Below are 43,899 nucleotides of genomic sequence, written 5' to 3'. Positions count from 1 at the left end.
CCTCGCGCGCGAGGCACTGCGAGTTGGCCCGACGCCCGCCTGGACGAGGCAGACCCGGGCAGTCGGCTAGCGCAGCTAGCCGACCGCTGGACGTGCCGGACTGCACAGCACCGCCCACCCTGCGGCGTCTTTATAGAAATAACCGCCGCCAACACAACAACGCACAGTCCAAAAGCCACAGATCAAGTCCAAAAACGACTCAAAACGAAAGTGACTGAAACACGTTCAGTGCGTAAACACTTGAACCAAAAATACACCAGGAGAGCACCATGCAGGCATATGCCTGGAACCCGATGTTCACGCCAGAGCCGCTCTTTTATCGACACGGGCCAGACGCTTCAACAAGTATTCGACTTCCTCCCGCGCCGCAGGAGTCAAGGGGGCCGCCGGGTTCCTGAGCGTTGCCGTCTTTAAAAGGCCACGCCTCATCAATACATACTTCCTGACCGCCAATCCCACGCCGGCTTGCTGCTCATAGCGGATCAAAGGCAGATGCGCATCGAACAGATCGTGCGCCTGATCCCGTTCGCCGCTGGAATACAGCCCCACCACATCGCAGAGCATATCGGGGAAGCAATAGCCCGTGTTCGCGCCGTCCGCGCCGCGCGACATTTCAAAATCCAGGAACAGCCCATTGTTGCCGCACAGTATGGAGATATGCCGCATCGAACCGTCTTTTTCGAAATTGCGCAAAGCCGAGATCTTTTCCAGGCCCGGCCAATCCTCGTGCTTGAGCATAATGCACGAGGGATTGTCGCTTACGATGCGCCGTATGACGCCCACCGACATCTGCACCGAAAAGGTCAGCGGATAGTCCTGGATGATGAAGGGGACATCTTCGCCGATGGCCCTTGCCGCCTGATGGTAGTAATTGACGATCTGGTCGTCGGTACGCAAAGTATTGGGAGGGGCAATCATGACCCCCGCGGCGCCCATGTCCATGACCTGTTTCGTCAGCGCCGACATGGCCGCAAAGCCGGGCGAAGAAACCCCCACCACAATGGGCAGGCGAGGCGCCCGCTTGATGAATCGGGAGACCACCGCGGCGGCTTCGTCAAAAGCCAGCTTGGGCGCCTCGCCCAATTGGCCCAGCACCGTAATCCCCGTGACTCCGGCTTCGATGTAGAAGTCGACCAGGCGATCGATCGATTCCGTGTCGATGGTTCCGTTATCCAGGAAAGGGGTAGGAGCGATCACCACCACCCCTTTTTGATCGGACGTCAGTTTCATTGCCTGTTCCTTTTGGCTTTCATTGCCTGATGAATCCCGTCACTTTAAGTGAACCCAGGCGACAATCATAATGTAAATATTGCAGGGATTAATGAATAAAAGACATGAATGCACCGATGCCGGGTCTTTATCCCGCGTGCCGATCGCAGGCGCGCCGCGCACCCCGTGATTCGAAGGTTTACCTGCTCCGCGCCTTGCTTTTCTTCAAGCCCTCGATCACCAGCCTGTACAAGGGGTCCGACAATGCCGAGGGCGCGCGATCCATTCTTCTGAAAATTTCGATCGATCGGTTCACGCTGGGCGACCTCAATGGCATCACTTTCAAATCGGCTCCCACCATCGACTGCACGGCCACCAGCGGCAATATTGCAATCCCCGCGCCGCCCAGCACCATGCCGGTAATCGTCGCCAGATGCGACACCTCGTAGGTGAAAAGCAGATCCAGCTTATGCGTGTTCATCACCGTTTCGATCTGCAGCCTCAACCCGCTCAGGGTGCTTGCTCCGACCAGCGGAATCCCTTCCAGATCTTTCCATGACAACTTCGTTCTCTTGCCCAGAGGGTGCCCGGCCGGACACACCGCCACGACGGGATCATCGAATAAATGCTCGTACTCCAGGTCCGAATGCAGCACGCCCGGAACGGATATCCCGAAATCCGCCTCGCCTTGAAGTACGGCTTCGCGGATTTCGTAGGCCGATCGGTCCAGAATCTGGATTCGATTCTTGGGATATGTACGCCCGTATTCGGCCAGTATCGGCGGCAGTAGCGACGCCGCGATAGTCGGCAGGCAGGCAAGAACAAAATTGCCGTAGCCCTTGGAGGCACTGTCTTTCAGGTCTCCCAGGGCAGACGACAGCTCCCTGACTATCCTGCGCGCGCGCGGCAGGAAATCCCGCCCCGCCTGGCTGAGGGCCACTGTTCGCGTGGTGCGGACAAACAGCCCGACCCCTATCATTTCCTCGAGCTTGGAGACGCGGCGGCTCAAGGCTGTTTGCGATAAATGCAGGTGCTCGGCCGCGCTGCTGAAGCTGCCGAGTTCGGCAATGTACACAAACGCCTGAACGCCCAATATATCCAGTCTGACCATAAGGAATCGCCACTCAGGAAATCAAGCGCGTGCCGCCGGCATGCCTGGATGGCAAACGCCGGGACAGCGCCGCGCTGTTATTGCAGCGAAATATGGTTGGCCTTCACGACCTCGGTCCAGCGCGCGCGCTCCGCCTTGATGAACGCGGAGAATTCGGCCGACGAACTGCCCACCGCGGTCAGGCCCAGCTTGTGCAGCTTGTCCTGCACCGACTCTTTTTTCAACGCATTCTGGATGGCGGTTTGCAGTTTGGCGACCACATCGGGAGGTGTTCCGGCGGGTAAAAAGAAACCGTTCCACTCCAGGACGCTGAAATCTTTCAGGCCCGACTCGGCCATGGTCGGGACATTGGGCAATTCTTTCATGCGAGTGGCGGAGGTGACCGCCAGGGCCTTCAGTTTGCCGCCGGTAATATAGTTCAGGCTGGATGCCGCATTGGCGAAATAGGTATCGACCTGGCCGCCCATGACGTCCACGATAGCGGGTGCGCCGCCTTTATAAGGCACATGCACAATGTCGATGTGGGTTTCTTTCTTCAGCAGTTCGCCGATCATTTGCGCGAGGCTGCCCGGTCCGTAGGATGCAAACGTATATTTCCCGGGATTTTTCTGGGCGGCCGTTATGAATGAATTCAGTGAGGTGAATGGCGAATTCTTGGCCACCACCATGATGTTGGGCACGCTGACCGCTTGCGACACCGGAATGAAATCTTTCTCGGCATCGTAGGGAAGCTTGCGCAACACGGGGTTGATGGCGAATGACGAAGCGTCGTACAGCATGGTGTAGCCATCCGGAGCGGATCGGGCTACATAGGCGGCGCCGATCGAGCCGCTGGCCCCGCCTTTGTTTTCTATGATTACGCTTTGCTTGAGCTCTTCGCCCAGGGCCTGGGCGATGATGCGGGCCGCATTGTCGGCGCCTCCGCCCGCGGAATAGGGAACGACCAGGTTAATGGATTTATCCGGAAAACTTGCCGCCGAGGCTGGGCCCGAAAGGCCGAGGCAAGATACAACGGACATAAGAACCGACAACGCATGCAGCCTTGTCACTTTCATAGTGTGCTCCTGGGAATGATGTGGATATTCTGTTTCTGTAGAAGTCCGTCGGGTTTCGCCCGGCGGAGGTGTGAACGATAGTCCATCGAACTGCTCTTTAACATTGATTGAATCAGAAAACGGCTTTTTGCTCGTACAAGGAGCTTATCTCGTCTTTGCCGTACCCGGCCTGGTCGAGGATCTCGCCGGTATGCTGGCCCAGTGTCGGGCTGGATACGGGTTTGACCGGCTCGCAGGCGCCGAACTTGATCAGATTGGCTACGCCTTTGTAGCGGCCTGCCTTGGGATGGTGGAAGTCCGCCAGGAATTGCTGATCCCGTACCTGGGGGTTGTCGAGCATGTCTTCCACCTGGCGTACCGCCGCGCAAGGAACGGCTGCGCCGAAAATCGCCTCCCATTCCAGCGCCGTGTGCTGCTGAAGGGCGTGGCGTATGACCGGCACGATTTCCGCGGCATGTTCGGCGCGCTTGCGCACGCTGTCGTAGCGTTCGTTTTCCGCCAGTTGCGGCACCCCCGACAGGGAACACAGGGAAGTCCAGAAATGCGGCGTATTGGCGGACAAATACAGAAAACCTTCTCGAGTCGGATGCAGGCCCGTAATGCCTCCCGAGCGCATGTCCCGTTCTATGTTTCTGGGTTCGCCTTCCGCAAACACCATGCGTGTCGATTGCATGGCAAGCGCGCTGCCCAGCAGCGATACCGACACTTCCTGCCCGTATCGCGTGCGCTCCCGCTGGAACAGCGCGGCCACCACCGCATTGGACACCATGGATGCCGCATAAAAATCCACGGCCGATCCATACACGATTTCGGGGGCGTCGGGCGTGCCCTGCGATGAGCAGATGCCGCTCATGGCTTGAAGCACCTGGTCGTACCCGGCCTTGCCGGCCAGGGGGCCCGATGTCCCGTAGCCCGTCATTGAGCAATAGATCAGGCGCGGGTTGGCGGCTTCCAGTGTTTCGTAATCGATTTTCAGGCGCTTGGGAACCGCCGGGCGGAAGTTGTGGACCAGCACGTCCGCGGTTTGCGCCAGCCGCATGAAGACCGCATGGCCCGACGGAGCCTTCAGATCGATGACCATGCCTTTCTTGCCGCGATTTACGCCCATGAAGGCGCGGCTTTCGGCCGCCAGGGTCGATGGGTATTTCCTGAGGTTATCGCCCTCTGGAGGTTCAATCTTGATGACTTCGGCACCCAGGTCGGCCAATAGCGCGCAACCGTAAGGCCCCGCGATATAGGCACTGAGGTCCAGGACCCTGATGCCCGTCAGCGGCGCGTTGTCTTGTAGTGTTGCCATGGATCTTCTCTGTCGTGGGTGTTGCGGAGGCTTCATGCATGCGGAGGCGATGCCCGCCCCGGCATGCGCGCAGCCCCTTGTTTATTTTTGCACGGTAATGTTGCTTTGTTGAGCGACTTTTTTCCACTGAACGATATCGTCCTTGACACGCTGCTTGTATTGCGGCGCGCTCAGTGTTGCCGACTCGGCGCCTTCCCGGATAAAGAATTTTTTCATTTCGGGATCTTCGACGACCTTGGCGATGGCGGCATTCAGTGTGTTCACGATGGCTTCAGGGGTATGCGCGGGCGCCAGAATGCCCCACCACAGGCTGAAGTCGTAGCCGGGCACGGTATCCGCCACGGGCTTCAAGTCGGGCGCAATCGCGCTGGGTTTTGCGCTGGTGATGCCCAGGGACCTCACCTTGCCGCTATTGATGGCCGGCAGCAAAGAGGGGCCGCTGGCCACCAGCACATCGACCTGCCCGGCCATCAGCGCTGTGGTGGCCGGACCCATGCCGCGGAAAGGCACATGGGTCATCTTGATGCCGGCCGCCGTATCCATCATTTCGGTGGCGAACTGGTTGCTGCTGCCGGGGCCGGACGAGGCATAGTTCAGTTCCCCGGGGTGTTTCTTGGCATAAGCGACCAGATCGGCGATGGAGTTGATCGGGGCGTCCTTCTTGACCGCCACGATAAACGGGCCTTCGGCCATCAGTGCGACGGGCGTGAAGTCTTTGACGGCATCGAAAGACAAATTGGCCTGTATGGCGGCATTGGTCGTAAAACTGGACGACACCGCGGCAAGCGTATAACCGTCGGGTTTGGCGCGCGCTACGTAACTTGCGCCTATCGAGCCGCCCGCTCCCGGCTTGTTTTCGATCACCACAGTGGTGTGCAGCAGGGGGCCCAGCTTGGCTCCCACCGCACGGGCAAATACATCGTTGGATCCTCCGGGCGGGTAGGGGACGACCAGGGTAATCGGCTTGCCGGCCGGATAGGCTTCGGCCGCGAAGGCGGCCGGGGCTATGGCGACAGTCGCGGCCAGGGCAATGCCGGCGGCCAGGCCGGGCAGTGTCAGTGAGTATCGGATTTGCGGATTACGGTTTGTATGCATGGGTTTGTCTCCAGGTTTTATTTGATTAGGTTCAGCTGCTGCGCGTTGCGTACCACTTCGTGGGCTCGATGCACGAACGGCGCATCGACCATCTTGCCGTCAAGCAGAAAAGCCCCATTGTCCTGATTGGACTGGGCTGCTTGCGTTACCTTTTGCGCCCACTCCACTTCCGCCGGAGTCGGACTGAAAACTTCGTTGGCGATCTCGACCTGGCTTGGATGTATGCAGGTTTTGCCCAGGAATCCGAGTGAACGCGCCATCAGCGCCTCTGCCCGATAGCCCGCGGTATTCTTCACATCGGCGTAGGCCGAATCGTAGGCGTATACGCCGGCTTCGCCGGCCGCCATTCTGAGCGTGAACATCATGGCATGCACATTTGCGGCGTTGTAACGGGCAATGCCCAGGGGCTCGAACAGATCGCCTAGGCCGAGTTGCAGCCCGCCGACCCGGGGATGGCTGGCTGCGATCTCGCCGGCCCGCCGCACGCTTTGCGGCGTTTCGATATTGGCCAGGAGCGAGATCGTTGGCGGCAGCGATTTCTTGCGTTCCATGTCTTCCAGATGGGCAAAGAAATCGAGTGCGTTTTCCGGCGATTCTATTTTTGGAATATTGAGAATGTGCACGGCGGGGTGGCAGCACGCAGTCAGGTCGGCAAGAAAATGGGGTGTGTCCATGCCGTTGACGCGCACAATGATTTTTTTGCCGCTCGAGGCCAGGCCCGCATCACCCAGGAATCGGGCCAGCTCTTCGCGCGCGTAATCCTTGCGGCTTTCCAGCACCGAGTCCTCCAGGTCGAAACTGATGGCGTCGGCCTGGCTGTCCAGGGCCTTGCGGAATAATTCCGGGCGCGACCCGGGTACGAATAGCTTGCTGCGCATCGTGTGTCTCCTGTTTTTTGCCTATTGTGCCGGGATAACGATAAAAAAGTAGCTTGAAATATCCGATCAAACGATATATTTTCTATCGTTATGAATACCCGATTCCTCACTACTTTTGTGCTTGTTCATCGATACGGCTCCATGGCCGAGGCGGGCCGTCGCCTGAATCTGACTCATGGCGCCGTGGCGCAGCAGATCCGGGCGCTGGAAAGCGAGCTGAATATTGCGCTCGTGACCCGGGCCGGCCATACCGTGCATTTGACGGAAGCCGGTAGCCGGATTCTGGAAAAAGCCAGGGAAATACTGGGCAATATCGATGAATTGATGTCGATCGCCAAGTCCGATGTCGTGCGCGGCGAACTTCGGCTGGGGGCCGGCAACACGTCCCTGCACAGCGTCGTTCCCCATGTCCTGGCCAGGCTGATCAACAAGTATCCGCTGGTGAATGTGCTGATCAATCCGGGTTATTCGGCCGATTTCTACCCGGCGGTCGAAAACAAGGAGCTCGACATTGCCATTGCCACGCAGGCGCCCTATGCATTGCCCAAGACCCTGAACTGGCACCTGCTGCGTGTGGAGCCTTTTGTGCTGCTGGCGTCGTCCAGGCATGCCGGCAAGCCCGCGCGCGAGCTGTTGCGCCGCCAGCCCTTTATCCGTTATGAACGCAATAGCTGGACCGGGCAGATGATCAGCGCCTATCTGAAGGAAGCGAATATAACGCCGGTGGAGCGCTTCGAGCTGAACAGTCTCGAGTCCATTGCACTGATGGTGAATCTGGATCTGGGCGTGGCCATAGTGCCTATGGCGGCCAATCTTCTCGGGCCGCAACTGAGCCTCACGGCCATCGAACTGGAAGGCTACAGGGAGCCCAGGCGTTTCGGCCTGATCTGGTCCAGATCGTCGCCCAAGGTCGGCCTGATACAGGCCTTTCTGGAAGCGGCTTCGATCGAGTACAAGAATTACAACGAATCGATATCCTGACTCGCTGTACCCGGGCCGCCAGTTTGGTTCCATGTTGTCATGGCTTTACGGCTCCGCTAAAAATCGCATATAACAGTTTTACTAAATATTACGATGGCGGGTGTCAAGTGTGCCGTAAAACATAAAGTGCTTAAGTGGCCCCTTTAACACCTTGCAGCTGCATTTCGTGTCGGCGGTGCTGATCATGAGTGAACTCACCCACTGCGCGAACCATGGGGGCACGTTTGCGCTTGTGATGTTTGACATCGACCGGTTCAAGGCCATCAACGATGAATTCGGGCACGGCGCCGGTGATCAGGCCCTGAAAGCACTGGCAGCGTATGCTGCCCGGACGTTCCGTGATATAGACAGCCTCGGGCGCTGGGGAGGGGACGAATTCGTGGCGTTGGCGCGGAATGTGGATGTCGTGGCAGCCAAGGCGGGCCCGCGTCAGTAAGTGGCGCGGCCGCCCGATAAGTCGAACACGGCGCCCGTCGTGAAGGAATTGTCTTCAGACACCAGCCAGGCGACCATGGACGCGATTTCGCTCGTCAGTACGAACCGGTTGCGTGGAATCTTGGAGAGCATGTAGTCGATATGCTGCTGGGTGATCTGGTCGAAAATCCGGGTCTTGGCCGCTGCCGGGGTAATCGCGTTGACACTGATGTCATGGCTTGCGGTTTCTTTTCCCATGGACTTCGTCAGCCCGATGACCCCTGCCTTGGAAGCGCTGTATGCGCCCGCGTTCGGGTTTCCCTCCTTGCCGGCGATCGACGCGATATTGACGATGCGGCCATAGTTGTTGGCGATCATTTCGGGCAGAACCGCCTTGCCTACATAGAATGTGCCATTCAGGTTCACATCGATGACCCGGTTCCACTCGGCTTCGGGATACTCGGCGACGGTCGCGTTGACCCCGGCAATGCCGGCGCTATTGACGGCGATATCGAATTTTCCAAATGTCTTCTTGGTTGCCGCGGCGGCCCTTTTTACGCTGTCCGGATCGGCGACGTCGACCTGCATGGTCGCTACCCGGCCCAGGTGGGCCAGGTCTTTTTCGGCAATGGCCAATTCGGCGGGGTTGATGTCCCAGATGGCGACCTCGGCTCCGCCTTTAAGCAGCGCCTGGGTAATGGCAAGCCCTATGCCTTGCGCTCCGCCGGTAACGATGGCGACACGATTTTGAAAGTCATATTGATTCATTTTTTCCTCGGTGCAGAAAAATCACTCGGTAGGTGGATGGTGGCACAGGACACTGGCAGCGCGCCGCCATGCGCGCTTGCCAAATTTAACTAGACAGCCCGGGGCTCGAATAGTGACAATATTCGATCTATAGATAACTGTTCGTTATCACCTGAATAGGCCCTATGAAAAATATAGAATCGATTGTCGCCAGGCTCCGTTTCCGGCATATGAAAGTCCTTATCGCCCTCGATGAGCTGGGCTCCATGCATCGGGCGGCCGATTTTTTGTCCATGACCCAGCCCGGCATAACGAAAGCCCTGCAGGAAATAGAATCGGCGCTGGGCGCGGCCCTGTTCGACCGATCCGCCCGGGGAGTCGAGGCCACGGCCGTCGGCCAGTGCGTGATTCGCTATGCGTATATCCTGTATGCCGAACTCGATCAGATGTCGGCGGAAATCCATGCCATCAACGCCGGCCAGGGCAGCGTCATTTCCGTGGGGGCCGTCGCGGGAGCCTTTCCTTCCCTGCTGACCGGCGCTATTACCAATGTAAGGCGGGCGCACAAGAAACTGACGGTAAAGGTCAAAGAAGGCACCAGTGCGAACCTGCTGGCGGAGCTGGGCGAAGGGCTGCTGGACATTGCCATTTGCAGAACGGCGGTCTTGACCAACCGCGACATATTCGACCGGATGGAATTGGGCGACGAGAAAATTTCGGTCGTGGCAGGCCCCAATCATTCCCTGGCGCACAAGAAGGTATCCCATCTGTCGGACCTCAGCGCTTGCCGCTGGGTTCTCTTTCCGAATCGCATGCCGGTAAGGCGGCTGCTGGAAAGAGAGCTCATGGAAGAAGGCCTGGATATGCCTTTGTATCCGGTAGAAGCATCGTCCACGTTTGTGACCGTATTGATGCTGAACGAGGATCCCAATCTGGTGGCGCTGGTATCAAAGGAAACGGCCGAGTTTTTTGCCGAAAAGGGTATCTTGAAAATACTGCCCATCACCATCAAGGCCCGCACCGAGCCTTATGAACTGGTGACGCGCAAAGGGTATGTGCTGCCTGCCGCGGCGATGGTGCTGGTCGATGAAATAAAGCGCCGGGCAGGCTTGCGTCAAACCGGTGCGGATGAAGGCAGCACGGAGCCCCCGGCCAGCCAGGACCGCAGGCTCTCGCGTACGCCTTCGGCAAATTTACGGTAAACGGGCTCGCTGACAAATCCGTAATGAGGGGTCAGCAGCACATTGGGCAGGCCGAGCAACTCGTTGGCGGGTTCGATGGGTTCGGTGTCGAACACATCTATTGCGGCGAAACCCGGCCGACCCTCTTTCAAGGCTTCGATCAAGGCGGGCGTATCGATCAATTCGGCCCTGGATGTATTGACCAGCAGGCTGCCCGGCTGCATCAGGCGCAGGCGTTCCTGGTTCAGCAGATGGTGTGTGGCGCCGGCCGGCACCAAATGCAGGCTGACCACCGCGGAGGTCGCCAGCAACTCTTCCAGGCCTAGGGCCGTGACCCCGTGTTCCAGCGCGCGCTCAGGAGTCATGTTCGGACTCCAGGTCGCGACATCCATACCCAGGGCCTTGCCCACTGCCGCAACGCGCTGGCCGATCTGGCCCAGTCCTATCAGGCCCAGGCGTTGCCCGTGCAGGACTCCAGGCAGTGCGTCGGCGCTGTCGGCATCGCGCCATGTCAGCCGCGACGAGGACAGCATGATTTTCGGCAACTGTTTCATTGCGGCCAGAATCAATGTCCAGGTCATTTCGCAGGTGCTGGCCTTGGACGGGCCCCAGTCGGTGTGGCTGACCTGGATGTTCCGCTCGGCTGCCGCTTCGAGGTCGAGCTTCTTATTGCGCGTTCCGGTAAAGACAATGTGGCGCAATGTCGGTAAAAGCTTGAGCATATCCTTGTTTATCGGGGTTCTGTCGCGCATCAGCACCACGCATTGCGCGGGCCGCAATGCGTCCAGCAGGGCGGCGCCCGACAGTTTGCGGTTATGGATGACAACCTCGGCCTGCTGTTCGATGGCGGACCAGTCCACCAGACGGCGCAGGCCGTTTTCCCAGTCATCCAGGACGACGATGAGGGGCCTGTTCACGGTCGCGAGAGCTCGACAAGTCGTTTGACGTTCGGAGCCGCGGCCAGATTCCAGCATTCGGCCAGCAATTGCCCTGTTTGTTCGGCTCCGATGATTTCGTCGGACATGCCGCGGAATTTTTTCTCGAGATCGAGGTCTGTCATCGGGTGCTGCAAGGATCCTATGGCATGCTCGACGTACACGTGCACCGTGCTGCCGTCCTTCAATGTGGCAACAGCATCGACACTGGCTTCGTTGATGTTGTTGTCGACGGTCGCCACGACCTTGCGGCGCACATCGACGACATCGGGACGCGCGACGATGCTGTCGGCGTATTCATGTTCGGAAGCCTGGCCGAAGATCAGGCCGGCGGCGCAGCCGTGGTAAACGCTGAACTTGCCTTGCAGGCCATCGGCCGGTTCTTTCTTGCCCGTCAGTTCAAGTACCAGGGAATGCACTTTCAGGTCGATGCGAAGCAGATTGTCAGGGGTAACGCCTTTCGCACGCAGCTGGACGCAGGCATCGATACTGGGATGTATCACAATGCCGCAGGCAAATGGCTTGTACGCGTTGAAGGAAATTTCGAAGCGTTTGCCAAGCTCGTCGGTAATTTCGTTCCAATCGTGTTTTTCCGATACAACCTGGGCAAAGCCTCGCGGCGCCTCGAGGGCGCGACGGCTGGATGTGAAGCCGGCGCGGGCCAGCAGGGCGGACATCAGCCCGGCCTGGGCGGCGGCGCCCGGGTGGAAAGGCTTGGTCATGGTGCCGAACTGTTCCCGCAGGCCTATGGGCTGCGACGCTGCGATACCCAGGGCCATGATGGTTTGTTCGACGTCCAGGCCCAGCAGTCGGGCGCAGGCTGCCGCCGAACCCAATACACCGGTCGTGCCGGTAATATGCCAGCCGCGATCGTAGTGGTCCGGGTACATCATATTGCCCGCGCGGCACGAAACGTCGATGCCGATGACCAGTGCGTCGATCAGTTGGCGGCCGCTGGCGCCGGTATGTTCGGCCAATGCAACCAGGGCGGAACACACCGGCCCGGCCGGGTGGATGATTGTTTTTAAATGAGTGTCGTCAAAATCGAAAGTGTGTGAAGTGATGCCGTTGATCAACGCCGCGCTGCCGATATCGACTTTTTCCTTTCGGCCCAGGATGCTTGCCTGCGCCGAAGGTTCGAGTACCTGAATTGCCTGGAGCGCAGCCTGGGCGGCTTCATGATGGGCTGCCCCGATTGCGCAGCCCAGCCAGTTCATGAATGTACGATGCGCCTCGTGCTCAACTTCGTCTCCCCAGCCGCGCGAGGGATGCTTGACAATATATTCAGCCAATAGGCTGGTGATGGGAGGGGCGTTTAGGTCGGCATGGACCTGGGTATTGCGAGCCATAAATGTCACTTCACTTTAGGGGGTTAAGACGATCAGGAGTTCAAGGTAATGTGTTGTTGTTTGGCCAGGCGCGTCCAGCGATCGAGGTCGCGTTTCGCGTAATCGGCGAATTCCGCCGCGGACATGGGCATCGGAATAATCGCTTCGACATCCAGTTTTTTGGCAAGATCGGGCACGGCCAGCACTTTATTCAGGCTGTCGTTCAGTATTTTTACAATGCCGCCATCGATGCCTGCCGGGCCCGATACGCCATACCATTGCAGGGTATCTTCGAATCCCTTGATGCCCAGCTCTTCCAGAGTCGGTATGTCTTTAAAGCCCGGATTGCGTGTTTTGCCGGTGATGGCAATCGCCCGGACGCTTCCCGATTTCAGATGAGGAACCGACGCGGCGAGGCCGGGAAACATGGCCTGGGTCTGGCCGGAAATCAGATCGGTGAATGCCGGGGAAATCCCTTTGTAGCTGATGTGGACCATTTTCGAGCCCAGTTGCTGCTTCAGCAGTTCCATCAGGAGATGGGTAAGGGAGCCGACGCCGGCCGAGCCATAGCTGACGCGGTCGCCGTGTTCTTTTGCATAGGCGACGAAATCCTGGAAGTTCTTGATCGGCAATTTGGCATTGACGACCAGCACGTTGGGCGTGCCGCCTATCATGCCGATCTGCGTGAAGTCGCGCATGGGGTCGTAGGGAACTTTTCGTGTTGCCGGGCTGGTGGCCAGGGTGGCCACATAGCCTTGCATCAGGGTATAGCCGTTGGGCTCGGCGCGCGCCACTTTCTGGCAGGCGATGATTCCGCCGCCGCCGCCCTGGTTTTCTACGATAAAGGTTTCACCCAGTTCCTTGCCCCATTCGTGAGTGACCGTGCGCCCTACATAATCGCTGCCGCCTCCGGGGGCGACCGGTACGACGTAGGTCAGTGCGTGATTAGGGTATTTCGAGGCGGCGAAAGACAGGCGGGGCAAGCTCATTACTGCGGCGCTGCTCAACAAAAAGGAACGGCGATTCATACTCATGCTGATAGTCTCCTGAGTCGGTGGATGTTATAAAAATAATGGGATTGATTAGGCCAGAGTCGAAAGCCTGTCGTAGGCATTGATGACATGGTGGCTTAGCAGTTCTGCGCAGTAATTGGCATGCGCAATGGTTTTGGAATCGTAGATTGCCTTGACGATTTGCTTGTGCTCGGCAATGGACATTTCCCGGTACGATTCCGTAGACAGGTTCTTCAGCCGCGACAAGTGCAGTTTCTGGATGACTTCGCGGTAGGTCTTGGCGATTTCCCGGTTGCCGGCGTATTCGATGAACAGCCAGTGGAACCGCAAGTTTTCGCGGTAATAGGCCTGCGAATTCTTTTCCTGGTTGGCGGCATCCATGGCTTCGGTCCTGGCTTCGAGCTCCTTGACCAATTCGTGCCGGCGTTCGGTAGGCAGTTGCGAAACGACCAGGCCCGCATGACTGTCGAGCAGGGCGCGAAAGTCGTAAAGATCCCGGACTTCGCTGTTGCTGAGTTCGCGCACATAAACGCCCGAATGCTTTTTCGACACCACCAGGCCCGAGCTTTCCAGTTCGCGCAGTGCTTCGCGTACCGGCGCACGCGAAACCTTCAGGCGGTCGACCAGGTCCGATTCCCTCAGTGCCTGGCCGGGCAGGAAAACGCCTGACAGAATCTGGCTGAGCAACTGATCGCGCACCAGCTTGCCCAGCGACGTGTTCCTGATTTCTTCAAATTCGGTATCGGCAACTTCGTTGAATAGCCAGTCCATTTTGTTCTCTCAGCGCTTGGATTTCGTAGAATTGTATACGATTCTACGAAAAAATAAAGAGGCGAGAACTTTAACGTGGCCCCACGCCCGATTCAGTGAGTTGCTGCGCGAGCAAGCTGGCGTGAGGTGTCAGCGCGGAAAAATCGCGGGCGCACAGATGCAGTGCCCTGGATGCCCAGGGTTCGTGCAGTGGCACTATCACCAGGCCCGCTTGGCGCAACGCGGCCGCGGAGGCTTCCGGCAAAATGGCGATTCCCACCCCGGCCTTCACCAGCATGCCCACATTCTCCACTGTTCTGAGCTTGACACGGTACTGTATCTGGCGGCCCAAACGGGTGGCGCGTTCTCCCAAATGGGTTTCCAGCGCCGCATCCGACAGGCCGACAAAGGCCTCGCCCACGATGTCCGCAAAGGCTGCGGATGGCTGGCCGGCAATCCGGTGCGCCATGCTTGTTGCAACGACGAGATGATCCTGGGCGATGAGGCGGGTCTGCAGCGCGGCCAGGTCGGCAATATCCGCCACGATTCCCAGGTCCGTCTTTCCTTCGGCGATCGCCACGGCGATCTCGGTGCTGGGCCGTTCGTCGAGATCAATCGAAAGGTCGGGATATTGCGCGAGGAAGCGGCAGATCTGCTGCGGCAAAAAAGCGGCCAGTGCCGCGGTGTTCGACATTAGTTTGATGCGGCCCTTGAGGCCTGTCGCATAGGAGCGCAGTTCGCCGCGCATCTGTTCGACCTGCCCTACGATAATGCGGGCATGGCGCAACAGGGCGTCTCCGACGCTTGTGGTGTGTACCCCGCGCCGGGTCCGCTCCAAAAGAGGAGCGCCGAGCACCGCCTCCATGCCTGAAATGCGCTCGCTTGCGGAAGCCAGGGCAAGGTTCATCGCCTGGGCGCCGCGGGTCAGGCTGCCGTGTTCGACCACAGCCAGGAATAGACGCATATCGGTCAGGTCAAAACGCAAGATCAATCTCTTTCTTCGGTTTAGACGAAGTCTAGCACCGGAAATGCCAGATTGTGCACAGCCAGGGCCTTGTCTATGATCGATGCCATGAACGACTTCCTGATAGTTTCTGGCGCGGGTTTGCTGGCTGGCGCAATGAATGCCCTGGCCGGAGGCGGCTCGTTTGTCAGCCTTCCCGCCCTGATTGCTGTTGGAGTGCCATCGGTTCAGGCGAATGCTTCGAGCACGGTCGCGCTGTTTCCAGGAGGTATCGCCAGCGCCTGGGCCTATCGCGATGGGCTGGGGCCGGTCGGTGCGGTGTCGCTGCGGCCCTTGATGTTTACAACCCTGGTGGGAGGCGTGATCGGGGCGATCCTGCTGTTGTGGACGCCGTCGAAAACCTTCGACACGGTGCTTCCCTGGCTCTTGTTGATTGCCACGCTGGCGCTGGCCTTCGGGCGCCGCCTGGGTGAATGCTTGCGGCGCCGCTGGCGAATCAGGCCTTCGGTCGTTCTGGTCATTCAGTTTTGCCTGGGCGTTTATGGCGGTTATTTCGGCGGCGCCGTCGGCATCATGATGATGGCCGTCTGGGGTCTGCTCGACAGCCGCGACCTGAAAAGCCTGAATGCGCCGCGCACGCTGCTGGTCAGCGCAGCCAACACGATAGCGGTGCTGACATTCATCGCGGCTCGCGCGGTCCGGTGGCCGGAAACCCTGGTCATGCTGCTTGCCGCTATGGTCGGCGGCTATGGTGGCGCGCAAATCGGCCGTCGTGCTCCGTCGTGGGCCATCCGGGCCGGGACATTGCTGCTTTCCACGGGAATCACTGTGGCATTTTTTGCGCGGGCTTATTTTGCGTAAGATGTGGCTCTTATTGCTGTTCGTCCTTGTTCTTAAGGCGCGGGGGTGGCGGCCCAGGCGGGGTGGAGCTCGCCTCGTCCGGTCCTGGCTTTGCCAGGACTGCCCGCGGCCGGCGCCTGGATCGGGCGGTCGCGGAACTCGCGCGGACATTTCTTGCCGTATGCATCTCCCGCACCGAGATCAGATGGCTTACAAAGGCTTGATGCCCGCCGTTTTGATCACTTGCTGCCAATGCTTGATATCCGATTTGACCTCTGCCTCCAACTGATCGGGCGGCAGATACTTGGCATAGGCTCCTTGCGATTCCATATTGGCCTGGTAACTCTTGTCGGCAACGACCTTTTTTAGCGCTTTGGTCAGGATCGCCGTGACATCCGCAGGCATATGGGCGGGTCCGAATACCGAGAACCAGGCTTCGAGCTTGTAATTGGGCAGGCCTGCCTCGGCCGTTGTCGGCACGTCCGGCAGCATGGGGTGGCGGGTGTCGCTCGCAATCGCCAGGGCCTTCACGCGTCCGGCCTTGATCTGCCCTATGACAGACGGAGGAGTGGTAATGAATAACTGGACTTGCCCGGCAAGCAGATCCTGCATGGCGGGGCCGGCGCCCTTGTAGGGTACATGGAGCATGTTTATTCCGGTCAGTTGCTTGAGCTGTTCGGTGCCCAAGTGTTGAATCGAACCCGCGCCCGACGATGCATAATTCAGTTTGCCCGGTTCCGATTTTGCCAGGGCCAGGAAGTCCTTCAAGGTTGAAACCTTGAGTGTGTTGGGCACAACGATAACGTGTGGGGCGGTGGATACTTCGGCGATAGGGGTGAAGTCTTTGACCGGGTCCCACGTCAAGGTTTTGAAAAGAGCCGGGTTGCCTGTGTGATAGCCCGAGTACGACAGCAATAAAGTATAGCCGTCGGGCTTGGCGCGACTCACGAAGGCATTTCCTATGTTCCCGCTTGCTCCAGGCTTGTTTTCGACGACAACAGGCTGGCCAAGGATTTTTGCCAGGTTCTGGGCAACGGCGCGTGCGGACACGTCGGTTGTACCGCCAGGCGCGGATGGAACAATCAAGGTAATAGGACGGTCGGGATAGGACCCGGCATGTGCGCTGGATCCTATTAGCGCAAAGCCGACGCACATGCCGAGTTTATACAAGCGTGTTTTCATAAAGTCTCCTGATGTTGTAATGGGTACCGCCTGGGGGTTGCAGCCTTTAAAAGGCGTAAAGTCTCCATTGCCTTGTCTCTTGCAAAGCATCGGATAAAACAAAAATGGGTAAATACGGCTTAGGGGAAGGGCTCTGAAATTTCGATCAGATTCAAATCCGGATCGCGAACATAAATGGAGCGGATTTTTTGAATTGCGCCGGTACGCATGACTGGCCCTTCAATAATTGGCCAATTTTCAATCCTTAAATGGGCCATGACCTCGTCCAGGGGTATCGATGCAATCAGGCACAGATCAAGCGCCCCTGGCATGGGCCGATGAGCCTTGGGCTCAAATTCGCGCCCCTGTACATGAAGGTTGATTTTCTGATTGCCGAACTTGAAGGCCAGCCGGCCCGCGCCAAAGACTTCCAGTGTCATGCCCATGACGCGGGTGTAAAAGTCCTTGCAGGCGTCTGCATCGGCACAGGTCAGAACGATGTGGTCCAGGTGGTCAATCATGAAATGCTCCAAAGCGGTTCAACGCACTTGCGGCTTTTCCAGGTCGTGCACGTAATCCGGGGCCGGATGCAAGGCCAGGCGCGGCCCCGCCTTCAGTATCTGGCTGGGAATATCATGCCCGACCAGGCGCGGCAGTTCGGCGCTGCAGGCAAGGCAGTGTTGCAGCGATACGCCGGTGTCGTAGCCCATCAGTTCCAGCATGTGCACCAGTTCCTCGGTGCATATATTCCCTGAAGCGCCGGGCGCATAGGGGCAGCCGCCCAGGCCGCCCAGCGACGCGTCGAAGCGGTCGATGCCGGCGTTGATGGCCGCCAGCACATTGGCCAGCCCCAGGCCCCTGGTATTGTGGAAATGGGCCGTCAACATCAATGACGGGAAGCGTGCTTTGACGTCTTTCAGCAGGGCTTCCACCTGCGAGGGATAAGCCATGCCGGTGGTGTCGCAAAGCGTAATGCCGCGCACATCCAGGCGCGCGTAGCGGTCCACCCACGACAATACCTCGTCGGCTTCGATATCGCCTTCCATCGGGCAGCCGAACACCGTCGACAGCGACACATTGATGGCCACCTCGCTGCCTTTGACACTATCGGCCACGGCTTTCAATTGCTCGAAGGAGGCGTCGCGTGTCATGCGCAGGTTGGCGCGATTGTGGGTTTCGCTGACCGACATGACCAGGTTGATTTCATCCACGCCGCAGGACAGGGCGCGTTCGGCGCCGCGCACATTGGGCACCAGCACGGTGTATTCGACGCCGGGCTTGCGCACGATGCGGTGCATGACTTCTTCGGCGTCGCGCAAGGCCGGTATGGCGCGCGGCGAGGTAAACGAAGTGGCCTCGATCTTGGCGTAGCCGCAATCGCCCAGCGCGTCGATCAATGCCACTTTTTCGTCGGTGGGAATGAATACGCCTTCGTTCTGGAATCCGTCGCGTGTGGCGACTTCGTGTAGGTAGAGACGGGTTTTCTGCATGGCGGCCTCGCGGCGGTGGGGTTCAGATAATGCCGCGGCTGGTCCAGTCGCGTTGCGTGTCGGCGTCAATGCCCAGCGCCGTCAGCACGCGTTCGGTGTCCTGCCCGAGTTTGGGGGCTTTGCGCTCGACCGTGCCGGGAGTGGCACTGAGTTTGGGAACGATGCCGGGCAGCTTGACCGGCGTGCCGTCATCGAGCCGGCTCTCGAGGATCATGTCGCGTGCCTGGTAGTGCGGATCCGCGCAAATATCGGCAATGTCGTAGATGCGCCCGGCGGGGATGCGCGCCTCGTGCAGGCGCTCCAGAACTTCCTCCAGGGTATGCGTTCGAGTCCAGGCTTCGATGGCGGCGTCGATGGCCTGCGCATGCTGCGCGCGCCCGTCGTTCTGGGCGTAGGCCGGGTTTTCCGCCATATCGTTGCGATCGATGACTGTCATCAGACGCTTGAAAATGCTGTCGCCATTGCCGGCCACCAGAGCGTATTTCCCATCGGCGCATACGTAGGCGTTGCTGGGTGTGATGCCCGGCAGGCTGCTGCCCGCGGGCTGTCGAATGGCGTTGAAGACCGAGTATTCCGGCAGCAGGCTTTCCATCATGTTGAATACCGACTCGTACAGGGCGACATCGATGGATTGGCCTTCGCCCCCATTCTGCTCGCGATGGCGCAGCGCAAGCAGCGCGCCAATGACGCCATGCAGGGCCGATAGCGAATCGCCGATGGAGACTCCGACGCGCACGGGTGGCCGGCCGGGTTCGCCGCTAAGGTGGCGCAGGCCGCCCATGGCCTCGCCCACGACGCCAAAGCCGGGCCGATCGCGATAGGGGCCGGTCTGCCCGTAGCCCGAGACGCGCAGCATGATCAGCCCCGGATTGATGGCATGCAGCGCTTCCCAGCCCAGGCCCCAGTTTTCCAGGGTGCCGGGGCGGAAGTTCTCGATCAGGATATCGGTGGTCTTGGCCAGTTTGCGCACGACGTCCTGGCCTTCGGGCTGACGCAGGTCCAGGGTAACCGATTGCTTGTTGCGCGACTGGACTTCCCACCAGACCGAGGTGTCGTCATGCAGCAGGCGCCATTTGCGCAGGGGGTCGCCGGTCTTGGGCGGCTCGATCTTGATGATTTCAGCGCCGAATTCGCCCAGTATCTTGGCGGCGAACGGGCCGGCTATGAGCTGACCGAGTTCGAGTACGCGAATTCCGCTTAAAGGTTTGAGCATAGTGCGAATTTATCCGTAAGTTATGGGTATATTCTGAACGCATGCGGAGGATCTGGGAATTGCGGATTTTTCCTGGACCTTTTCCAAATGGTTAAAGCTGTGTCAGCATCGACATTCCGCGCTTCGAGTCATTCCGGCGCATCTGTCTGCGGCTCCGGTTGAACGTTTGCATGACGCTGCGCCAGAAAGTTCAGGACATGCAAGGCTTCGGGGGGTAGTTCCTTGACGTTTCGGACACCCAGCCACAAGCTGCGCGAGGCCCAGCCGTCCGAAAGCGGTATGGCGCGCAGCCCCGCCCCCAGTATTTCCTGACGGACCGAGCCGCGCGGCAGCACGCCTATGCCCAGCCCGGCTTCGATCATGCGGCATATGGCATCGAAGCTGGCGACCTGGACACGCAACTTGAGAACTCGTTCCAGGGCGGCGGCCGCGCTGTGCATTCGGCTCAACAGGGAACTGCCTTCATTCAGGCCCACGAAATCATAGTCCAGCGTGTCGGCGAAATCGACGGTGTCCCGCTTCGCCAGGGGATGATTTGGCGGGACCAGCACGACGAGCTGATCGCGCCGATATAGCCGTTTTTCAAGGGAAAGGGAAGATACGTAGCCAGCAAAGATGCCGATATCCGCAATGCCATGGGCAACCGCGTTGACCGCCTCTTCACTGACTTTTTCTTCGAGAATGATGCGGATGCCCGGGTGTTGTTCCATAAGGGCGGCAAGATCGATGGGCAGGAACTGGATGATGGCCGATGTATTGGCCCAGATGCGCACGTGGCCGCGCATGCCCAGCGCGTAGTCATTCATGTCCAAGGCCATGCGATTGACGCCATTCAACAGACTCTGCACATGTTCCGTCAAGTTCTGGCCTGCCGGCGTCAGTGCCAGGCCGCGCGGCAGGCGCACGAACAAGGGGCAGCCTATGGCTTTTTCCAGCTCGGAAATGCGCTTGCTCAGTGCCGACGTAGTCATGTGTGAGCGTTCGGCGGCCTTGGTAAGGCTGCCTGCCTGAGCTGCATATAAAAAAAATCGCAAGGATTGGATATCGAAATGAATTAGATTGACCATCAGTTGGGAGCCCCATAAAAAATTGGAAAAAGAGCTTTCTTCGTCACTTTAACCAGGAATCGAAGGCTCCAATTTTTAATGAGGCTCCAAAATATGGCTTCGAATACCATCAAAGCGGCTTTTCGGTGCGAGGCAAATCGTTGATCAACGTAGCTTTAATCATGGCTGGGAAGTACGCATGGGAATGCGAAGCCGCAAGAGATGGTCGAGCGATTCATGGATCAAAAATGTCCACAAAGTGCTTGCACAGAGCCAGGAAAGTAAAACGCCAATTCTTCAGAATTGGCGTAGATGCTTGAATCTGCTGCTGCCGGCTGAAGGAGCCGAACTCCCGTTAGAAGAACCCCAAGGCATTGGGGCTGTAGCTGACCAGCAGGCATTTGGTCTGCTGATAGGCATTGAGCGCCATCTTGTGGTTTTCCCGGCCGATGCCCGATTGCTTGTAGCCACCGAAGGCGGCGTGCGCCGGATACAGGTGATAGCAGTTGGTCCAGACGCGGCCGGCCTGTATCTGGCGGCCCACGCGGTAGGCGCGCGAACCGTCGCGGGTCCATACCCCCGCGCCCAGGCCGTAGTAGGTGTCATTGGCGATGGCCACCGCCTCTTCCTCGTCCTTGAAGGTCATGACCGAGGCCACGGGGCCGAAGATTTCTTCCTGGAACACGCGCATATTGTTCTGGCCGAAGAGTAGCGTCGGCTTGATGTAGAAGCCCTCGTCCAGTCCCTGGCCGAGCGAGTTGCGTGCGCCCCCGGTCAGGCAGCGCGCGCCTTCGTCCCTGCCGATGTCGATATAGCCCAGGATCTTGTCGAGCTGCGCTTTGGATACCTGGGCGCCGACCATGGTGCCGCTGTCCAGCGGATGGCCGGTTTTCATGCTTTCCACCCGCTTGACGGCGCGCGCGATGAATTGCTCATAAATGGATTCCTGAACCAGGATGCGCGAGGGGCAGGTGCAGACTTCGCCCTGGTTGAGCGCGAACATGCTCAGGCCTTCGAGCGCCTTGTCCAGAAATGCGTCGTCCCGGTCCATGACGTCTTCAAAGAAGACATTGGGGCTCTTGCCGCCGAGCTCCACCGTGCTGGGAATCAGATTGTCGGCGGCGGCATGCAGGATGTGCTTGCCGGTGGGCGTGGAACCCGTGAACGCGATCTTGGCGATGCGCGTGCTCGATGCCAGCGCCGCGCCCGCTTCCTTGCCGTAGCCATTGACGATGTTTAGGACTCCGGGCGGAAGAAGATCGCCGACGATTTCCATGAGCACCAGGATGGACGCCGGCGTTTGCTCCGCCGGCTTGAGGACCACGCAGTTGCCCGCGGCCAGTGCCGGCCCCAGCTTCCAGGCAGCCATCAGCAGGGGGAAATTCCAGGGAATGATCTGGCCGACCACGCCCAGGGGTTCGTGGAAGTGATAGGCCACCGTGTCCTTGTCGATCTCGGATATCCCGCCTTCCTGGGCGCGAATGCATCCGGCGAAATAGCGCAGATGGTCGATGGCCAGGGGCAGGTCCGCCGCCATGGTCTCGCGCAGCGGCTTGCCGTTGTCTATGGTTTCAGCCACGGCCAGCAGATCCAGATTCTGCTCCATGCGGTCGGCCATGCGCAGCAATACCCCGGAACGCTCGGTCGCCGAGGTTTCGCCCCATGCGCGGCGTGCCGCGTGCGCCGCGTCCAGCGCCAGGTCGATGTCCGCGGCATCGGAGCGCGCCACTTCGCAAAACGGCTTGCCGCTGATGGGGGAGATATTCTCGAAATAGTTGCCGGCAACGGGCGCCACCCAGCGCCCGCCTATGTAGTTCTCATAATGGTTCTTGTAGGGAAAGCGAACGTCGATGCCAAAATGCTTGAGGTCGGTCATGTCCATGATGTGTCTCCATTTTGATAAGGGAAGAGGCCGGCGGGATTGCGCCAGCGATGCAGGGCCTCACCATGGCATGAAGCAACAAGCATGCCAGCGCGATTTTGCAGCGACCGCAGAGGCGCGCTGCGGATTTCTCCGCCGACCTCGGCGCGGCTTTGGCCCAGGGTGCGCTGGCCGCCGATCCGGTGCCCTACAGGGCTCGGGAATGCCTTTCAAAGGGCCGGCATACATGGCATACTGGCTCTGTAAAACGCAATGGAAACAATGGCCTGTCGCATTTTGCGACACCCTGCCACGCAGCTTGCGACACCGCTGCGACGCAATCCGCAACATGGGGAATACTATGTCCATGCCGCCATCGCTACATGTGTCAGCCCGAACCGCCGCCACCGTCGGCCACGGTCTCGCCTCGTATATCCAGCGTTCCTGGGAACGCTGCGCCGACCTCGATCCCGCGCTGTTGCGCGACCCCGCTCCGCTGTCGTTGGCCGACCTCAATGTGCGGCGCGAGTCGCAACACCGCCTGCTGGAACTGGCCCGGCCCGAGATCGCCGTGCTCGAATCCCTGGCCGAGGCCGCCCACAGCGTGGTCTTGCTGGCCGATCCCAGCGGCCTCATCCTGCAGGAAAGCGGCAACAAGACCTTCCTCGGCAAGGCGCGCCGCGTCGCCCTGCAGCCCGGCGTAAGCTGGGCGGAATCCATGCGCGGCACCAATGCGGTCGGCACGGCCCTGCACGACGGTCGGGCCGTGCGTGTGCACGGTGCCGAGCACTTCCTGCCCAGCAACCGCATACTCAGTTGCCATGCCGCTCCGGTTTTCTCCGGCACCGGCGGCATCCTCGGCGTACTCGACCTTTCAGGCCCTGCCGAAGAAACGCAAGGCTACGCGCTGGGCCTGGTACAGATGTATGCCAGTCTGATCGGCAATCGCATTCTGCACGACACACCGCTGCGGCGGCTGGTATTCCAGGCCGATCCCACGCGGCTCGACGGTGTCGGGCAAGCCATTCTTCTGATCGACGACGCGCGGCGCATTGCGGGAGCCAATCCCGCCGCGCTGCAACTGCTGGATACCGATTGGTGCCTGATCGGCAGCCCCCTCGAACAATGGATCGATGGCGGACTGTCGCAGGGAACCTCGACCGGTGCGCTGCGCAGCCGTGACGGCAAGCCTTTGGTGGGAACATTGCATGCGCCGGGGCCCCGCCTCCATCCCGTGGCTGTCCGGCCAACGCCTGCAGGCGGCATCGACAGCACGCCCGAATTCGATCCGGCCCTGTGCGTGCGGCTGGAGCAGGCCGTGCGCGCCGCCAATGCGGGGCTGGCGCTGCTGCTGCAAGGCGAAACCGGAACCGGCAAGGAAGTCCTGGCGCGCCGCGTCCACACGCAATCCATCTGGCGCGGTGGCCGTTTTATCGCCATCAATTGCGGCGCGTTGCCCGAGAGCCTGGTCGAGTCGGAACTGTTCGGTTACGAAAGCGGGGCCTTTACGGGAGCCCGGCGGGAAGGCGCGCGCGGCCTGCTGCGCCAGGCGCACAAGGGCGTCCTGTTCCTGGACGAGATCGGCGACATGCCGCTCGGCTTGCAGACGCGGCTGTTGCGCGTGCTGCAGGAACGCGAAGTTCAGCCTCTCGGGTCGGAAAAAAGCATCCCACTGGAATTCGGCCTGATCAGTGCCAGTAACCGCGACCTCAAGGCCATGGTGGACCACGGCACGTTCCGCGCCGATCTGTATTACCGTTTGCAAGACCTGCAGGTGTGCCTGCCGCCGCTGCGCGAGCGCGACGACCTGGCGCAGTTCCTGCAACGCAGCTTCATGCTGAAAGGGGGCCGCTACACCCCCGATGCGCTCGTCGCGCTCGGTCGTTATGCGTGGCCCGGCAACTACCGGGAAATGCACAGCGTCATGCGTCGGCTGCTGTGCCTGTATCCAGACCAGGAGCCGATCGATTCGCACATGCTGCCTGCCGAGATCCGTGCGGCGCGACCGCTCCCGCTGTCTGCCATCGATGCCCGCGCGCCAGCGCCCTCCATGCCCGGAACACCCGCAAGCCCCCGCCTGTGCGATCTCGAGCAGTCCGCCATCGACGCGGCGCTGCAAGCCTGCCAGGGCAACATCAGTCTTGCGGCGCGCAAGTTGGGCATACATCGCAGCACCTTGCACCGGCGCCTGAAAGCCCGCGATCATGGCGCGCCTTCAGGCCGCTGAAGGGTAAATAACGCAGCAGGACGATACGAGCGATGCGGTTTTCTTGAAACTGCACTCTTTCAGGCGGAACGGACCGAAACGTCTAGTCTTCCCCGGGAATGACTTGTTCCCGACAAACCCGCCGTACCAGTTGCCGCAACCAGCGGTGTGCCGGTTCCACTTCCAGGCGCGGGTGCCACATTTGTGAAATCGTGATGGTCTCAGCCGGAAAGGGAAGATCAAACGTCTGAAACCCCGCTGCTCTTTGCCTGCCTGCGGATTGATTGGGCAGATACGAAGCGGGAAGCAGTGCGATCAAGTCCGACGCCATCGCCACCGCCAGTGCCGCTGGAAACCCGGGCACTACACTGGCCACCTTGCGGGCCAAGCCCATTTCGGCCAGCGCGTCGTCGACCGGGCCATGAGAAAGCCCTCGGCGCGAGGCGACCACATGGCCGTACGAGACATAATGCTCGGCGGTGATTACCGGCTCGGACAGCAGGGGGTGGCCGGCTCTGACCACGCCGACGAAATGATCTCGAAACAACGCCTGAAGGCGGATTTCCGGCCCCATGTCGCTGACCACACCGATTTCCAGGTCGACCAGCCCTTCACGAAGATAGCGGGAATTCTTTTCTATTTTGGGCGCGAAGCGCAAACATACGCGTGGCGCCACGCTGGCCACAGCGGCAATCAGCATAGGACCGAACGCCTCGACAAACCCTTCGTTGGCCCGTATGGCAAAAACACGATCCAGAGAGGATAAATTCAGTTCGGAAACCGCGGGCTGCAGCAGTGCCCGGGCTTCGAGGACCGCATTGCGGGTTCGCTCACGGATTGCCTGCGCATAAGGGGTCAGAACCATGTGGCGCCCTGCCCGCACCAGCAAGGGGTCGCCGGTTACTTCACGCAGTCGGCCAAGCGTGCGGCTCATCGCCGAGGTGCTCAGGCCGGCGCGCCTCGCCGCGCCGGCCACACTGCCTTCGGCAAGCAGCACATCAAGCGCCATCAGCAGGTTGAAATCAGGTTCGGACATACGTATCGCGCCTTGTTGTTGTGAAAACCGTGTCGTGACAAAACAATATGCATGCGTGCCATGCAATATATGAGTGCAATTGGTGCGTCTTCCGCCTTGTTCTTGCCGCGATTATATTTCTTCAATGAATTAAACGACAATGAGGTGCGATTCCATGGAGTTATTTACAGACAAGCCTGGCGACGAAGGGCTGCCGGGCCGTGAGCGTGCCGCCGTCATGGCGGCACTGATGACCGCTACCGTCATGGTGGTGTTCGATGGGTCCGTGATCAATATTGCGTTGCCGAAGATGGCCGGTGCGCTGCAGGTTTCACCGGCTGTGGCAGTGTGGTTTGCCAATGGTTATCTGCTGTCGGTGGCCATGACATTGGCCATTTTCGCGGCGCTGGCCAGCCGCTTCGGGTTTCGACCGCTGTTCCTGTTTGGCCTTGCGTTGTTCACCGTGGCGTCTGCGGGCTGTGCGCTGGCGTCCGATGCGTTTGCGCTGATTGCCATGCGGGTATTGCAGGGCGTGGGTGGGGCGGCCGTGGTCAGCATTGGGCCGGCCATTCTCCGGTCGGTGTTTCCCGGCCGCCTGCTGGGTCGGGTTCTGGGCTTGAACGCGTTGCTGATCGCCGCCAGCACGGCCATTGCCCCGATTGTTGGCGGCACACTGCTCGACACCTGGGGCTGGCAGTGGCTGTTCGCCTTGAACATTGTTCCCGGTGTGATTGCGCTGGTGATTGCCATGAAGGCCCTTCCCCTGCGTACAGCGGCTGTGCGCGAGCCTTTCGACACCCCCGGGGCATTGCTGTCCGCCGTGCTGGTGGGGGCGTTGATCATGGCCGCCAATCACGCAACGATGCCGGGCGACGGCTGGTATGCCCTGATCGCGTTGGTGGCCGGCGTGGGGTTTGTGTGGCGCTTGCGCCATGCCAGGCAACCCCTTCTGCCTCCTGTTATCTTTACGTCAACCCGGTTTTCACTGGCGGCGTTGACCTCAATGGCGTCATTCGTGGGGCAGGGCATTACCTTTGTGGCGCTGCCGTTCCTGTTCCAGAACGTATACGGCTACAGCGCGTTTGAAACAGCGCTGTTGTTTACGCCATGGCCGGTAGGTATTGTGCTGGTCGCCTCTCATGCCGGGCGACTTGCCGACAAGTATTCACCCGCCATGATCTCCACTGTCGGCTTGTTCGCGTTGGTGGCGGGCCTGGTTTCGCTCGCCTTGTTGCCTCGGCAGCCGGAGGTTTGGGAGATAGGCGTGCGCTGTTTTCTGTGCGGGGTCGGTTTCGGCTGTTTTCAAAGCCCCAATAACCGTGAAATGCTGTCGAACGTGTCGCGTGAGAACAGCGGCTATGCCTCGGGGGTGCTGGCCATCATGCGTACGTTTGGCCAATGTCTGGGGGCGGCGCTGGTGGGTGTGCTGCTGGCCGTGATTGCGCAGGGTGGCGCTCCAGCCCTGGAACGGCAAGCGGTGCAGGTAAGCATGTGGATTGCGGTGGCGGCGACGGCGGTGGCCGTTGTGCTTAGCCTGAGCCGGTTGCGGAGAATTCCTTATCGTCTGGCATCGTAGGGCAGAGCAGGCCAATAAATGCAACAGCCAGCTTCGTGTTTGTTGCCGTGCAATCACGAGGCCGGAAAAGCAACACGCCAACCCTTGTGGATTGGCCAGATTGGCGTAAATGCTTGAATCTATTGATGCCGTTAGAAGAGTCGAACTCCTGACCTTCGCAGTACAGGTATCATTTTGGTTGTTTTTGTATGGCTCCTGGTGTTTTTCTAAGGAAGGCCGAACCGGGCATAAGACGCTTGAAATGTTGAAACCACATAAGCATTTACGCATGGCAGACTTGGCTAAGGGACTTGGGTAATTTCGCCAGTCAGATTAATCCAATTGCGTCTTCCAGTAATTTACAAGTTTGTGGCAAGCCTTGGGAGAGGTATGTGGCAATTAGCTCTTGTGCGGTTCGTTGTGGATTTTTGAGTCGTTCACGGAGCGTTTGGACGACCTTTAGCATTCTTACTGGAGCCAAGTCATATTGTGCGACTAGAAAATCATCGGGATGCAATATTTCTAGGCCATGTGCGTTTGCAATCTCGCTAGGAAAATCTTTGAGATTGAAAGTAACTATCGCATCGGCATGCCCAGCAATAGCTGCCGCGAGAACATGTCGATCATTTTCGTCTGGCAAGGTCAGAGAGTCGATAAGATATTCGTAATTTTCTACCAAACAGTCATCGACGGCCTCATTCATTAGCTCCACAGTACGATTCAGAGTGTCAGGTTTTAGATCCGGACGTTTAGCCAATACATTTCTGGTCCATTCATCGTGAATGGATGATGTCCAGCGCCCGCGGAATACGTCGGCCTCAGCAAGACTCAACAGTAAATCCCGCAACGGCGCTGGATACAAAACACAGGCGTCGAGAATGACGGTGTAGCTATACGATCCGGCCATTAATCAATAGCCCATATCCATCTCTTGAGCTTGGTCAGTTAGTTTCTGCAGAGCAGCTTCTGAGATTTTCCGCCTGTTTTCCTTGTACTTGACTACATCCTCAAAGCGTATTCTTCTATGTGTCCCGACCTTGTGATATTGAATCTTGCCGTCCTCCAACAGTCGTACGAGAAAAGGGCGGGAGACGTTCAAAAACATGGCAGCTTCTTGCGTCGTAACGTCAAGCTCCTTCGGTATTATGGCGACAGCCTTACCCTGGGCTAATGAGCCAAGCAGGTCGGCGATAAGCCGCAAAGCCTTAGGAGGCAAGCGCAGTAGAGGCGATCCATCATGCCGCTCGACGCCATCTTCAATTATCGCGATATTGATCGCTTTAGAATGATCCAGTGCGCTAACTATGCAACGCTGTGCGGCTTTTGCAAGCTCCACATCTTCTTTATTGTCCAGGACCATATCCAGATCGAGGTCGTTTGACATGTCATTTTCTCCAGGGCTTCAATGCTTACAACTTTGCAGCGCTGTAAGTTCCATTTGCTGTGGCAGGAATTTGAGTCAAATTCCTGCCACAGCAAATGGATAGGTCAAAGTCATTTTAAACAAATTATACGAAACAAAAGAAATATTCGCAACGGAATCGATTGCGGATTTTGTACGTTTTTTTAGGGCAAAAACTTATTCGTTAGAAGAAAAACTGCTAGACGAACTTCTGGATGAGTGGGATGACGGAAAAGCAAAACGCCAACCCTTGCGGATTGGCGTAAGTGCTTGAATCTACTGGTGCCGGTTAGAAGAGTCGAACTCCTGACCTTCGCATTACAAGTGCGTTTTTGCTGCCCAGGTGGCCACCCTAAGCTATTGAAAAATAAGAATTTTCTATACCTAGTGTTCCTGCATTTTACCTCATTTTCCTGGCCCATTTGGCCCAAATTTGGCCCAAACCTAAAGGTGGTGTCAAGTGCGGGGTAAATTCAGGTAATTAAAAAGCGAGTCTTTTGCCTATACTCTCCGCGGTCGACGTGACTGTTGATCTTCGGGGCAATCGTTTCGATGGTCGCCCACAACGATGGATACTCGCCACGATGTTCCTGCACCATGCCCACAGCGCGCTCACCTTTCGAGTTAAATGGATTTAATCCCGATACTCGCGAGCAGCGACTTGAAACTTTGCTTGATCCCTTACAGTTTTTCAACCGTATGTTGTGATCCGGACAGCTGAGCGGCCGCCCCTCGTGCGAGGGGCGGCCGTTCGCTTTAGCTTACCTTGATGTCGATTCGGCGCGGCTGGGCATGCTCGGCCTTCGGAATGCGCAGACTCAGCACACCTTGCTTGAGCTCGGCAGAAACCTTGCCGGTATCGAGTTCCTTGGACAGCGTAAACACCCGCCGGAAGCGGGGTAGACGGACCTCGACGTAAGTCGCCTCCATGCTTTCCAGCATTGGAATGCTCACTTCGCCCTCGATCGTCAGAGTGCCCGCCTCCACCTGCAGTTTGAGCTTGTCTTTGGGCACGCCTGGAAGATCGGCGCGTAGTGTTATGCCGGTGCTGTCTTCGATCACATCCACCGGCGGCATCAGGGCTTCATCGCTGCGCTGAGTGGCGTCGGCGCGGGTAGTCGCAGCACGGGAAGCCTGTTCGTTTCGGGCAATTGCAGTCGTATCGTTCATGATTGATTCTCCGATTTCATTCCACAGTAATGCGGCGGGGTTGGGCCGATTCCTGGCGCTTCATGTGGATGTGCAGCACGCCGTCATGATAGTCGGCGGATACCGTACTGGGATCCACATCGTCCGACAAGCTCACTACCCGCCGGAATCGGCCGCTGAAACGCTCATTGATGTGTACGGTGGCTTTTTCATCGTCGCCGGAAGGAAGTTCCGGGCTCCGTTCGCCGGCGATAGTTAGCAAACCACGATCCAGACTCACTTCCATCGTCGCCGGATCGAGACCAGGTGCAAAGGCGTAAACCTCCACTGATTGTGGCGTTCCGCCAACGTTTAGCGCGGGAAATCCTCCCCGATCGATGCCGCGAATGCTGGGTGACAGGCCAAACGCGTCCTGCATTTCGCGCTGCAGACGATCCAGCTCCGCGAATATGTCTCGGGCAAACAAGGGTCGGAACATAAGACTCTCCTTTTTGACGGTTGAACCATGCGTCGCGGCACACGCCGTGGCGCTTCCAGTGATTATTTTGGGGTCGACCCAGGAGATTTCAAGAGCTTGACTGTCCGCGTTGTAACCACAACCCGCACTCAATTTGCTCCAGGCAAACGCCTCTGGAATGGAAAATCCGCTCGGAATCTTCGATTCCGGTCAGCAAGGAAACCAACCAGCTTTTGAAGAAACAAGAAGATGGAATATGTAGCCTGCGCGATCTGTCGACCGTGTTCTCCGATCATCTGGTAGTTTGGGCCGATGCGCTGTTGCCCTGACGCGTAATGCTACAAAAAAAATACAAGTCCGGCCAGCGCGCCGGTGAAATTGCCACTACCCTGACCCGGAATGTAAGTGTGGGGTTTTAAGTTACACCAACTTGCCAATCGTCGGTCGGGCGAATAAATAACCTTGCATATAGCGAACGCCCAAGTCGCTCAACAAATCGCATTCGGCCTGGGTTTCGATTCCCTCGGCTATTATCAGGATGTCAAGTTTCTCGGCCATCAGTACGACGCCCGCCACAATGGCTTGCCGCGCCACATTGCTGTCAATGTCGCGGGTCAGCTCCATATCAAGCTTGAGCACGTGTGGCTGGAATCGGGCCAATAAGTTCAAGCCTGAATATCCGGCGCCGAAATCATCAATTGCTGTCGTGAATCCGTGTCGATGGTATTCCTCGAAAATATTTACGAGGTGTGCCGGGTCGTCCAGCTGTTCGCCTTCGGTTACTTCGAACATGAGCCTTTCCAGCGGAAATTCGCACTGGCGGGCAGCTTTCAATGTGGCCTGTATGCAGGCTGCGGGCTGGTAGACGGCGTTAGGCAGAAAGTTGATGCTCAGTTTGCAGTCCGGCAAATCCTGCAACCCAAGGCTGCTGGCCAGTTCTATGGCCTTGATGCGGCATGATTGGTCGAATTGATATCGGTTGCCGTCGTTGACCAGGGCGAGGACTGTCGCGGCGGATTCGCCTTGCAGCCCTCGAACCAGTGCTTCATATGCGTACGGCCGCCCGGTGTGAAGATCCAGGATGGGCTGAAACGCCATTGTGAAATCAAAATTCAGGCCATGTCCATCCCGGCATGCCGTGCATTTAGAAGCCGATGAAGGGTGGTCAGTTGAAGTAATGAACATTGGTTGATGCTCTGTGTAGATTGGTTGACGTGCATCACTGCCGAGGGTGTTTCATTCGTGAGTGGCGCTTTTCAATTTGATTTTTACTGTTCCCTTTCCGCCTGACTTTGCGCTATATAACGCCTTGTCGGCCCGAGCCATGGCAGAGTTCAAGCCTTCGCCAAACAATAACGCAGTTACTCCGGCGCTTGATCCAAACTGGATTGGATTGTTCTTTTTAATTTCAAGCTCAAAACTTCCAGCAACGATTTTCTGGGCCACCTGGTGCGCATCTTCAAGTAGTGTATCCGGCAGCAGGATGACAAATTCATCACCCCCAAGGCGAGCCACGAAATCATCCCGGCGAAGATTCGACAATAGTAAGGTCGCAAACATTCTAAGTAATTCGTCGCCGGCAAGGTGACCGTAAGTGTCATTCACCTGTTTGAATTCATCCAGATCCAGCAACACAAGCGAATGGCCGCGCGCCGATGGCCTGATGGACAGGCTGCGGAACTTTTCTTCCAGGGCGGCTCGATTAGGCAGGCCGGTCAGCACATCGCGGTGCGCCAGGCGCAATAGCCGTTCCGTTTGCTTGCGCTGCACGGTGATGTCGCGTTCGATCGCACCGAAGTAACGTACTTTGCCAGCCTCATCAGGCAATGGCACGATATGCAGGTGCAACCAATAAGGGGTGCCGTCCTTGTGATAGTTCAGAACCTCTTCGTGGCATTCGCGCTGTTGCTGTAGTGCTAGCTTTATACGGTCCAGAGCCTTGCGATCCGTGCCGGGCCCTTGAAGAATGTGGGGGCTTTGCCCCACTGCTTCTTCGAACGTATAGCCGGAGATGTCGGTAAATGCCTTATTTACATAAACAATTTTCGGGCCTGGAGCATCTAGGGGGTCAATCTCGGTAACAATGACCATATCATCAATACTTTCCAACAAGGTATATAGAAAGCTGGCTGACATGGTTTGGGGACGGGGCATTTAGAGGAACCTTACAATAAAAGCAATGGAACCTGCGATCATACCGATCCACATGCAAGATGAAATATATGTTATACGAAGTATGACAGAAAATCCCTCCACCCTCCTTTTGGCGTATGTTTCGGACGTTTTTAACCAGCGCGGTTGGCGAGGGAATGGGGGTGGGTTCTTTTGTGGGTTCAGTCTTTCAATATCCCGTAGCGCGCCAAGGTTACCTTGCGCGCGCAGCCGTGATCGACGATGGGCATAGGGTAGCTGACGCCCAGCGTTATCCCGGCGTGGACTAGCGCAGTTGGCTGAGCCAGCCACGGAGCATGGATATCTTTGCTGGAAAGAGCCGCGAGCTCGGGAACGTAGCGTCGAATGACGTGGCCCTGTGCATCGAATTTGCGCGATTGTGTGATGGGATTGAATATTCGAAAGTAAGGCTGCGCATCACAGCCTGTGGATGCGGCCCATTGCCAACCCCCATTATTGGCCGAGAGGTCAAAGTCGTTCAGTTGCCGGGCGAAGTACTGTTCGCCCCTGCGCCAGTCTATACCCAGGTCTTTGGTCAGGAAGCTTGCAACGACCATCCTGAGTCGATTATGCATATAGCCGGTCTGGTTCAACTGGCGCATGGCAGCGTCCACGATGGGATAGCCTGTGATGCCGTCGCACCAGGCCCGAAAAAGCTTGTCAGCTTCGGGGCCGCATTCCCATGAAATGGCATCATATTCAGGGCGAAATGCTTGTCCAGCGACATGGGGAAAGTGATGCAGAATCATGAAATAGAAATCACGCCATATCAGTTCGCTTAACCAGGTCGCCGCACCGACGCTGCCTGCTTGCATGGCGGGATAGGCTTCGCGGGCCAGGGCGCGAATTGAAATGGTGCCGAAGCGCAAATGCACGGACAGATAGCTCGGCCCTTTAACGGCGGGGAAATCCCGGCGTTCGTGATAGAGATCCATGCGTGGCAGGAAATCAGCAAGCAAACCCTGAGCGCCGCGACTGCCGGTAGCTACGGGAATCGGATGCGCTGGATGGCTGAAACCAATATCATTAAGGGAGGGGCGTTGCGTCAGCTGGGCTGGCGGCGGCGCCAACGTGCCTGATGGCGGCTGATTGATAAACGGTTCAATATGCGTCGGGCGCAGTGCCTTGAGCCAGGCGTTTTTGTAGGCCGTAAACACCTTATAAGGTTCGCCTTGCCCATTAAGAATTTCGTCCATTTCGAAGATGGCTTGATCTTTGCACTGGAGAAAATGACGCTGTTCCAGCTTGAGCGCGGCAGCCACCCGCTGGTCGCGCGATTTTGCTTCAGGCTCGTAGTCGCGGCCAGCGAAGACGACGTCTGCATTCAGGCTTCGCGCCAAATCGGGTATTGCTTTATGCGCAGCCTCATGGCGAACGATCAGCCCACCGCCGGCCGCCCGCAGCTCAGCATCAAGTTCGGTGATGCAGTCGTCAATAAAAGCGACGCGCCGGTCATCCGCAGGAAGTGTCGACAGAATGTCGGTATCAAAGACAAAAACACAAAAAAGCCTGCGACATTCGCGTAACGCCTGTACCAGGGTGGCATTGTCCTCAAGGCGCAAGTCGCGCCGAAACCACATCAGGCCGCGTTCGAATTTGGGCATGGCGCTGGTTCCCGGGGCAAAGCTACTGTAAGCCTTCAAAGCAGACCTTCAGCATATGTTGCACGATGGCATCGTCATCCAGCTTGCTATAGAGCTGAAGATATTCGACTGACGGGTCGCAGGTTCTGGCATAGAAAGAGAACAGGATCACGTCATCGGGCAGGCTGGTGCTGAGCTCACCCTTGGCTTTGCCTTGCCCAACGATTTTCTTGAGCCGATTATGCAGCTTGAGTACGCGTGTGACATACCTCAAGTTGCGTGTAAGCATCTTGCGTACATGAGGACTGGTTGAGGGAAGAAACGGCAAGCCGCCGGTCAGCCGCACCCTTAGTGCCCACTCCAGCAATGCCTTTAGTTGCTCGCGTGGCGTTGCCTCTTTTGGCAAATCATCAAGACGCTCCAGCGCTCCATTCATCAGCCGAATCATGGCTTCGCAAACCAGATCTTCCTTGGACTTGAAATGCTTGTATAAGCTGGGCTTGGAGATACCGACCTCGATGGCGATGTCGTCCATCGTCATCAGATCAAAACCCTTGACGCCCAGGGTTTTCGCGGTGGCGTCAAGAATTGCGTCTTCGCGCATCTTAAAAGCCTTGTCTTTGAAGCTGGATCGATTTAGAATACTCATTCGTAAATATAAATACTAAATAGTAGCGGTTTTGACATGGAAGTAGATTTAATCTTATCACTGATTGCTGAGAATGCGCACAATGTTTACTGCTCGCACAGATATTCCTAGGGTTTGCATCGCGCCACCACCGTGCCGCCGTCGCCACCCACATCAAAGCGGTGTGCCGACCGTCAGGGTGCTTCATGTCTAGCGCCCCCGTTTATGGCGCGCGTGTCGCCGTGGTGGGTGCGGGCATCAGTGGCCTGGCCAGCGCTTACTTGCTGGCCAGGCGTTACGACGTCACCTTGTTCGAAGCCGCCGACTATCCCGGTGGGCATACCAATACGGTGGATGTGACCCTGGACGGCGTGACGCATCCCGTCGATACCGGCTTTCTGGTTCTCAATGACCGCACCTATCCGAATCTCATCAAGCTGTTCGAAGAGCTGGGGGTAGCCACACATCCCAGTGACATGAGCTTTTCCGTGTCGCTCGATGATGGCCGGCTTGAATGGGCGGGCAGTGATCTGAACACGGTGTTTGCGCAGCGGCGCAACATTTTTTCGCCGAGCTTTATTGGCATGTTGCGCGATATCGTGCGTTTCAATGGTTCGGCGCAGCGCCATCTTGATATGGCAGAGACCACGGGCTGCTCTTTGAACGAGCTCTTGTTGCAGGGCGGTTATGGCATCACTTTCAGGAACAACTATCTGCTTCCCATGTCGTCGGCTATCTGGTCTAGCGCCGCCGCCGATATCCTGAACTTCCCGGCCGCAACTTTTCTTCGTTTCTGCGTAAATCACGGGCTGTTGCAAGTGCGCAATCGTCCTCAATGGAGAACCGTGGTCGGCGGTGGCCGTGAATACGTGGGACGCATGATTCGCCAGATTCCCGGCCTGCGCCTGAACTCCCGGGTGCTCGGGATTTCTCGCAACGCAGGCAGCGTTTCCATATTGACCGCGTCGGGCGCAGAGCAATTCGATGCTGTCATCATGGCTACGCACGCTCCTGACTCGCTGCGCATGCTGGCAAATCCCGATAGGCGCGAGCAAGCCATACTCGGCGCCGTGCGCTATCAAAAAAATACGGCGGTGCTTCATACCGATGCTTCTCTTTTGCCTCGCCGTCGCCGCGTATGGTCCGCCTGGAACTACCTGGGCGCAAATGCGGCGGGCGCCAGCCGTCCTGTTTGTGTTAGCTATCTGCTTAATCAGCTCCAGCCCTTGCCGTTCAGCACGCCACTGGTGGTAACCCTGAACCCCATCGAGCCGCCCGCGCCGGAGAAGCTGCTGTCTTCCTTCGAGTATGCGCATCCCATTCTTGACCTGCATGCCATTGCGGCACAGACGCAGCTTTCCTCGCTGCAGGGGTTGAACGGCACCTGGCATGTCGGTGCCTGGACGGGTTATGGTTTTCACGAAGACGGCCTGAAATCAGCGCTTCGCATCGCCAAAAGTTTTGGCGTTTCCCCGGAATGGGCCAAGTTATGAGCACCTTTGGTTCCACTTCAGACACACTAAGTCCCCCCTTGTTGCTGGTTGAGCGGGTTATGCATGAACGGCTGCGGCCTGCGCACAACCGTTTTGTTTACCCGGTGTTCTGCGTACGGCTCAATCTTGATCGGCTGAAAGATCTTGATCGATGGTGGTTTGGTGTAGATCGCCGTTGCTTGATGGGCATCCGTACGCGCGACTATGGGGCATGCGACGGATCTGATCTGGCCGCCTGGATGCGTCGGCATCTTGCCGAAGCGGGCGTGCAGGCCGATGGCGAGATCTGGCTGCAGACCTTTCCCCGCGTCTTCGGCTACGTCTTCAATCCGGTAAGTTTCTGGTATTGCCATGACAGCGCAGGCGGATTGCGAGCGCTATTGGCTGAGGTAACCAGTACCTTCGGAGAGCGGCACAGTTATCTGCTGACTGGGCCAGAGGGCCAGGCCATCACCAGCAGCACCACGCTCGAATGCCGGAAGCAATTGCATGTATCGCCTTTTTGTCGCGTAGAAGGCCGATATCAGTTTCGCGTACGGGACACGGCAGACACTTCATTCGTGGGCATTGATTATTTTGATAGCGCTGGTCTGGTGTTGCGTACATCAATTGGTGGGCGCAAGAGCGTGCTCAACCGCCAATCGGCTACGCAGGCCTTAATGAGACAGCCTTTTATGACATTTTCAATCATTGCACGAATTTATTGGCAGGCAGTGCGTCTTTGGCTAGCTAACGTTCCATTTTTTCCAAAACCTCAAGTTTCGAACGCGGCATCACCCACCGTTACTTCCGAAAACGCAATAACAGAAAAGAAACCATGACATCCTACTTTGCGTCTGACTCCGCCATAGAGCGTGTGCCCACGTATGCCCAGCTATTTTTTTCGCTGATCGAGCGCGTCCGGGTCGGACATCTGACTCTGGTAATGCCATCAGGCGAGAGGCGAATATTCGGCAACTCCATGTCGCTGCCTGGGGCCGTGCTGACCATCCATGATTGGCGTGCTTGCTCGCGGATACTTAAGAGCGGTGACATCGGTTTTGCAGATGCCTATCAGGCTGGCTGGCTGGACACCCCGGATTTGACAGACCTGCTGCGCTTTGCTTTGTGCAATGAAGCGGTGCTTCCCGAGGCGGTGTGGGGCAAATGGATTTCGCGCCTGTGGTACGCCTTGTTGCATCGCTTGCGCGTGAACAGCCGGGCGGGAAGCAAACGCAATATCCATGCCCATTACGATATCGGCAACGCGTTTTATAAACAGTGGCTGGATCCCGGGATGAGTTATTCCAGCGCGCTGTTTGCGGGAGAGGCGGCAAAGAGCCTCGAACAGGCCCAGACTGACAAGTACGAGCATATCGTGCAGTCTTTGGCATTGCGGCCGGGTATGCAGGTGCTGGAAATAGGCTGTGGCTGGGGAGGGTTTGCCTTGCATGCCGCCCGTCAGGGAATACGAGTGCATGCCGTGACGATTTCTGAAGCCCAGTACGAATTGGCGCGGCAACGCATCCTGGATGAAGGGCTCACTGAGGTCGTCCGGGTAGAGCTTTGCGATTATCGTGATCTGCATGGCCAGTACGACGCCGTGGTCTCTATAGAAATGTTCGAAGCGGTAGGCGAAAAATTCTGGCCGGAGTTTGGCCGCATCTTGCACGAACGGCTCAAGCCCGGAGCACAGGCACTGCTTCAATCCATCACCATCGACGAAGCGCGATTCGAGCATTATCGCCGCAGCAGCGACTTCATCAGGCAGGCCATTTTCCCTGGCGGCATGCTGCCTAGCCCGGAGCGACTGCTCGGGGTAGGGCGCAAGGCTGGTCTTGAGGGTGACATTACGCTGCGCTTCGGCCTGGATTACGCCGAAACCCTCAGGCGCTGGCGACAGGCATTCGAGAAGAATCTGACAGAAGTTCGCAGGCTGGGATTCGACGATGCTTTTGTGCGTGTCTGGCGGCTCTACCTTGCTTATTGCGAGGCGGGGTTTGAAGAGCAGCGCACGGATGTTGTGCAATTTGTATTTACCAGGCCCAGCTAGCATGCGCGGCGGCCTGATTGCACTCGCCCTGTTTTTCTTCAGCGGCCATGCGTGGTCGGACTGGCGACCGGCGCTGCCGGATGCACAGCTTTGCGGGCAGGGCGAGTTTCGAATGTTTGGATTTGATATTTATACTGCGCAATTGTGGGGTAGCTGCGACTCAGCCCCCTTCGATGCGCCGTTTGCGTTGCAACTGACCTACCATCGCACTATTGCGCGCAGCAAGATTGTTGACAGCAGCCTGGATGAAATGATGCGTCTGGCGGCTCGTCCCGTGTCCAGTGTTACGCTGGCGCATTGGCGCGACCTGATGCAGACGGCTTTTGTTGATGTAAAGTCGGGCGACACGCTTATTGGGGTTTATCTACCCGGCGAAGGCGTGAGGTTCTATGCCGGCACCCGGCTCACGGCGGATATCGACGACGTTCAGTTTGCACGTGCCTTTTTTGAAATCTGGCTGCATGCAGAGACGCGGGCGCCAGGCCTGCGCAACGATTTGCTGAAGGCAAGGCCATGAGCCGACGCGCAGCTTCGTTCGCGGCATATGGCCTGCTCGGCATGCCGCTGGCCATGGCAGCCTTGCCCGTCTATATCCAGGTACCCATTTACTACACCAGCCAGCTTGGGCTGTCGCTGTCGCTGACTGGCTTCGTGCTATTCGCCGCCCGGATTGTCGATACGGTCCAGGACCCCTGGATAGGTCTGTGGGTGGACCGTCTTGCGCGTCGATCCCGCCTTGGCCGTGCGCTGTGGGTGGCATGCCTGGTGCTTATTATTGCCTTTGCCGGATTGTGGCTGGCGCCAGTATCCGGTCCGCTGCTGGCTGCATGGCTGGCGTTTGCTCTGATCATTGTCTATACCGCTCACAGCGTGCTGAACATCGCCTATCTGGCTTGGGGCGCCCGATTGGCGCCCGATACCGTTGGGTTGACCAAAGCTGCGGGCTGGCGTGAGGCCTTCGGCCTGGCCGGGGTTGTGCTTGCGAGCACGCTTCCAGCCTGGCTGGTCAATGCCGCAGACAGGAGTTCTCAACAAAGCATGGGTGCCTACTCCATCGCGTTCGCGCTCCTGCTGGCGCTGGGCGTTACTGCCTTGCTCCATCGGGCGCCGTCGTGGCTTCATGCTCAACTGGCGGAAAATAGCGCTTCATGGCGCGTCTGCCTGGCTAACCAGCCGGTCAGGCGCCTGTTGCCTCCTTATTTTCTGAACGCTTTGTCGGTATCCGTTCCGGCCACACTTGCGCTTTTCTTTATTGCCGATGTGCTCGTGGAACCGCACTGGTCGGGCTATTTTCTGGGCACGTATTTTCTGGCCGGCGCGGCAGGCATGCCGGTATGGATGAAACTGGCAACGCGCCTGGGCCCGGCTCGCGCATGGCGACTGGGCATGATTCTGGCAATCATCACTTTTGTGTGGGCTGCCACGCTGGGGCCTGGTGATCGCTACCCTTATCTTGCCATTTGTGTATTGGCAGGCCTTTCACTTGGCGCCGACCTGGTGTTGCCTCCGGTTTTGCTGGCCCGCCTGATACCCGATCGCCAAGCGCCAGCGGCCTACTACGGTTTATGGAGCCTGCTCGGGAAGCTCGCGCTGGCTTTATCGGGTCTTGCTCTGCCCTGGCTGGCCATTCTGGATTACCAGCCCGGCGAGATCGGCAGCGGCGGGCATGCCTTGGCCTGGACCTACGGTGGGTTGCCATGTTTTTTGAAGTTGCTGGCCTTGTGGCGCTTGCGTAATTTTCACGATTCAAATGGAGAACAAACCACATGAAAAGACTGCTTATGCTGGGAAGTGTGCTGGCACTTACTGCCTGCGCCATGCCCGATGTTTCCCGCTACGCCCAGGACGAGCCCAAGCTCGATGTCACCCAGTATTTTCAGGGCAAGACCGAAGCATGGGGCATGTTTCAAAAACGCAGTGGCGAGGTCGTCAAGCGCTTTCACATAAAGATGGAGGGCCATAACCAGGATGACAAGTTCATTCTAAAAGAGCATTTCTTCTATACCGATGGAACGAGTCAGGAGCGTGTATGGACTTTTACGCGGCAGACGGATGGTTCACTGCATGGCAGGGCTGATGATGTGGTGGGCGTAGCCATAGGCAAGGGGGCCGGCAATGCCTTTCGCATGCGCTACACGCTTAAGTTGCCGGTTGGCGATTCCGTCTACAACGTCAAGTTTGATGATTGGCTCTTCAGGGTGGATGAGAAGACCGTCGTGAACAGGGCGAGCGTGACGAAGTTTGGTTTCGAAGTTGGGCAGGTTACCGTGTTTTTTCGCCGTGACCAATAATTGGTTGCATGCATAACGAGGCTATCATGTTTCTGAAGGCGCTTAATCCTCGCTGGTCACACTGGCAGGGGAAACGAGTATGGCTGGTTGGTGCCTCCAGCGGTATCGGCGCGGCGGTTGCCCGTGACCTGCTGCAGCAGGGAGCGCGTGTCGCCTTGAGCGCACGCAGGCAAGATGCGCTTCTCGCTGTTGCTGCCAATTCGGCGTTGGCCAGCGTGCTGCCCATGGATGTCACGGATCCTGCCGCCTGGAGGGTCGTGCACGATCGATTGATTCAAGAGTGGGGCGGGCTGGATCTGATCGTTTTTTGTGCCGCGCAGTATGAGCAGATACGTCCATGGGAACTGCAGTCAGACAAGGTTCGAGGAACAATTGAAACCAATCTTTCCAGCGTTTATTACGGGCTTGAAGTGATCCTGCCTGGCCTGATCGCTCGAGGCAATGGTTCGATTGCGTTGATCGCCAGTGTGGCTGGCTACCTGGGGCTGCCCAATGCCACCGTGTACGGGCCGACCAAGGCTGCACTCATCAACTTGGCGGAACTGCTTTATGCAGAGCTGCACCCAAAGGGCCTGGGTGTCTATTTGGTGAACCCCGGTTTTGTGAAAACCAAGCTGACCGCCAATAACAAGTTTCCTATGCCCGCCATGATTTCCGCGAACGAGGCTGCCAGGCAGATAATCGATGGTATCGAGAAGGGACAGTTTGAGATTCATTTTCCGAAACGATTTACACGGCTGCTCAAGGTAATTGAACTGTTGCCATATCGTCTGCGGCTGACTGCGCTGGGGCAGATGATGAAGCAGTGATGACGTGCGATCTTCTCGTTGTATCGGATAAGGCACTGCCATGCGCTTAGAGCTATTAATCAAATCAGGTAGATGACAATGCATCAATACAAATCGTTGGTCGTTTTTCTTGCCTTGACCGGGGCAACGGCATTGATAGGAAGCCAGTTCCTGCCAGGCCCTTGGTATGCGTCGTTAAACAAACCATTTTTCAACCCGCCGAACTGGATTTTCGCGCCTGTGTGGACCGTTCTGTATGTGATGATGGCGGTTGCCGCCTGGCGCATATGGACACGAGTCGGGAGGATCGACAGCGCTCTTGCTTTATGGGCAATACAGCTAGTTTTGAACGGACTATGGTCCTGGATTTTCTTTGGCTTGCACCGCTCCGGCCTGGCGCTGATCGATATCGGTATCCTGCTCGTCATGATCGCGATAGTGACTATGCTTTTTATGCGTCGCGACCGGCTGGCAGGCTATTTGATGTTGCCCTATCTGGCATGGGTGGCCTTTGCTTCGGTGCTCAATTTTTCTCTCTGGCTATTGAATTGACGGTGCTTCGTCCCGTGATCTATGCCTCAATAATAGTATTGCTGTCGTTGGCGGCACTGGCCGTGTTTTCCCCGCTGAGGCTTGTGAACATGCTTGCTTGGGCTGACGTAAAAAGCAAGGTGGTGAAAAACCTGTCTTATGGCAACGAAATGCGCCAAAAGCTTGATATCTATATTCCTGCGCAATCGGAGTCGGCGCCCAATGTGGTCGTATTCCTCTACGGGGGAAACTGGAACAGCGGGTCGCGTGGGCAGTATGGCTTTGTAGGTAAAGCGCTGGCTTCACGAGGCATCATGGCCGTAGTGGCCGATTACCGCCTGTCTCCTGAGGTAGCATATCCCGTCTTCATTGAGGATACAGCCCAAGCGGTATCGTGGACACTGAAACACATAGGCGAATATGGGGGTAACGTCGGCAACGTTTTTGTAGCTGGCCACAGTGCGGGGGCCTACAATGCAGCCATGGTGGCGCTGGATCCACGCTGGCTTGCAAAACTCGATGCAAGTCCGGCGGCGCTGCGCGGCTGGATAGGTATCGCAGGCCCCTACGACTTCCTGCCCATTGTGGCCGAGTCCATAAAGCTCGCTTTTCTCTATCCGAATACGCCTGTGGACTCGCAGCCCGTAAGACACGTTACTGCTGCAGCACCGCCCACACTGCTGATTACCGGCGCCGCAGATGATGTAGTGGATCCGGAGAGAAATTCCGCAGGTCTCGCCGCGGATCTACGCGCCGCGCATGTTCCGGTGCAAACCATTATCCTTGAAGACGTAGGCCATGGCCTACTGGTTGGGGCGTTTGCGCCTTTACTGCGATCTTTTTTTCCGGTGCTCGACGAGGTGAGCGCTTTTGTATCTTGTATTTCAGATACTGTACGCCGTAAAGAGGATATCTGCGTTCGCTCTTAGGCTGCAAGGATAGGCACAGTGTGGAGCATAATGACCCCAAAAACCAAAATGACCACCCCTAGAGGTGGCCATTTGGCGCGGAGAGCCGCATGAATACTGGTGCCGGTTAAAGGAGTTGAACCCTCGACCTTCGCATTACAAGTGCGCAAAAGACAAGATTTTTCGAGATTTATGCATGTTGATTAAAATTTATAAAATGCAGTAATAATAAGGTTTTCAAGCCATTTTCATAAATATTAGAGTTGATTTCTTTCCATTTTTTTCGATTCAAATAGTATAATTTCGTCTACATAAGGTCTACATGGAACCTAAATGACCACCAGGCGAACCAAGTTGACGCAGCCACGAGTTGATGAATTTTCATGCTCTAACGGTAAGCAACAAGATTTTTTGCGCGATTCTGAACAGCCAGGGCTGGCGCTGCGAGTAACCGTCGCTGGCAATAAGGGGTATGTGTACGAGGGTAAGCTGGCCGGGAAAACTATCCGAGTGACCATTGGTGACCCCCATACACTGACCCTAAGCCAGGCACGCGACAGAGCGGCCGAACTAAGGGTAATGATTAGGGCAGGCCGTGACCCGCGTATCGTGAAGGCCGAAGTAACCGCCGCCGATTCCGCCAAACGTGTGAAGGCCGCTCTAGACAAGGCCCCCGCACTGGACGCCTGGATTGAGTACCTAAAAACCCGTACCGGCAAATGGAGCGTACGCACTTTACTAGACCATCAACGACTATCTGATGTTGGAGGCAAGAATAAAACGCGAGGGCGTAAGAAAGGCGAGGGGGATAAAACTCTGCCTGGACCATTGGCCGGCTTGCTAGCTCTACCTCTGGCGAAAATCGACCGCATGGCCGTTACCGACTGGCTGAGGCAAGAACGGCACAGGCCCACGGTGGCCCGTAGTGCTTTTGTTCGCTTGCGTGCCTTCCTTAACTGGTGTTCCGACCGCCCCGAATACAAGTCCCAAGCCAAGCCCGACGCTTGCAGCACGCGCATTCTGCGGGCTGAATTACCAAAAGCCAAAGCCAAAGACGATTGGTAAGCGTCATTCGAAGGCCGTCTTGACGGCCGAATTATTCAGGCCCACTTGGCGCCAG

43 protein-coding genes are annotated in these 43,899 nt (G+C 57.6%); 16 read left to right on the top strand and 27 right to left on the bottom strand.

The annotated features are described in order from the left end of the window. Positions 1–297 precede the first annotated feature (297 nt). The 6 genes from ACYVIS_RS19690 to ACYVIS_RS19665 all read right to left on the bottom strand — a co-directional run bounded on the left by ACYVIS_RS19690 (position 298) and on the right by ACYVIS_RS19665 (position 6,645). Complete coding sequence (locus ACYVIS_RS19690) at positions 298–1,230, bottom strand: dihydrodipicolinate synthase family protein (RefSeq protein ID WP_232741715.1); 933 nt, start codon at positions 1,228–1,230, stop codon at positions 298–300. 178 nt (positions 1,231–1,408) lie between these two features. Continuing rightward, positions 1,409–2,320 (bottom strand): LysR family transcriptional regulator, encoded by a 912-nt coding sequence (locus ACYVIS_RS19685; RefSeq protein ID WP_232741714.1) that lies wholly within the window; start codon positions 2,318–2,320, stop codon positions 1,409–1,411. A gap of 77 nt (positions 2,321–2,397) precedes the next feature. After that, the gene (locus ACYVIS_RS19680) at positions 2,398–3,375 is read right to left on the bottom strand and encodes a Bug family tripartite tricarboxylate transporter substrate binding protein (protein WP_232741713.1); all 978 of its coding nucleotides are present in this window, start codon (positions 3,373–3,375) and stop codon (positions 2,398–2,400) included. A gap of 112 nt (positions 3,376–3,487) precedes the next feature. Next, complete coding sequence (locus tag ACYVIS_RS19675) at positions 3,488–4,672, bottom strand: CaiB/BaiF CoA transferase family protein (protein WP_232741712.1); 1,185 nt, start codon at positions 4,670–4,672, stop codon at positions 3,488–3,490. A gap of 81 nt (positions 4,673–4,753) precedes the next feature. Next, positions 4,754–5,767: a tripartite tricarboxylate transporter substrate binding protein gene (locus ACYVIS_RS19670; RefSeq protein ID WP_232741711.1), complete on the bottom strand. Its 1,014-nt coding sequence runs from the start codon at positions 5,765–5,767 to the stop codon at positions 4,754–4,756. Positions 5,768–5,784: 17 nt separating this feature from the next. Next, complete coding sequence (locus ACYVIS_RS19665; RefSeq protein ID WP_460874855.1) at positions 5,785–6,645, bottom strand: HpcH/HpaI aldolase/citrate lyase family protein; 861 nt, start codon at positions 6,643–6,645, stop codon at positions 5,785–5,787. A 90-nt stretch (positions 6,646–6,735) separates the two neighbouring features. Here ACYVIS_RS19665 and ACYVIS_RS19660 point away from each other — a divergent pair, with 90 nt between their 5' ends. Both ACYVIS_RS19660 and ACYVIS_RS19655 read left to right on the top strand, forming a co-directional pair. Further along, positions 6,736–7,626: a LysR family transcriptional regulator gene (locus ACYVIS_RS19660; RefSeq protein ID WP_232741709.1), complete on the top strand. Its 891-nt coding sequence runs from the start codon at positions 6,736–6,738 to the stop codon at positions 7,624–7,626. Between the two features lie 184 nt (positions 7,627–7,810). Beyond that, a complete protein-coding gene (locus tag ACYVIS_RS19655; protein ID WP_232741708.1) occupies positions 7,811–8,062 on the top strand; it encodes a diguanylate cyclase in 252 nt (83 codons plus the stop codon). On the opposite strand, the gene ACYVIS_RS19650 is transcribed toward ACYVIS_RS19655, so the two are convergent. After that, positions 8,056–8,808 carry an SDR family NAD(P)-dependent oxidoreductase gene (locus ACYVIS_RS19650; RefSeq protein ID WP_232741707.1) on the bottom strand — a complete coding sequence of 251 codons (753 nt, stop codon included), beginning with the start codon at positions 8,806–8,808 and terminating at the stop codon, positions 8,056–8,058. The genes ACYVIS_RS19655 and ACYVIS_RS19650 overlap by 7 nt on opposite strands. Before the next feature lie 164 nt (positions 8,809–8,972). Here ACYVIS_RS19650 and ACYVIS_RS19645 point away from each other — a divergent pair, with 164 nt between their 5' ends. Continuing rightward, positions 8,973–9,989, top strand: a complete 1,017-nt coding sequence (locus tag ACYVIS_RS19645) for a LysR family transcriptional regulator (protein WP_460874854.1) — start codon at positions 8,973–8,975, stop codon at positions 9,987–9,989. Here ACYVIS_RS19645 and ACYVIS_RS19640 read toward each other — a convergent pair. From ACYVIS_RS19640 to ACYVIS_RS19620, 5 genes are all read right to left on the bottom strand, one after another. Beyond that, positions 9,902–10,885: a D-2-hydroxyacid dehydrogenase family protein gene (locus tag ACYVIS_RS19640; protein WP_460874853.1), complete on the bottom strand. Its 984-nt coding sequence runs from the start codon at positions 10,883–10,885 to the stop codon at positions 9,902–9,904. The two genes, ACYVIS_RS19645 and ACYVIS_RS19640, sit on opposite strands and share 88 nt — an antisense overlap. Next, positions 10,882–12,252, bottom strand: coding sequence for an MmgE/PrpD family protein (locus ACYVIS_RS19635; RefSeq protein WP_460874852.1), 1,371 nt, complete (start codon positions 12,250–12,252; stop codon positions 10,882–10,884). Before ACYVIS_RS19635 ends, ACYVIS_RS19640 begins: the two co-directional genes overlap by 4 nt. Before the next feature lie 32 nt (positions 12,253–12,284). Then, positions 12,285–13,265 (bottom strand): Bug family tripartite tricarboxylate transporter substrate binding protein, encoded by a 981-nt coding sequence (locus ACYVIS_RS19630; RefSeq protein WP_460874851.1) that lies wholly within the window; start codon positions 13,263–13,265, stop codon positions 12,285–12,287. 48 nt (positions 13,266–13,313) lie between these two features. Beyond that, complete coding sequence (locus ACYVIS_RS19625) at positions 13,314–14,015, bottom strand: GntR family transcriptional regulator (protein WP_232741703.1); 702 nt, start codon at positions 14,013–14,015, stop codon at positions 13,314–13,316. Positions 14,016–14,085: 70 nt separating this feature from the next. Further along, complete coding sequence (locus ACYVIS_RS19620) at positions 14,086–14,979, bottom strand: LysR substrate-binding domain-containing protein (protein ID WP_460874856.1); 894 nt, start codon at positions 14,977–14,979, stop codon at positions 14,086–14,088. Positions 14,980–15,066: 87 nt separating this feature from the next. Here ACYVIS_RS19620 and ACYVIS_RS19615 point away from each other — a divergent pair, with 87 nt between their 5' ends. Then, positions 15,067–15,819, top strand: coding sequence for a sulfite exporter TauE/SafE family protein (locus tag ACYVIS_RS19615; protein WP_232744713.1), 753 nt, complete (start codon positions 15,067–15,069; stop codon positions 15,817–15,819). 189 nt (positions 15,820–16,008) lie between these two features. Here ACYVIS_RS19615 and ACYVIS_RS19610 read toward each other — a convergent pair whose 3' ends face one another. The 6 genes from ACYVIS_RS19610 to exaC all read right to left on the bottom strand — a co-directional run bounded on the left by ACYVIS_RS19610 (position 16,009) and on the right by exaC (position 22,590). After that, on the bottom strand, positions 16,009–16,980 hold the full coding sequence (locus ACYVIS_RS19610; protein ID WP_460874850.1) for a Bug family tripartite tricarboxylate transporter substrate binding protein: 972 nt from the start codon (positions 16,978–16,980) through the stop codon (positions 16,009–16,011). A gap of 119 nt (positions 16,981–17,099) precedes the next feature. Continuing rightward, positions 17,100–17,480, bottom strand: coding sequence for a VOC family protein (locus tag ACYVIS_RS19605; RefSeq protein WP_232741701.1), 381 nt, complete (start codon positions 17,478–17,480; stop codon positions 17,100–17,102). A gap of 18 nt (positions 17,481–17,498) precedes the next feature. Next, positions 17,499–18,449 carry a hydroxymethylglutaryl-CoA lyase gene (locus tag ACYVIS_RS19600; RefSeq protein WP_460874849.1) on the bottom strand — a complete coding sequence of 317 codons (951 nt, stop codon included), beginning with the start codon at positions 18,447–18,449 and terminating at the stop codon, positions 17,499–17,501. 22 nt (positions 18,450–18,471) lie between these two features. Further along, positions 18,472–19,662 carry a CaiB/BaiF CoA transferase family protein gene (locus tag ACYVIS_RS19595; protein WP_460874848.1) on the bottom strand — a complete coding sequence of 397 codons (1,191 nt, stop codon included), beginning with the start codon at positions 19,660–19,662 and terminating at the stop codon, positions 18,472–18,474. Positions 19,663–19,790: 128 nt separating this feature from the next. Further along, on the bottom strand, positions 19,791–20,729 hold the full coding sequence (locus ACYVIS_RS19590; protein ID WP_460874847.1) for a LysR family transcriptional regulator: 939 nt from the start codon (positions 20,727–20,729) through the stop codon (positions 19,791–19,793). 334 nt (positions 20,730–21,063) lie between these two features. Then, entirely contained in the window at positions 21,064–22,590 is a 1,527-nt protein-coding gene (exaC, locus tag ACYVIS_RS19585; protein ID WP_232741697.1) for an acetaldehyde dehydrogenase ExaC, read from the bottom strand. 340 nt (positions 22,591–22,930) lie between these two features. On the opposite strand from exaC, the gene ACYVIS_RS19580 reads away from it, so the two are divergent. Then, the gene (locus ACYVIS_RS19580) at positions 22,931–24,796 is read left to right on the top strand and encodes a sigma-54-dependent Fis family transcriptional regulator (RefSeq protein WP_460874846.1); all 1,866 of its coding nucleotides are present in this window, start codon (positions 22,931–22,933) and stop codon (positions 24,794–24,796) included. 82 nt (positions 24,797–24,878) lie between these two features. Here the strand turns inward: ACYVIS_RS19580 and ACYVIS_RS19575 are convergent, their stop codons facing one another. After that, positions 24,879–25,811: a LysR family transcriptional regulator gene (locus tag ACYVIS_RS19575; RefSeq protein ID WP_232741695.1), complete on the bottom strand. Its 933-nt coding sequence runs from the start codon at positions 25,809–25,811 to the stop codon at positions 24,879–24,881. Positions 25,812–25,965: 154 nt separating this feature from the next. Here ACYVIS_RS19575 and ACYVIS_RS19570 point away from each other — a divergent pair, with 154 nt between their 5' ends. Beyond that, positions 25,966–27,366 carry an MFS transporter gene (locus ACYVIS_RS19570; protein WP_232741694.1) on the top strand — a complete coding sequence of 467 codons (1,401 nt, stop codon included), beginning with the start codon at positions 25,966–25,968 and terminating at the stop codon, positions 27,364–27,366. Between the two features lie 307 nt (positions 27,367–27,673). Here the strand turns inward: ACYVIS_RS19570 and ACYVIS_RS19565 are convergent, their stop codons facing one another. From ACYVIS_RS19565 to ACYVIS_RS19530, 8 genes are all read right to left on the bottom strand, one after another. Then, entirely contained in the window at positions 27,674–28,252 is a 579-nt protein-coding gene (locus ACYVIS_RS19565; RefSeq protein ID WP_232741693.1) for a PIN domain-containing protein, read from the bottom strand. Between the two features lie 3 nt (positions 28,253–28,255). Beyond that, complete coding sequence (locus ACYVIS_RS19560; protein WP_232741692.1) at positions 28,256–28,729, bottom strand: helix-turn-helix domain-containing protein; 474 nt, start codon at positions 28,727–28,729, stop codon at positions 28,256–28,258. A 774-nt stretch (positions 28,730–29,503) separates the two neighbouring features. Next, positions 29,504–29,917, bottom strand: a complete 414-nt coding sequence (locus ACYVIS_RS19555; RefSeq protein ID WP_370635882.1) for an Hsp20/alpha crystallin family protein — start codon at positions 29,915–29,917, stop codon at positions 29,504–29,506. 16 nt (positions 29,918–29,933) lie between these two features. Beyond that, entirely contained in the window at positions 29,934–30,374 is a 441-nt protein-coding gene (locus ACYVIS_RS19550) for an Hsp20/alpha crystallin family protein (RefSeq protein WP_232741691.1), read from the bottom strand. Between the two features lie 399 nt (positions 30,375–30,773). After that, positions 30,774–31,451, bottom strand: a complete 678-nt coding sequence (locus ACYVIS_RS19545; protein WP_370635881.1) for an EAL domain-containing protein — start codon at positions 31,449–31,451, stop codon at positions 30,774–30,776. 138 nt (positions 31,452–31,589) lie between these two features. Then, positions 31,590–32,507: a sensor domain-containing diguanylate cyclase gene (locus ACYVIS_RS19540; protein ID WP_460874844.1), complete on the bottom strand. Its 918-nt coding sequence runs from the start codon at positions 32,505–32,507 to the stop codon at positions 31,590–31,592. A gap of 179 nt (positions 32,508–32,686) precedes the next feature. Next, positions 32,687–34,129 (bottom strand): cryptochrome/photolyase family protein, encoded by a 1,443-nt coding sequence (locus ACYVIS_RS19535; protein ID WP_232741689.1) that lies wholly within the window; start codon positions 34,127–34,129, stop codon positions 32,687–32,689. A gap of 22 nt (positions 34,130–34,151) precedes the next feature. After that, positions 34,152–34,757 carry a TetR/AcrR family transcriptional regulator gene (locus ACYVIS_RS19530; RefSeq protein WP_132476187.1) on the bottom strand — a complete coding sequence of 202 codons (606 nt, stop codon included), beginning with the start codon at positions 34,755–34,757 and terminating at the stop codon, positions 34,152–34,154. Positions 34,758–34,942: 185 nt separating this feature from the next. On the opposite strand from ACYVIS_RS19530, the gene ACYVIS_RS19525 reads away from it, so the two are divergent. The 10 genes from ACYVIS_RS19525 (at position 34,943) to ACYVIS_RS19480 (ending at position 43,844) form a co-directional block, all read left to right on the top strand. Continuing rightward, positions 34,943–36,229: an NAD(P)/FAD-dependent oxidoreductase gene (locus tag ACYVIS_RS19525; protein WP_232741688.1), complete on the top strand. Its 1,287-nt coding sequence runs from the start codon at positions 34,943–34,945 to the stop codon at positions 36,227–36,229. A 59-nt stretch (positions 36,230–36,288) separates the two neighbouring features. Further along, positions 36,289–37,050, top strand: a complete 762-nt coding sequence (locus ACYVIS_RS19520; RefSeq protein ID WP_232741687.1) for a DUF1365 domain-containing protein — start codon at positions 36,289–36,291, stop codon at positions 37,048–37,050. Continuing rightward, positions 37,047–38,261, top strand: coding sequence for a class I SAM-dependent methyltransferase (locus tag ACYVIS_RS19515; protein ID WP_460874842.1), 1,215 nt, complete (start codon positions 37,047–37,049; stop codon positions 38,259–38,261). Before ACYVIS_RS19520 ends, ACYVIS_RS19515 begins: the two co-directional genes overlap by 4 nt. Before the next feature lies 1 nt (position 38,262). Next, positions 38,263–38,778 carry a chalcone isomerase family protein gene (locus ACYVIS_RS19510; protein ID WP_460874841.1) on the top strand — a complete coding sequence of 172 codons (516 nt, stop codon included), beginning with the start codon at positions 38,263–38,265 and terminating at the stop codon, positions 38,776–38,778. Then, on the top strand, positions 38,775–40,031 hold the full coding sequence (locus ACYVIS_RS19505) for an MFS transporter (protein WP_232741684.1): 1,257 nt from the start codon (positions 38,775–38,777) through the stop codon (positions 40,029–40,031). Before ACYVIS_RS19510 ends, ACYVIS_RS19505 begins: the two co-directional genes overlap by 4 nt. Next, positions 40,028–40,552, top strand: a complete 525-nt coding sequence (locus ACYVIS_RS19500) for a DUF3833 domain-containing protein (RefSeq protein ID WP_460874840.1) — start codon at positions 40,028–40,030, stop codon at positions 40,550–40,552. The genes ACYVIS_RS19505 and ACYVIS_RS19500 overlap by 4 nt, the downstream gene beginning before the upstream one ends. 26 nt (positions 40,553–40,578) lie before the next feature. After that, entirely contained in the window at positions 40,579–41,361 is a 783-nt protein-coding gene (locus tag ACYVIS_RS19495) for an SDR family NAD(P)-dependent oxidoreductase (RefSeq protein WP_132476169.1), read from the top strand. Between the two features lie 78 nt (positions 41,362–41,439). Further along, complete coding sequence (locus ACYVIS_RS19490) at positions 41,440–41,892, top strand: TspO/MBR family protein (RefSeq protein ID WP_132476166.1); 453 nt, start codon at positions 41,440–41,442, stop codon at positions 41,890–41,892. Further along, positions 41,841–42,800: an alpha/beta hydrolase gene (locus ACYVIS_RS19485; RefSeq protein ID WP_232741681.1), complete on the top strand. Its 960-nt coding sequence runs from the start codon at positions 41,841–41,843 to the stop codon at positions 42,798–42,800. Before ACYVIS_RS19490 ends, ACYVIS_RS19485 begins: the two co-directional genes overlap by 52 nt. Before the next feature lie 312 nt (positions 42,801–43,112). Beyond that, positions 43,113–43,844 (top strand): Arm DNA-binding domain-containing protein, encoded by a 732-nt coding sequence (locus tag ACYVIS_RS19480; RefSeq protein WP_460874839.1) that lies wholly within the window; start codon positions 43,113–43,115, stop codon positions 43,842–43,844. The last annotated feature ends 55 nt before the right edge of the window (positions 43,845–43,899 follow it).

The sequence above is a fragment of the Paralcaligenes ginsengisoli genome (genome assembly GCF_054781135.1).
Note: the sequence above shows the minus strand (reverse complement) of the source record. Positions and strands in the feature narration are given on the sequence as shown.

Bases quoted from the DNA above. Each gene is read 5' to 3' on its own strand.
- ACYVIS_RS19550 (WP_232741691.1), bottom strand. From the start codon at position 30,374: ATGTTCCGACCCTTGTTTGCCCGAGACATATTCGCGGAGCTGGATCGT.
- ACYVIS_RS19485 (WP_232741681.1), top strand. From the start codon at position 41,841: ATGGGTGGCCTTTGCTTCGGTGCTCAATTTTTCTCTCTGGCTATTGAA.
- ACYVIS_RS19580 (WP_460874846.1), top strand. From the start codon at position 22,931: ATGTCCATGCCGCCATCGCTACATGTGTCAGCCCGAACCGCCGCCACC.
- ACYVIS_RS19635 (WP_460874852.1), bottom strand. From the start codon at position 12,252: ATGGCTCGCAATACCCAGGTCCATGCCGACCTAAACGCCCCTCCCATC.
- ACYVIS_RS19630 (WP_460874851.1), bottom strand. From the start codon at position 13,265: ATGAGTATGAATCGCCGTTCCTTTTTGTTGAGCAGCGCCGCAGTAATG.
- ACYVIS_RS19540 (WP_460874844.1), bottom strand. From the start codon at position 32,507: ATGCCCCGTCCCCAAACCATGTCAGCCAGCTTTCTATATACCTTGTTG.
- ACYVIS_RS19605 (WP_232741701.1), bottom strand. From the start codon at position 17,480: ATGATTGACCACCTGGACCACATCGTTCTGACCTGTGCCGATGCAGAC.
- ACYVIS_RS19590 (WP_460874847.1), bottom strand. From the start codon at position 20,729: ATGGTCAATCTAATTCATTTCGATATCCAATCCTTGCGATTTTTTTTA.
- ACYVIS_RS19565 (WP_232741693.1), bottom strand. From the start codon at position 28,252: ATGGCCGGATCGTATAGCTACACCGTCATTCTCGACGCCTGTGTTTTG.
- exaC (WP_232741697.1), bottom strand. From the start codon at position 22,590: ATGGACATGACCGACCTCAAGCATTTTGGCATCGACGTTCGCTTTCCC.
- ACYVIS_RS19560 (WP_232741692.1), bottom strand. From the start codon at position 28,729: ATGTCAAACGACCTCGATCTGGATATGGTCCTGGACAATAAAGAAGAT.
- ACYVIS_RS19595 (WP_460874848.1), bottom strand. From the start codon at position 19,662: ATGCTCAAACCTTTAAGCGGAATTCGCGTACTCGAACTCGGTCAGCTC.
- ACYVIS_RS19545 (WP_370635881.1), bottom strand. From the start codon at position 31,451: ATGGCGTTTCAGCCCATCCTGGATCTTCACACCGGGCGGCCGTACGCA.
- ACYVIS_RS19615 (WP_232744713.1), top strand. From the start codon at position 15,067: ATGAACGACTTCCTGATAGTTTCTGGCGCGGGTTTGCTGGCTGGCGCA.
- ACYVIS_RS19600 (WP_460874849.1), bottom strand. From the start codon at position 18,449: ATGCAGAAAACCCGTCTCTACCTACACGAAGTCGCCACACGCGACGGA.
- ACYVIS_RS19675 (WP_232741712.1), bottom strand. From the start codon at position 4,672: ATGGCAACACTACAAGACAACGCGCCGCTGACGGGCATCAGGGTCCTG.
- ACYVIS_RS19530 (WP_132476187.1), bottom strand. From the start codon at position 34,757: ATGAGTATTCTAAATCGATCCAGCTTCAAAGACAAGGCTTTTAAGATG.
- ACYVIS_RS19685 (WP_232741714.1), bottom strand. From the start codon at position 2,320: ATGGTCAGACTGGATATATTGGGCGTTCAGGCGTTTGTGTACATTGCC.
- ACYVIS_RS19480 (WP_460874839.1), top strand. From the start codon at position 43,113: ATGACCACCAGGCGAACCAAGTTGACGCAGCCACGAGTTGATGAATTT.
- ACYVIS_RS19570 (WP_232741694.1), top strand. From the start codon at position 25,966: ATGGAGTTATTTACAGACAAGCCTGGCGACGAAGGGCTGCCGGGCCGT.
- ACYVIS_RS19505 (WP_232741684.1), top strand. From the start codon at position 38,775: ATGAGCCGACGCGCAGCTTCGTTCGCGGCATATGGCCTGCTCGGCATG.
- ACYVIS_RS19500 (WP_460874840.1), top strand. From the start codon at position 40,028: ATGAAAAGACTGCTTATGCTGGGAAGTGTGCTGGCACTTACTGCCTGC.
- ACYVIS_RS19510 (WP_460874841.1), top strand. From the start codon at position 38,263: ATGCGCGGCGGCCTGATTGCACTCGCCCTGTTTTTCTTCAGCGGCCAT.
- ACYVIS_RS19670 (WP_232741711.1), bottom strand. From the start codon at position 5,767: ATGCATACAAACCGTAATCCGCAAATCCGATACTCACTGACACTGCCC.
- ACYVIS_RS19610 (WP_460874850.1), bottom strand. From the start codon at position 16,980: ATGAAAACACGCTTGTATAAACTCGGCATGTGCGTCGGCTTTGCGCTA.
- ACYVIS_RS19520 (WP_232741687.1), top strand. From the start codon at position 36,289: ATGCATGAACGGCTGCGGCCTGCGCACAACCGTTTTGTTTACCCGGTG.
- ACYVIS_RS19495 (WP_132476169.1), top strand. From the start codon at position 40,579: ATGTTTCTGAAGGCGCTTAATCCTCGCTGGTCACACTGGCAGGGGAAA.
- ACYVIS_RS19515 (WP_460874842.1), top strand. From the start codon at position 37,047: ATGACATCCTACTTTGCGTCTGACTCCGCCATAGAGCGTGTGCCCACG.
- ACYVIS_RS19680 (WP_232741713.1), bottom strand. From the start codon at position 3,375: ATGAAAGTGACAAGGCTGCATGCGTTGTCGGTTCTTATGTCCGTTGTA.
- ACYVIS_RS19690 (WP_232741715.1), bottom strand. From the start codon at position 1,230: ATGAAACTGACGTCCGATCAAAAAGGGGTGGTGGTGATCGCTCCTACC.
- ACYVIS_RS19650 (WP_232741707.1), bottom strand. From the start codon at position 8,808: ATGAATCAATATGACTTTCAAAATCGTGTCGCCATCGTTACCGGCGGA.
- ACYVIS_RS19665 (WP_460874855.1), bottom strand. From the start codon at position 6,645: ATGCGCAGCAAGCTATTCGTACCCGGGTCGCGCCCGGAATTATTCCGC.
- ACYVIS_RS19535 (WP_232741689.1), bottom strand. From the start codon at position 34,129: ATGCCCAAATTCGAACGCGGCCTGATGTGGTTTCGGCGCGACTTGCGC.
- ACYVIS_RS19575 (WP_232741695.1), bottom strand. From the start codon at position 25,811: ATGTCCGAACCTGATTTCAACCTGCTGATGGCGCTTGATGTGCTGCTT.
- ACYVIS_RS19490 (WP_132476166.1), top strand. From the start codon at position 41,440: ATGCATCAATACAAATCGTTGGTCGTTTTTCTTGCCTTGACCGGGGCA.
- ACYVIS_RS19525 (WP_232741688.1), top strand. From the start codon at position 34,943: ATGTCTAGCGCCCCCGTTTATGGCGCGCGTGTCGCCGTGGTGGGTGCG.
- ACYVIS_RS19625 (WP_232741703.1), bottom strand. From the start codon at position 14,015: ATGGACTGGCTATTCAACGAAGTTGCCGATACCGAATTTGAAGAAATC.
- ACYVIS_RS19660 (WP_232741709.1), top strand. From the start codon at position 6,736: ATGAATACCCGATTCCTCACTACTTTTGTGCTTGTTCATCGATACGGC.
- ACYVIS_RS19655 (WP_232741708.1), top strand. From the start codon at position 7,811: ATGAGTGAACTCACCCACTGCGCGAACCATGGGGGCACGTTTGCGCTT.
- ACYVIS_RS19555 (WP_370635882.1), bottom strand. From the start codon at position 29,917: ATGAACGATACGACTGCAATTGCCCGAAACGAACAGGCTTCCCGTGCT.
- ACYVIS_RS19645 (WP_460874854.1), top strand. From the start codon at position 8,973: ATGAAAAATATAGAATCGATTGTCGCCAGGCTCCGTTTCCGGCATATG.